The 57,671-nt window shown below is 47.5% G+C and carries 51 protein-coding genes and 3 tRNA genes (2 of these 54 cut by a window edge); 30 read left to right on the forward strand and 24 right to left on the reverse strand.

Annotated elements, in window-relative coordinates; translation table 11 throughout:
* Positions 1–493: the beginning of a methylmalonyl Co-A mutase-associated GTPase MeaB gene (gene meaB, locus TBC1_RS08270; RefSeq protein ID WP_062042903.1), read on the reverse strand. The gene continues 614 nt to the left of window position 1, outside the view; only the first 493 of its 1,107 coding nucleotides appear in the window; it begins with the start codon at positions 491–493; the stop codon falls past the left edge of the window.
* A gap of 748 nt (positions 494–1,241) precedes the next feature.
* Between meaB and TBC1_RS08280 the strand changes: the two genes are divergently transcribed.
* From TBC1_RS08280 to TBC1_RS08290, 3 genes are all read left to right on the forward strand, one after another.
* Positions 1,242–1,314 (forward strand) — tRNA-Lys (locus TBC1_RS08280).
* A 217-nt stretch (positions 1,315–1,531) separates the two neighbouring features.
* Positions 1,532–1,608: transfer RNA gene (locus TBC1_RS08285), tRNA-Pro, on the forward strand.
* Between the two features lie 38 nt (positions 1,609–1,646).
* Positions 1,647–1,719: transfer RNA gene (locus TBC1_RS08290), tRNA-Thr, on the forward strand.
* Between the two features lie 628 nt (positions 1,720–2,347).
* Here the strand turns inward: TBC1_RS08290 and TBC1_RS08295 are convergent.
* Positions 2,348–3,403, reverse strand: a complete 1,056-nt coding sequence (locus TBC1_RS08295; protein WP_062040703.1) for a TerC/Alx family metal homeostasis membrane protein — start codon at positions 3,401–3,403, stop codon at positions 2,348–2,350.
* Positions 3,404–3,614: 211 nt separating this feature from the next.
* On the opposite strand from TBC1_RS08295, the gene TBC1_RS08300 reads away from it, so the two are divergent.
* Entirely contained in the window at positions 3,615–5,117 is a 1,503-nt protein-coding gene (locus tag TBC1_RS08300; protein ID WP_062040707.1) for a glutamine synthetase family protein, read from the forward strand.
* A gap of 41 nt (positions 5,118–5,158) precedes the next feature.
* On the opposite strand, the gene TBC1_RS08305 is transcribed toward TBC1_RS08300, so the two are convergent.
* Positions 5,159–6,268: a lysylphosphatidylglycerol synthase transmembrane domain-containing protein gene (locus tag TBC1_RS08305; RefSeq protein WP_062040710.1), complete on the reverse strand. Its 1,110-nt coding sequence runs from the start codon at positions 6,266–6,268 to the stop codon at positions 5,159–5,161.
* A 317-nt stretch (positions 6,269–6,585) separates the two neighbouring features.
* Between TBC1_RS08305 and TBC1_RS08310 the strand changes: the two genes are divergently transcribed.
* Both TBC1_RS08310 and TBC1_RS08315 read left to right on the forward strand, forming a co-directional pair.
* A complete protein-coding gene (locus tag TBC1_RS08310; RefSeq protein ID WP_172668858.1) occupies positions 6,586–6,960 on the forward strand; it encodes an Hsp20/alpha crystallin family protein in 375 nt (124 codons plus the stop codon).
* A 100-nt stretch (positions 6,961–7,060) separates the two neighbouring features.
* On the forward strand, positions 7,061–7,969 hold the full coding sequence (locus TBC1_RS08315) for a DMT family transporter (RefSeq protein WP_062040717.1): 909 nt from the start codon (positions 7,061–7,063) through the stop codon (positions 7,967–7,969).
* Here the strand turns inward: TBC1_RS08315 and TBC1_RS08320 are convergent.
* The 4 genes from TBC1_RS08320 to TBC1_RS08335 form a co-directional block, all read right to left on the reverse strand.
* Positions 7,944–9,020: a phospholipase D-like domain-containing protein gene (locus TBC1_RS08320; protein WP_062040720.1), complete on the reverse strand. Its 1,077-nt coding sequence runs from the start codon at positions 9,018–9,020 to the stop codon at positions 7,944–7,946. The genes TBC1_RS08315 and TBC1_RS08320 overlap by 26 nt on opposite strands.
* Before the next feature lie 129 nt (positions 9,021–9,149).
* Entirely contained in the window at positions 9,150–9,464 is a 315-nt protein-coding gene (locus TBC1_RS17990; RefSeq protein WP_062040723.1) for a hypothetical protein, read from the reverse strand.
* A gap of 8 nt (positions 9,465–9,472) precedes the next feature.
* Entirely contained in the window at positions 9,473–9,721 is a 249-nt protein-coding gene (locus TBC1_RS08330) for a hypothetical protein (protein WP_137305539.1), read from the reverse strand.
* A 163-nt stretch (positions 9,722–9,884) separates the two neighbouring features.
* Positions 9,885–10,634 carry a LytR/AlgR family response regulator transcription factor gene (locus tag TBC1_RS08335; protein ID WP_062040729.1) on the reverse strand — a complete coding sequence of 250 codons (750 nt, stop codon included), beginning with the start codon at positions 10,632–10,634 and terminating at the stop codon, positions 9,885–9,887.
* A 435-nt stretch (positions 10,635–11,069) separates the two neighbouring features.
* On the opposite strand from TBC1_RS08335, the gene TBC1_RS08345 reads away from it, so the two are divergent.
* Genes TBC1_RS08345 through nadD form a run of 4 tightly spaced genes read left to right on the forward strand, consistent with a single transcriptional unit; the run spans position 11,070 to position 14,184 of the window.
* Complete coding sequence (locus TBC1_RS08345; protein ID WP_062040734.1) at positions 11,070–11,942, forward strand: YicC/YloC family endoribonuclease; 873 nt, start codon at positions 11,070–11,072, stop codon at positions 11,940–11,942.
* 2 nt (positions 11,943–11,944) lie between these two features.
* Positions 11,945–12,535 carry a guanylate kinase gene (gene gmk, locus TBC1_RS08350; RefSeq protein WP_062040738.1) on the forward strand — a complete coding sequence of 197 codons (591 nt, stop codon included), beginning with the start codon at positions 11,945–11,947 and terminating at the stop codon, positions 12,533–12,535.
* Between the two features lie 7 nt (positions 12,536–12,542).
* Positions 12,543–13,610, forward strand: a complete 1,068-nt coding sequence (locus TBC1_RS08355) for an adenylate/guanylate cyclase domain-containing protein (protein WP_082189531.1) — start codon at positions 12,543–12,545, stop codon at positions 13,608–13,610.
* A complete protein-coding gene (gene nadD, locus TBC1_RS08360) occupies positions 13,579–14,184 on the forward strand; it encodes a nicotinate (nicotinamide) nucleotide adenylyltransferase (protein ID WP_062040744.1) in 606 nt (201 codons plus the stop codon). The genes TBC1_RS08355 and nadD overlap by 32 nt, the downstream gene beginning before the upstream one ends.
* Here the strand turns inward: nadD and TBC1_RS08365 are convergent.
* The 3 genes from TBC1_RS08365 to TBC1_RS08375 all read right to left on the reverse strand — a co-directional run bounded on the left by TBC1_RS08365 (position 14,181) and on the right by TBC1_RS08375 (position 17,961).
* The gene (locus TBC1_RS08365; protein ID WP_062040747.1) at positions 14,181–14,981 is read right to left on the reverse strand and encodes an alpha/beta fold hydrolase; all 801 of its coding nucleotides are present in this window, start codon (positions 14,979–14,981) and stop codon (positions 14,181–14,183) included. The two genes, nadD and TBC1_RS08365, sit on opposite strands and share 4 nt — an antisense overlap.
* Positions 14,982–15,080: 99 nt before the next feature.
* On the reverse strand, positions 15,081–16,472 hold the full coding sequence (locus TBC1_RS08370; protein WP_062040750.1) for an aminopeptidase P family protein: 1,392 nt from the start codon (positions 16,470–16,472) through the stop codon (positions 15,081–15,083).
* Positions 16,473–16,674: 202 nt separating this feature from the next.
* Positions 16,675–17,961, reverse strand: a complete 1,287-nt coding sequence (locus tag TBC1_RS08375; protein ID WP_062040753.1) for an aminopeptidase P N-terminal domain-containing protein — start codon at positions 17,959–17,961, stop codon at positions 16,675–16,677.
* 187 nt (positions 17,962–18,148) lie between these two features.
* On the opposite strand from TBC1_RS08375, the gene TBC1_RS08380 reads away from it, so the two are divergent.
* Genes TBC1_RS08380 through TBC1_RS08400 form a run of 5 tightly spaced genes read left to right on the forward strand, consistent with a single transcriptional unit; the run spans position 18,149 to position 26,829 of the window.
* Positions 18,149–18,811 carry a succinate dehydrogenase cytochrome b subunit gene (locus tag TBC1_RS08380; RefSeq protein WP_062040756.1) on the forward strand — a complete coding sequence of 221 codons (663 nt, stop codon included), beginning with the start codon at positions 18,149–18,151 and terminating at the stop codon, positions 18,809–18,811.
* Positions 18,812–18,840: 29 nt separating this feature from the next.
* On the forward strand, positions 18,841–20,781 hold the full coding sequence (locus TBC1_RS08385) for a fumarate reductase/succinate dehydrogenase flavoprotein subunit (RefSeq protein ID WP_062040760.1): 1,941 nt from the start codon (positions 18,841–18,843) through the stop codon (positions 20,779–20,781).
* Positions 20,782–20,793: 12 nt separating this feature from the next.
* A complete protein-coding gene (locus tag TBC1_RS08390) occupies positions 20,794–21,570 on the forward strand; it encodes a succinate dehydrogenase/fumarate reductase iron-sulfur subunit (protein ID WP_062040763.1) in 777 nt (258 codons plus the stop codon).
* 47 nt (positions 21,571–21,617) lie between these two features.
* Positions 21,618–25,655 (forward strand): PKD domain-containing protein, encoded by a 4,038-nt coding sequence (locus tag TBC1_RS08395; protein WP_062040766.1) that lies wholly within the window; start codon positions 21,618–21,620, stop codon positions 25,653–25,655.
* 40 nt (positions 25,656–25,695) lie between these two features.
* Complete coding sequence (locus tag TBC1_RS08400; protein ID WP_062040769.1) at positions 25,696–26,829, forward strand: DNA polymerase III subunit; 1,134 nt, start codon at positions 25,696–25,698, stop codon at positions 26,827–26,829.
* Positions 26,830–26,932: 103 nt separating this feature from the next.
* Here the strand turns inward: TBC1_RS08400 and TBC1_RS08405 are convergent, their stop codons facing one another.
* The gene (locus TBC1_RS08405) at positions 26,933–27,241 is read right to left on the reverse strand and encodes an FtsB family cell division protein (protein ID WP_062040771.1); all 309 of its coding nucleotides are present in this window, start codon (positions 27,239–27,241) and stop codon (positions 26,933–26,935) included.
* Between the two features lie 78 nt (positions 27,242–27,319).
* The gene (gene mazG / locus TBC1_RS08410; RefSeq protein WP_062040774.1) at positions 27,320–28,102 is read right to left on the reverse strand and encodes a nucleoside triphosphate pyrophosphohydrolase; all 783 of its coding nucleotides are present in this window, start codon (positions 28,100–28,102) and stop codon (positions 27,320–27,322) included.
* Positions 28,103–28,469: 367 nt separating this feature from the next.
* Between mazG and TBC1_RS08415 the strand changes: the two genes are divergently transcribed.
* Together TBC1_RS08415 and TBC1_RS08420 are read left to right on the forward strand one after the other, a co-directional pair.
* Entirely contained in the window at positions 28,470–29,576 is a 1,107-nt protein-coding gene (locus TBC1_RS08415; protein ID WP_137305541.1) for an acyloxyacyl hydrolase, read from the forward strand.
* Positions 29,577–29,734: 158 nt separating this feature from the next.
* Positions 29,735–30,430 (forward strand): head GIN domain-containing protein, encoded by a 696-nt coding sequence (locus TBC1_RS08420; protein WP_062040780.1) that lies wholly within the window; start codon positions 29,735–29,737, stop codon positions 30,428–30,430.
* 125 nt (positions 30,431–30,555) lie between these two features.
* On the opposite strand, the gene proS is transcribed toward TBC1_RS08420, so the two are convergent.
* Positions 30,556–32,031 (reverse strand): proline--tRNA ligase, encoded by a 1,476-nt coding sequence (gene proS, locus TBC1_RS08425; protein WP_062040783.1) that lies wholly within the window; start codon positions 32,029–32,031, stop codon positions 30,556–30,558.
* A 145-nt stretch (positions 32,032–32,176) separates the two neighbouring features.
* Here proS and TBC1_RS18075 point away from each other — a divergent pair, with 145 nt between their 5' ends.
* Together TBC1_RS18075 and TBC1_RS08435 are read left to right on the forward strand one after the other, a co-directional pair.
* The gene (locus TBC1_RS18075; protein ID WP_062040786.1) at positions 32,177–33,985 is read left to right on the forward strand and encodes a hypothetical protein; all 1,809 of its coding nucleotides are present in this window, start codon (positions 32,177–32,179) and stop codon (positions 33,983–33,985) included.
* Positions 33,986–34,026: 41 nt separating this feature from the next.
* Positions 34,027–35,466 (forward strand): OmpP1/FadL family transporter, encoded by a 1,440-nt coding sequence (locus tag TBC1_RS08435; RefSeq protein WP_062040789.1) that lies wholly within the window; start codon positions 34,027–34,029, stop codon positions 35,464–35,466.
* Between the two features lie 63 nt (positions 35,467–35,529).
* Here the strand turns inward: TBC1_RS08435 and TBC1_RS08440 are convergent, their stop codons facing one another.
* The 3 genes from TBC1_RS08440 to TBC1_RS08450 form a co-directional block, all read right to left on the reverse strand.
* Positions 35,530–37,020 carry a tetratricopeptide repeat protein gene (locus TBC1_RS08440; RefSeq protein ID WP_172668859.1) on the reverse strand — a complete coding sequence of 497 codons (1,491 nt, stop codon included), beginning with the start codon at positions 37,018–37,020 and terminating at the stop codon, positions 35,530–35,532.
* 70 nt (positions 37,021–37,090) lie between these two features.
* Entirely contained in the window at positions 37,091–37,954 is an 864-nt protein-coding gene (locus tag TBC1_RS08445; protein ID WP_082189533.1) for a zinc ribbon domain-containing protein, read from the reverse strand.
* Positions 37,955–37,978: 24 nt separating this feature from the next.
* Positions 37,979–39,073 carry a Nif3-like dinuclear metal center hexameric protein gene (locus TBC1_RS08450; protein ID WP_062040795.1) on the reverse strand — a complete coding sequence of 365 codons (1,095 nt, stop codon included), beginning with the start codon at positions 39,071–39,073 and terminating at the stop codon, positions 37,979–37,981.
* Between the two features lie 270 nt (positions 39,074–39,343).
* Here TBC1_RS08450 and lpxK point away from each other — a divergent pair, with 270 nt between their 5' ends.
* From lpxK to TBC1_RS08505, 11 genes are all read left to right on the forward strand, one after another.
* A complete protein-coding gene (lpxK, locus tag TBC1_RS08455) occupies positions 39,344–40,411 on the forward strand; it encodes a tetraacyldisaccharide 4'-kinase (protein ID WP_062040798.1) in 1,068 nt (355 codons plus the stop codon).
* Positions 40,383–41,201, forward strand: a complete 819-nt coding sequence (locus TBC1_RS08460) for a purine-nucleoside phosphorylase (RefSeq protein ID WP_062040801.1) — start codon at positions 40,383–40,385, stop codon at positions 41,199–41,201. The genes lpxK and TBC1_RS08460 overlap by 29 nt, the downstream gene beginning before the upstream one ends.
* Before the next feature lie 58 nt (positions 41,202–41,259).
* Complete coding sequence (locus TBC1_RS08465) at positions 41,260–42,438, forward strand: thioredoxin-like domain-containing protein (protein WP_082189534.1); 1,179 nt, start codon at positions 41,260–41,262, stop codon at positions 42,436–42,438.
* 61 nt (positions 42,439–42,499) lie between these two features.
* Positions 42,500–43,291, forward strand: coding sequence for a UDP-2,3-diacylglucosamine diphosphatase (locus TBC1_RS08470; RefSeq protein WP_062040807.1), 792 nt, complete (start codon positions 42,500–42,502; stop codon positions 43,289–43,291).
* Positions 43,292–43,302: 11 nt separating this feature from the next.
* On the forward strand, positions 43,303–44,193 hold the full coding sequence (locus TBC1_RS08475; RefSeq protein WP_062040810.1) for a Ppx/GppA phosphatase family protein: 891 nt from the start codon (positions 43,303–43,305) through the stop codon (positions 44,191–44,193).
* Between the two features lie 97 nt (positions 44,194–44,290).
* Complete coding sequence (locus TBC1_RS08480; RefSeq protein WP_062040813.1) at positions 44,291–45,535, forward strand: molybdopterin molybdotransferase MoeA; 1,245 nt, start codon at positions 44,291–44,293, stop codon at positions 45,533–45,535.
* Positions 45,519–46,319, forward strand: a complete 801-nt coding sequence (locus TBC1_RS08485; RefSeq protein ID WP_062040816.1) for a GTP 3',8-cyclase MoaA — start codon at positions 45,519–45,521, stop codon at positions 46,317–46,319. The genes TBC1_RS08480 and TBC1_RS08485 overlap by 17 nt, the downstream gene beginning before the upstream one ends.
* Before the next feature lie 76 nt (positions 46,320–46,395).
* Positions 46,396–46,848, forward strand: coding sequence for a cyclic pyranopterin monophosphate synthase MoaC (gene moaC / locus TBC1_RS08490; RefSeq protein WP_062040819.1), 453 nt, complete (start codon positions 46,396–46,398; stop codon positions 46,846–46,848).
* 7 nt (positions 46,849–46,855) lie between these two features.
* A complete protein-coding gene (locus tag TBC1_RS08495) occupies positions 46,856–47,344 on the forward strand; it encodes a hypothetical protein (protein WP_062040821.1) in 489 nt (162 codons plus the stop codon).
* A 20-nt stretch (positions 47,345–47,364) separates the two neighbouring features.
* Positions 47,365–48,288 (forward strand): MOSC domain-containing protein, encoded by a 924-nt coding sequence (locus TBC1_RS08500; RefSeq protein WP_062040824.1) that lies wholly within the window; start codon positions 47,365–47,367, stop codon positions 48,286–48,288.
* Positions 48,289–48,360: 72 nt separating this feature from the next.
* Positions 48,361–48,921, forward strand: coding sequence for an HD domain-containing protein (locus tag TBC1_RS08505; protein WP_062040826.1), 561 nt, complete (start codon positions 48,361–48,363; stop codon positions 48,919–48,921).
* Between the two features lie 9 nt (positions 48,922–48,930).
* On the opposite strand, the gene TBC1_RS08510 is transcribed toward TBC1_RS08505, so the two are convergent.
* The 8 genes from TBC1_RS08510 to TBC1_RS08545 all read right to left on the reverse strand — a co-directional run.
* Complete coding sequence (locus TBC1_RS08510) at positions 48,931–49,500, reverse strand: alpha-ketoglutarate-dependent dioxygenase AlkB family protein (protein WP_062042909.1); 570 nt, start codon at positions 49,498–49,500, stop codon at positions 48,931–48,933.
* Positions 49,501–49,554: 54 nt separating this feature from the next.
* On the reverse strand, positions 49,555–50,382 hold the full coding sequence (gene zupT, locus TBC1_RS08515) for a zinc transporter ZupT (RefSeq protein ID WP_062040829.1): 828 nt from the start codon (positions 50,380–50,382) through the stop codon (positions 49,555–49,557).
* 131 nt (positions 50,383–50,513) lie between these two features.
* Complete coding sequence (locus tag TBC1_RS08520) at positions 50,514–52,001, reverse strand: TolC family protein (RefSeq protein ID WP_172668861.1); 1,488 nt, start codon at positions 51,999–52,001, stop codon at positions 50,514–50,516.
* A 61-nt stretch (positions 52,002–52,062) separates the two neighbouring features.
* Entirely contained in the window at positions 52,063–53,442 is a 1,380-nt protein-coding gene (locus tag TBC1_RS08525; protein ID WP_062040835.1) for an ABC transporter permease, read from the reverse strand.
* 27 nt (positions 53,443–53,469) lie between these two features.
* On the reverse strand, positions 53,470–54,720 hold the full coding sequence (locus TBC1_RS08530) for an efflux RND transporter periplasmic adaptor subunit (RefSeq protein WP_062040838.1): 1,251 nt from the start codon (positions 54,718–54,720) through the stop codon (positions 53,470–53,472).
* A gap of 309 nt (positions 54,721–55,029) precedes the next feature.
* The gene (locus TBC1_RS08535) at positions 55,030–55,998 is read right to left on the reverse strand and encodes an AAA family ATPase (protein ID WP_062040841.1); all 969 of its coding nucleotides are present in this window, start codon (positions 55,996–55,998) and stop codon (positions 55,030–55,032) included.
* 28 nt (positions 55,999–56,026) lie between these two features.
* Positions 56,027–57,379 carry a peptidylprolyl isomerase gene (locus TBC1_RS08540; RefSeq protein WP_062040844.1) on the reverse strand — a complete coding sequence of 451 codons (1,353 nt, stop codon included), beginning with the start codon at positions 57,377–57,379 and terminating at the stop codon, positions 56,027–56,029.
* 26 nt (positions 57,380–57,405) lie between these two features.
* Positions 57,406–57,671, reverse strand: partial view of a hypothetical protein gene (locus tag TBC1_RS08545; protein ID WP_062040847.1) — the end only. 592 nt of this gene lie beyond the right edge of the window; only the last 266 of its 858 coding nucleotides appear in the window; the start codon falls outside the window, past its right edge — the gene reads right to left on this strand; the stop codon is at positions 57,406–57,408.

The raw sequence follows: 57,671 nt of genomic DNA on the forward strand, positions 1-57,671 counted from the left end.
GCGAGCCGGCCGAGGGCGAAGGCCGGATAAATGCGTTGGGGTGGGTCGAAAGCCCTTCCATTCGGGTTTTATCGCCCAAAATGCTGCCTTTGGAACGCGAACTGCTGGGATCAATGGCCAGTACCGCCAGCTTGTGACCGTTACCGGTCAGATAAGTACCGAGGGCTTCAATAAACGTACTCTTTCCCGCTCCCGGCACCCCGGTTACCCCCAGGCGCACCGATTTACCGGCATGCGGCAGGCAGCGGGCGATAATCTCCTGGGCCAGCGCCTGATGCTCAGGCAAAGCGCTTTCTACAAGGGTGATCGCCTGACTGAAAAGGGTACGGTTAAAGTTCAGGATCCCTTCCATAAACGCTTCCACAGAAGGCAGTTGTTTGCGGGTCCTTTTAAACCTGGTTACAGCAGTTTCATTCAGTACCGGCGGCTGTGGAATCCCTTCCTGAACCTTGAGGGCAGAATCGAAAGACTCCTTTTCATGCTTTTTTTTCATTTCCATGACGCAATATTCTGATAAACCGGCCATGCAACACATACCCGGCCGTTGCTAACATCAAACAACCGAAGCCCGGAAGTGTTCCTGAAAACACCGGTTTTTGGACATGACAAAGTTAGGTAATTCAGAAGCCTTAATTCCAAACGCGACCCCGGAGTTATCACCGCAAAATCAACAAACCGGCTAACCAGTCCATTATAGTCAACCTTCATATTGAAGTACAGATAACTAAGTGATCGCCTGATTACAATAAACAGCTTCGCAAGTTGATACTTTGGGTTATTTGATAAATACTATGCAGGTTTCATGCCACCACGAATGCCATCAGGAAATAAAAACCAAATATTTGTAAGAGATAAAGTATATAGTCGGGTTAAAGGTTTGTCCCTCAAAATGTGACTCGTTGGATCTATGTAAAAAAAACAGTTTCACAGAGCTTGCTGAGGTATCACTGTGAAGAATACTATACTCTGTGAGCCTCTGTGACTATTCCGTGAATCTCTGTGAAACAATCATTTACACGGAGGTCACCGAGGCATCACAGAGCAACACAGAGAAGATTATTAAACACTGTGACCCCATTAGTGAAAATCTTTCACAATTACACTACGGAATACAAAGTTCATCTTTAACTCCGGTACTTCAAATAACGAATGACCCAATATTATCCGGCCGGGCACAAAAAAACAGGAAAATTTATCGATTTATTTAAAAACATCGTAAATTTGCAGCCCCGAACAAAAAACTCTCCGTAGCTCAGTTGGTAGAGCAAATGACTCTTAATCATTGGGTCGAAGGTTCGAGTCCTTCCGGGGAGACACAAATGAACGCCCGTTTCTTCACTGAAACGGGCGTTCGGATTTTTATCAGCGACTCAGGATTCAACAATCAATCAGGAATGGCAAACATTTTTCATACAGTTCCAGGCATCACAGTTTTAGCAAACAAGTAAGACTGCAAAAAATAATCATAAAATTTTAGCTTGTAAACCAGGGAAATTATTACTTTTGCAGCCCTGAATCATAAAAGTTCCCTCGGGATGTAGCGCAGCCCGGTAGCGCGCTTCGTTCGGGACGAAGAGGCCGCAGGTTCGAATCCTGTCATCCCGACCAACGACCAAGCCTGCTTGTTATTTCCAGGCAGGCTTTTTGCCACTTTAGCTCAGTCGGTAGAGCAGCTCATTCGTAATGAGCGGGTCGGGGGTTCGAGTCCCCTGAGTGGCTCACAAGCCGGATAACTTTCCGGCTTTTTTATTCCCCATAAACGGATTTAAGAAAAATAATGGCAGAGCAGTCTCGTCGCGCAAAGCGTGACGAGACGGGTCGGGGGTTCGAGTCCCCTGAGTGGCTCACAAGCCGGATAACTTTCCGGCTTTTTTATTCCCCATAAACGGATTTAAGAAAAATAATGGCAGAGCAGTCTCGTCGCGCAAAGCGTGACGAGACGGGTCGGGGGTTCGAGTCCCCTGAGTGGCTCACAAGCCGGATAACTTTCCGGCTTTTTTATTCCCCATAAACGAATTTAAGAAAAATAATGGCAGAGCAGTCTCGTCGCGCAAAGCGTGACGAGATTGGTCGGGGGTTCGAGTCCCCTGAGTGGCTCACAAGCCGGATAACTTTCCGGCTTTTTTATTCCCCATAAACGAATTTAAGAAAAATAATGGCAGAGCAGTCTCGTCGCGCAAAGCGTGACGAGACGGGTCGGGGGTTCGAGTCCCCTGAGTGGCTCACAAGCCGGATAACTTTCCGGCTTTTTTATTTCTCAGTGCGGCTTAGTCTGTGACTGCGTCGAAAATCAAAGAATCAAATATTTCACCGTTCACCGCGGTCTTCAACTATGTCGTCCAGATCATCAGGCCGCCTTTTTCTCCGGAAAGAGCAGTGAAGCGCCAATACTTACGCCGAGAATTATCAGAATGATATACAACGAGTGTGCGGTGGAAAAGCCGATTTCTTTCAGCCAGTGGTGCGTCAGCATTTTAACGCCGATGAATACCAGCAATACAGAGAGACCGGTTTTCAGGTAACGGAAAATATCAATGATGTTGACCACCATAAAAAACAAAGCCCTGAGACCAAGAATGGCAAAAACATTGGAAAAGAAAACAATATAGGGGTCTTTGGTTACAGCAAAGATTGCCGGGATGGAATCCACCGCAAAAATCAGGTCAGTGAATTCAATAACCATCAAAACTATAAACAGGGGTGTAATATATCTTTTGCCACTCTTCCTGATAAAAAAATGATGCCTCACGAATACCGGGTATACAGGAAGATACTTCGAAGCGAATCTGACCACCGGATGGGTGGCGGCATCTATTTTCTCTTTCTGGTTGCGTGTGATAAACATCTTTACCCCGGTAAAAATCAATAAAGCGCCAAAAAGATAAAGTACCCAGGCAAACTGCTGTATAATGGCAGAGGCAGAGAATATAAAGGCAAACCTGAGCACAATGGCGGCCAGAATTCCCCAGAACAAAACGCGGCGGTAATACCGTGGCTCGACGCCAAACGCATAGAAAACCATGACCATGACAAAAATATTGTCTACCGATAAGGCTTTCTCAATCAGGTAGCCGGTAAGAAATTCCAGGGCAAGATTATTCTTGTAAATCTTAAGTGCTTCCGGGTATGCCAATCCGTCAATTTTTACCGGATGTCCGTATTTGGAGACCAGAAGCTGCAGGTCCTGAACCGCACCTTTATTGCCCAGGTGTATCCACTCCCCATGGGTAATCAGCAGTACATAGAATCCCAGCGAAAAAGCGATCCAGAGCAAAGTCCAGAAAAGAGCTTCCCGGAAAGGGATCACATGGTTTCTTCTGTCAAAAACACCAAGGTCCAGGAGCAGGACCCCTGTAATAACAGTGATAAAGACCGAGAAGAAGATTATCTCACTCTGATTCATTACAAGAAAAATTAGATGCGCAAAAGTACCATTTAGCTTTTTCTGGTCATTGAAAAACTGTCGAATATTTCACCTGGTGTAAAAAACAGTCAGGATGTGCTTTGTAATAAAAACTTTCTAATTTTGAGCACTTTTTCAACTGAGCCTGGTCAAAGAAAAAACCTGAATATGCTTTGCAGACTGCCGGAATAACTCATAAAACTTCAATAATATGACTGTTTTCACAGAATTAAACCCGAATCCGCTTGTACAATATCTGAACAAATCCGCGGAAGAATTTACAAAAGCCGACATCATTAAATACATTGAAGACCATAACATTGAGATGGTCAACTTCAGGTACACCGGAGGCGATGGCAGGCTGAAGACCCTCAATTTTGTAATCAGTTCACGCGATCACCTTAACTCCATCCTGACTACAGGTGAAAGGGTTGACGGGTCAAGCCTGTTCCCGTTTATACAGGCAGGGTCGAGCGACCTTTACGTTGTTCCGCGTTACAGGACTGCTTTTGTGAATCCGTTTTCGGATGTGCCCGCGCTTGACATCCTCTGCTCATATTACAACAAAGACGGCGAGCCACTCGAAAGCTCCCCTGAATACATCCTGCGCAAGGCCCATAAGGCACTGAAAGAAAAAACCGGGTATACTTTCAATGTAATGGGTGAACTGGAGTACTACGTAATCAGCGAAGAAGAAGACCTTTTCAGGGCAGTGGACCAGAAAGGGTACCATGAATCCTTCCCATTTGCCAAGTGGGAGCAACTGCGCACCGAAGCCATGACTGCCATGGCCAAAGCCGGCTGTTTGATAAAATACGGTCATTCCGAAGTCGGGAATTTCTCTCAGGACGGGAAATTATACGAGCAGAACGAGATTGAATTTATGCCAACTAATCTTGAAGAAGCCGCAGACCAGCTGGTTATAGCCAAATGGATTCTCCGCTCACTGGCTTATAAATATGGTGTTACCGTGACTTTTGCCCCAAAAATCACGGTTGGCAAAGCCGGAAGCGGATTACACATTCACACCAAGCTTGTGAAGGACGGCAAAAACCAGATGGTAGCAAACGGAAAGCTGAGCGATACTGCGCGCAAGGCCATCGCCGGTTACCTTGAGCTTGCCCCTTCACTTACGGCATTTGGTAATTCCAACCCCACCTCCTATTTCAGGCTGGTCCCGCATCAGGAAGCACCCACCAACATCTGCTGGGGCGACCGCAACCGCAGCGTACTGGTAAGGGTTCCCCTGGGCTGGACAGGGGGTAACTCCATGATTTATCATGCCAACCCTCTTGAAAAACCCACCGATGATGATCTGTCACAACTCCAGACTGTTGAATTCCGCTGCCCCGACGGCTCCGCAGATATTTACCTGTTGCTGGCCGGACTGACCGTTGCCGCAAGACACGGTCTGGAAATGAAAGACGCCCTTCAGAAAGCCGAAAAAACCTATGTGGATGTAAATATCTTCGATGAGAAAAATAAAGAAAGGCTGGCTGAACTCAACAAACTTCCTGTTTCATGCTGGGAATCGGCTGCAATGCTTGAGCAGCAGGCAGAAATTTATCTGAAATACGGCGTATTTTCACAAGGAGTGATCGACGGGGTAGCCCGGAAATTAAGGAGTTATAAGGACGAACACCTTCGTGAAGAAATCAGCTGTAAAAAGGAAAAAATCATGTCTTTGGTGGAGCAATATTTCCACTGCGGATAAGAAGTCTTAATAAAACCAACCGAACAGGCCCTTTCTGCATTTCATTGCTGAGGGGCCTTTTTCATTTTCCTGAACCGGATCAGCTTCCGTCCCAGGTACACCCGCCTGAGCCACAATGGTAAAACAATTGCACCAATGATCAGGTAGGGATAATAACTGATCAGCCGCCACGACAAAGCTACCAGTGTGGTAAGGTCGCCGGCCGGTCCTGCAATGAATTCCCGGAGGAATACCGGGAAAAAATATTCTGCAATTCCGCTTCCGCCCGGAGTAGGACTTATCAGCATAATTACCCACATCATCAGTTGGCGGGCATAAATCAGCATATTCTCCGAAAAAGCGATAGAACCGGTAAACGCCATAATCAGGAAATTCACAACCCAGAAACGGGCTGTCCAGGAAAAGATCGTCGCTCCGAATGCCTTTAGCCAGAAAATGGAATTTTTGTCTCGCAGCTCACGGGAGGTAATGATTACCTGATCACCCGTAACTTCGGCACCTTCCCTGAACTTCCGGAAAAGTTTCAATGAGGTAATCCGCATCAGCAACCATTTGAATCCGCCGGGATTAAATAAAATGCCGTATGCAAGCAATAAGGTCAGAATTACGATCAGTGTGAATCCGATAAAGAAAATGCCCATTGGGCTGAAATCGGCACCAAGCATGGTAAAAACTTTGCCGGTTACGGAAAGCCTTTCGTACCCGGCCAATATAAAAATAACCGGCACCATTACTATGTAAAACATCTCGTCCAGCATCGCAGTAACCACCACAATGGCTGTAGATCTGCCTGTTCCGAGTTTCTCCTTACTTAAGATAAAAACAGCAATGGCCGACCCTCCGACCACCGAGGGGGTAACACTGGAAGCAAACTCCCACAGCATGATCACTTCGAAGGATTTTCTCCAGTTGAGTACCTCCCCTGTAAGGAGGCGGATCCTGTACATATAGGCAAGATCCCGGATCACCATCATCAGGAAGGCAAGCATAAAAAAATATACCGAATGCCATCGCCAGTTAATGGAAGCCAGATCGCTATGGGTAAGGTCACCGGCAATCATGTAAATAATTACACCCAGTCCGAGAATTACCGGAATGATGATTCTCCGGAAAGCAAAAAGATTCAGAATACGTCGTTGCTGGCTGGGCATAAGCGTAAATTTCGAAAAGCAAAGTTAAGGTCTGCAGCTATTGATTAAACAAACAAAAAAGAAAATCTGCTCAACGCCTAATGATTCCTTCTGATTCAGCAAAGTACGGGCAGGGAAAAAACAGCCCCTAATGCGCCATATTGTCATTATATACCAAGCCAAATATGTCATTTTGTCGCTTTTTCTTGTACCATCATTGCTGTTTTCCGGCTGGCACGGTAGTTGAAAAACCGGGAATAAACACATTAAAAAAATAAAAAACCAACATCAAGGAGGACCAACCCATGACACTTATCCGCTTTCATAACCATCCGGCCATGAACAATACATATGGCCAGTTTTTCAGCAATCCCTCGCGCAACTGCAACAGCTGCAATCCACCGGCCAATATTTACGAACAGGATAATGCTTTTTTCATTGAACTGGCTGTTCCCGGTTATATGAAGGAAGACTTTAATATTAACCTGGAGCAGCAGGTACTCAATATATCGGCTGCAGAAAAAAACAAGGAACCTGAGAATGAAAAATACCTTCGCCGGGAATTCGGTGCCGGAGAAATCAGCAAACGCTTTGTACTTCCCAAAACCGTAGATACCGACAACATCAAAGCCGACTATCAGAATGGCATCCTGAAAATTCACATTCCGGTAAAGAAAGAAGTGAAACTCAGCAGGGAAATCGCAATCTCATAAACTCAATATACTCACCCAAAAAAGCCGCAGTTACATGAAAACTGCGGCTTTTTCATTTCGCCGATATTATCACGACCTTTGCCGCAGTTAGATTGATTGCATGGAAAAGATAAAAATAAAAGCCCACGCTGCGCTGTTCGGTTCCGGATTGTTGTTCGGCGCCAACTACTGGATTGCCAAAGGGCTGATGCCGGGCACCATGCAACCGATGCAGATTATATTTGTACGTGGTTTTGCGGCCATGATCCTATTCTGGTTGTTATCTGCAAGTATGCAACCGTTAAAAATTTACCGCTCCGACCATATTAAACTGATCATTTGCAGCCTCCTGGGCATCGCCATAAACCAGATTTGCTTTTTTACAGGCCTCAACTACACCAGCCCGGTCGACACTTCCCTGATTCATGCCGGCAGCCCTCTCATGGTAATCGCGTTTTCTGCCGTCATAGCAGGTGAAAAAGTGACCACTCCGAAAATTGCCGGCATCCTGGCAGGTGGTGCAGGGGCAATTCTATTGATTTTACAGGGATCTGGTCCGGCAGCAGCAGAAAATCAGCTTCTCGGCAATACACTTATCCTGATAAACATCACCGCATATAGCCTCTACCTTGTGCTGGTAAAGCCGCTGATGATGAAATACAACGCTGTTACTGTGATGAAGTGGGTTTTTCTCTACGGCTTTCTGATGGTAATCCCTTTCAGTGCAAAAGACGCCTTCAGCATAAACTGGCAGGGCTTCACCCCTTCTGCATGGCTTTCGCTGGGCTATATCGTTGTGGGAACAACCTTCCTGGCTTATCTGCTCACGACTTTTTCGCTGAAGGCCTTAAGCGCCGGGGTGGCAGGATATTACATTTACATGCAACCGGTGATAGCGGCCGCAATTGGGATTTTCATGTTCAGTGAAGCGTTGAGCACGGCCAAAATAGTTGCCGGAATATTGATTTTTGCGGGCGTTTACCTTGTAAACCGCCCGGCCGGCATTAAAACAAATGCCGGAAAGGAATAAGCATCCAGCCGAAAACTTTTTCGAGCACCGGCCGGCGAAGCCAGGCTTCATAGTCAAAATCAATGCAGTCTGTCAGCGTTTTTTCGATATGGCCCTTCAGCAAACTCACTATTTCGCGGTCCTTTCCAAATAACATAATCTCGTGCTGATACCTGAAGCTGCGATAATCGAAATTTGCCGAACCAATGGCAAAGGTTTCATCATCCACCAGAACACATTTAGCATGCAGGTTTCCCGGAGTATAAAATCTGATCCGGATTTTGCTGTTATAGTAAAAACCCATGTATTTGCTGCGGAGAAGATCAACTGATCTTACATCGGAATGCAGGGGGATAATAACATTCACTTCAACTCCCCGCCGGGCGGCCTGCATCATGTAGCGCCGGAGTTTATATCCCGGAAGAAAATAAGGTGTTTCAATATAAACCGATTTTCTGGCTTTCTGAAGCAACTTCTCGTAACGCTTTTTTATCTGCTGCCTGTATATGGATGGAAGATCCTGAACAATTTCAAACCCACGGTAAAAAATAGTACGCTTGTATGCAAACTTATTGAAGATATACTTTTTGTAAATCTTCGCACTGTCGTTGAATGTTTTTCGGAAAACCTGCGCCAGCGGACCTTCCACCCGTAGCATCAACTCTCTCCATTTCATGGAATAGGCCGTCAGATTTGCCGAACCAATGTAACAGATCTGATCATCAATGATTAAAAGCTTCCGGTGGTTCCTGCGGTGGTTCTTTGTAAAAAAGTCAATAAAGAATTTGATTTTCTTAAAATAACGTACCTCGCCTCCAAATTGCCTGAACTGCTCAAAGAATGATTCCGGCAGACTGGTCCCCCATGAGTCGAGCAGAAGCTTAACCTTTACCCCTTCCTTACATTTTCGTACCAGCAAATCCCTGAAACGTTCCCCTACCGAATCATCCCCGATACGGTAAAACTCCAGGAATATATAACTCCTGGCTCCGGCAATGTCGTTTAGCATAGCTTGCTGGAACATGGCCGGGTCATCAAAAAGCATTGAAGCATGCTGACCGCGGGGCTTCATCTGATCGTTGCTATATTGTTTCCCTGAAAGGCAAAGTTATGAAATCAAAGGTATCTATGCAAAACAAGGGATAGTGCCCTGTTAAAAAAGGACTACAAAAAGGAACCTGGCCGGGCTGACAAGTTTTATTTATCTGCACCTTGGTGCATATTCCCGTAATAAGCGTTCTATCTTCCGGGCGGCGGAAGGCGAAAAACCCCTGCCCTCGATCTGGCGTTTGGCGAAGGATTCAATTAAAATATCAGCCCCGGTGGCTTTTGGACTTACCTCAACATTGATAACATTCAGAATGGGAATTGATATTGATTTCATCCCTGAAAAAGGGCCTCTTTTCTTTCTTAAGGTAACAAATGTTTCATCTATTTCAATCGATTCGGGATGCAGCAAGCTTCCTCCGTTTATCACACTTGATTTGAATCTGACAAAATGAAATGGCGCAAGCATATATATATTTAATTATTGATAATATATTTTTGTTTCGCGTTTCCGGCAAGACTGCTTTCTCCCTGCCCCAAACATGCCTGATGCTGCTGAAGCAGCATTGATAAAAATTTGTCATCCATGGCCTGCAAACAGGTATATGCTTCGTGAAGGCCAAAATGCCTTACAGCACCCCGGCAAACACAACCTTTAGAACGATGCGCCGCAGGGCATTTCCGCAATAATCCCAATAAACTAAGAATCATAATATTCCTTTCCATAATATATACATCAATTGAATAAATGCTCAACCGGTTTTAATAAGTCCATTGCGTTGTATTTTGCAATAATATTCAAATAAGAAGTACGAATGTTACCAAATGAATATCCGTAAAGCTTTTTTTATCATGCGTAGGGTAAAATGCCGGAATCCGCTTAAAAAGGCTAAAGATTGCGTAGCACTTTCAGCAGATCGTCCCGTTTACGGTATGCAACCGGAATTTCCGAGTTATCTTTCAGAACACAGATTAATTCATCCTTTTTGAATTTTCGTAAATGCGCGAGGTTAATGATGTGCGATTGATGAATCCTGCAAAAATTGTTTTCTTCCAGAACCGTCTCATACTCCTTGATAGATTTGGAAACCATGATACGCTCACCATTTTCGAGAATAAATACCGTATAATTACGATCCGACTCACACCTCAGGATGTCATCAAATTCCAGCACATGAATGGTATCAGCGGTTTTCAGAATGATCTTTTTGTTATCCTGCGGCGCAGGTTTTCCAAAACCATCCATCATCTTCTGAAGCTGGTTATTGATGTTGCCGGTTTCAATGATTTTTGAAACGCGATCAATCGCTACCTGAAGCTCAATAGGATCTACCGGTTTGGTAATGTAATCCACCGCATTGAATTTGAACGCCTTGATTGCATACTCTTCAAAAGCGGTGACAAAAATCACCCGGAAATCTACCGGCATGATCTGCCTCAGCAGATCAAACCCTGAACCGTCAGGCATCTTAATATCCAGGATCACAAGGTCGGGTTTTTGAGCCCTTATAACAGATATCCCGGACCTCACATCCTCGGCTTCGGCAACAACCTCAGCATTTGAGCAATAAAGCCTTATCATTTCCCGGATCGTTTCTCTTGACCGGGCTTCATCATCAATAATTACAGTGCGTATCATAATTTCCTCTGGTTATAGCGTCTGGCATTAACAGACATTTGCTACCTGCCGTCAATCTTTACAGAACAACAGAAAAATGTAAATTTATACAAATGTATTGATAACTGCTTAATTGAAGTGCCATTTTTATCAAACGGATAAACCCGGAATCCCTTTTGACACCTCACTGAATCCCATCCGGCAGGTTTCACAATAACTGTAAAGTCAGGGGATCAATCCGTGAAGGATTCTTTCAGAGTCAAAAGCATATTGTTTTGATGCAGAATTCATGTCAGCCAGCTGGCTAACCCGGCCCCCTTTTCTGCTATCCCTCAGAAACTGAAATAAAAAATTCAGATACACGCTAAGGGTGCAGGAAGCGGCTGTTCTGATAAATAATGCAAAGGCATGACTGCTCAAAAAGAATAGTAGTACCTTTGTAATAAAAATGTGCCAATGCTAAGGTCAATGACTGGTTACGGCAAAGCTGTTGCCAAACTCAACGGAAAGTCGGTAACCCTTGAAATCAGATCGCTTAACAGCAAGCAACTTGACATGAACCTGAGGCTGCACCCTGCGCTGCGGGACAATGAGCCGGAGATCAGGGCAGTTGTAAACCGGATGCTTGAAAGAGGCAAGGTAGAACTTACCGGAAACATTGATTTTACAGGCACCGATCTGCCGGCCGTCATCAACAGGCCGGTTGCCGTTTCATATTACAATGAACTGAGTTCATTAGCCAGGGAACTGGGCGCAAGTGAAGAAAATCTGCTGTCAGTTGTAATGAAGATGCCTGAAGTAACCAGACTTTCGAAGGAGGAAATAACCGTGGAGGAATGGAATTCGATATTCACTTCGCTGAATGAAGCATTGCAGCAACTGGACGAATTCAGAAAACATGAAGGTGAGCTCCTGGAAAGAGATTTTATTCTCAGGATTAAAACCATACAATCCCTGCTGGCTGAGGTTGAGCCTTTCGAACAAAACCGGAACCTGCAACTCCGTGAAAAACTCCGCAACAGTTTTGCTGATTTTATTGATAATAACAATTTCGATACCAACCGGTTTGAGCAGGAGATTATATATTATCTTGAAAAACTGGATATCACCGAGGAAAAAGTCAGGCTTGCCAAGCATTGCAAATATTTTCTCGAGACCCTTATTGAGGATGCCTCCAATGGAAGAAAACTCTCTTTTGTGTCGCAGGAAATAGGAAGAGAGATCAACACCATGGGGTCAAAGGCCAATGATGCCGACATTCAGAAGCTGGTAGTAAGGATGAAGGATGAACTGGAAAAAATCAAGGAACAACTTGCCAACATTCTCTGATCGTGAATAAACCAAAAGAATCGGAAGGGAAATTAATCATTGTATCGGCACCTTCGGGGGCAGGTAAAACCACCATCGTGAAATACCTGCTGGCTTCCGGACTTAATCTTGGATTTTCCGTTTCTGCCACAAGCAGGCAGATAAGGCCCAATGAAGTTGATGGGAAAGACTATTTTTTTATCACATCCGAAGCATTCCGAAAAAAAATCGAAGAGGGTGATCTGCTTGAGTGGCAGGAAGTATATGAAGGAAATTTTTACGGTACATTAAAATCGCAGGTAAAAATTTTGCTGGATCAGGGAAAAAACATTATATTTGATGTTGATGTCGTTGGCGGATTGAATATAAAAAATTATTTCGGCGACCGGGCTTTATCGGTGTTTGTTTCGCCACCTTCACTCGAAGAACTGGAGAATCGCCTCAGATTCAGAAAAACAGATTCGGAAGAGACGATAAACAGGCGGATGGAAAAGGCCCGCTGGGAGCTTGGTTTTGCACCCCGCTTCGATTACATCCTGGTGAACAATGATCTTGAAACTGCAAAAAAAGAAGCCCACAAGGTGGTCACAGAATTTCTGAAGCCAAAATATTGATTTACTAATGCAAAAAGCAGAAGTGGCATTAATGTTTTCTGACATTCGCGGTTATTCAAGGCTTCTTGAGCTTGATGAGCAAGAGGCCCTTGAGTTGCTGGCCAGACATAATGAAATTTCACAGCAGGTCATCACCGAGTACAACGGGCATCTGGTAAAGAGGCTTGACGACTCAGTACTCGCCTCCTTTGTGTCGGTTAACGATGCCTATCTGTGTGCAGTTGACTTTCTTGAGCGGCTCAAAGCGTTTAACCGGAATAAGGAAAAACCCAGGCGGCTTCTGGTAAGTATAGGATTGCACAAAGGTAAAGCGGAAGTCCGTAATTCCGTGGTGATCGGCGAGCAGGTGAATGTGGTTGCCAGGCTGCAGGCCATGGCAGAACCGGGATGTATCTGCATGTCGAATGCCATGTATTCGGCCATCAGCAAGATGATTGATCTTAAGGTAGTTGAATACCGGGATGTTGAGATTGAAAACCTTCCGGGAAGTCATAACGTATATAAAACCCTCTCCATTTACCGCGATGAATTCAAAATCGGCAGACCGGCAGTTCATCAGAAATCAGATTTCCGTTATAAAATAAAAGAGATTGAGCACCTTCCGGGCAGGGGCACTTCCTTTGCTTCCACAACTTTTGCTGCACTTATTTTCTTTTCAGTGCTTCTGGTCATGGGTGCAGGCATTCAGGCACAACGAACCAGCACCGGGCTCTCCGACATCCTCTCCATGTGGCTGAATTCTCCTGTATTATACTTTTCTGTAATTCCGGCTTCACTGTTCTTTGCCGCCCTGTATGCCAGGAGAAAAATGCGCGCAGTGTTTGATGATGTGCGGGAAGTTGATCGCATCCTGTCTTACATTATGTCACAATTGGGCTATCGCCAGCCCGTGCATGCCAAAGGCTTTATGCTTTTCAGACCGGAGCCGGGAAATTTCCTGATCCTCGGAATGCGCAAATTCAGGGCACGGGTTGATGGAAATACCATCCTGCTGCAGGGACCATATCTTTACATGTCCCGGTTGATAAAGATGCTTAAACATTATGAACAAACCGGGAAAACCGACTCCATCTAAGCTAACCGGACTGTTTTTCGGATCCTTTAACCCCATTCACTTCGGGCATCTGTGTATCGCTGAATTTATGGTTGAATTCGGCGGATTGAAAGAAGTATGGTTTATTGTGTCACCTCACAATCCGCTGAAAGACAAGGCAACCCTTCTTTCGGACCAGTACCGCCTCGAAATGGTGGAAGCAGCCATTGAAAATGATGAGCGTTTCAGGGTCTCGGATATCGAATTCCGGATGCCCAGGCCATCCTACACCATTGATACCCTTGCCAGATTGAGCGAGCAACACCCCGACCGGCAGTTCGTGCTGATTGCAGGGACAGATGTCCTGCCTTCATTTCATAAGTGGAAAAATTACGAACAGCTGCTCGATCAATACCGCCTGATGATTTATCCCAGGCATGGAGATGAGGACCACCCCCTGCTCAGCCACCCTTCGATAACAGTGGTGAACGCTCCCCGCATCGAAATATCGGCAAGTTTTATCCGCGAAGCAATCAAAAACGGTAAAAACATCCGGTATTTCCTCCCGGATAAGGTTATGAAAATCATTGAGAAAATGGGATTCTATCTTCGTTAGCTTTCGCAGCAACGCCTGATGAAATCATGCAGGGCGGGAAACACCTTTTCAGGGGCTTCAAGAAAGCCCATGTGGCCAACATTATCAAGTAACATAACCTGAACATTTCGTCCCAGCATTGCCTGGGCCATCACCTTATTGTAAGGCATCCGGCTGTCGTTTTTACCAATTACAAAGTAAAGGGGCATTTCTGTCTGAATCAGGAAATCGAGGCTGCCTGTCCGGAGTTTCATCCCCTCGAGCGATGCGATAATCGACCTGGGAGGGGTGGCAGCCGCGCGGTTCGTTAGAATTTCTATTTCCCCTGAGAGTCTTTCCCTGTTTTCATTGGCGAAAAGGTCCGGTATAAACTGGTGGATGAATCCGGTATGATTTAGTTTAACTATATTTATAGTCCGGCTGCGGTTTTCCTTTGCCACTTCATCGTCGGGTGCAAGATGCGAATGTAACAGTACCATTCCTTTAACATGATTTCCAGAAGTGGCAGCCAGCTCTGCAGCAACATAACCGCCCATACTGTGTCCGCAGAGTACAAAATCGTCAACGCCTTCGTATCTGAGAATTGCCGATACCGCGGCCGCCATATCCGGCATGGTGTGTACCTCGCCCAGCATACCACTCCGGCCATGTCCCGGCAGGTCAATCATCAATACACTGAATTCCTTTTCAAGTACCGCAGCAAGCCCGCTCCAGATCTCCGCCGATTCCATAAAACCGTGCAACAGCACAACCCAAGGCCCTTTCCCGGTTTTCCGGTAAAATAACGGGGTGTTTCGATAAGTAATTGATTCCGACATTTTAATTTTTGAAGATTATAAGATGGCAGTCCCGGCCGGTTGAAATTTCCCGCCTTCAGGCCGGGACTGAATAAATGAAAAATGTTTGAAACAGGTCTTTTACTTTTTCATAATGGCTTCAATTTCGGCAACCGTTTTAGGTATCGGCCTGCCGAGCACCCGGTTACCGGTTTCAGTCACCAGCACATCGTCTTCGATACGGATGCCACCAAAGTCCTTATATGTTTCAACCTTTTCGTAGTTGATAAATTCCGTGAACTTACCTTCGGCTTTCCACTGGTCAATCAGGGCAGGGATAAAGTAGATGCCCGGCTCCACGGTAAGCACAAAGCCCGGTTGCAGGCGGCGGCCAAGGCGGAGGAATGCCGTACCGAACTGGGATGCGCGGGTAATCTCTTCGTCATATCCCACATAATTTTCACCCAGATTTTCCATATCGTGCACATCCATACCCATCATATGGCCGAGACCGTGGGGAAAAAAGAGGGCATGAGCGCCGGCTTCAACCGCTGCCTGGGTATCACCCTTCATCAATCCAAGGGCTTTCAGGCCATCAGCAATGGTTTTCGCGGCCAGCAGATGAACTTCACGATAGGGAATACCGGGTTTTATGGCGGCAATGGCCTTCAGGTTCGCATTCAGCACAATTTCATAAATTCCGCGCTGCCGCTCGTTGAATTTCCCTCCTACGGGAACCGTACGGGTGATGTCGCTTGAGTATAGGCTTTCCTCTGATTCGCAACCGGCATCCACCACCATCATGCGTCCTTCGGAAAGGGTATTGCCATGATAGTGATTATGCAGGGTCTGCCCGTTGACACTCAGAATAACCGGGAATGATACCGGACCGGCATTCGCCAGGGCGATCCCCTCGATGGTACCCGCAATTTCCTGCTCTACAATCCCGGGGTGCGCCATTTTCATGGCGGTGGTGTGCATCAGATAAGCCACATCGACCATTTTTTCAATTTCGGCAATCTCTTCGGCCGACTTGATGCTGCGCAGTTTAACGACCGCCTTGATCAGTTCAACGGAGGCAGCCGCTTTCTGCTCTGCCACAGGGATGCCCAGCAACGTCCAAAGCTGTATCCTGGTTTCGCCGCGGTACGGGGGAAGAAAATGCACTTTGCGCCCTTTATTAAGCGCTTCAGCGATGTAATCGCCAAATCCCTGAAGGGGGGCAGTACGATCGATACCAACAAGTTTCCCTCTGTCGGCCATCGAAGGCTGTGGACCCATCCAGATGATGTCGTCCATATCCACATCGTTACCGAAGAGCAGTTCGGCCCCGCTGTCGAAGTCGATGATACCTGCCAGATCAGGCTGATTCAGGCCAAAGAAATAGCTGAATGTACTGTCCTGCCTGAAATGGTAAGTATTGGCCGGATAATTGAAAGCGGCTTCGGTGTTGCCTGGAAAAACAGCAATTCCTGATTTGATTTCCCTGCGAAGGGCTTCGCGCCTGCCGGCGTATGTTCCTGGAGCAAACATATATTAAGTTTTAAAGATTTAAAAATCAGTGTTCAGTCTGACAAAAATAGCATTTTCAGCCGGAATGCCGGCAATATTTACTATCAAACCTGGAATCAGGGCTTTCCATTCCTGCGGAATATCATACCCAGAAGGCCCCTATCCTGTCACAACCCGGGTATGGACGGGCAACTATAATAAGCAGTGTTTGAAAAAACCAATACTAACGGGCCATCAGGGCCTCAATGTCATCCGGCTCAATGGGGATGTGGGCCATCAGGTCAACAGGTTCTTCATCAACAAGAATATCATTTTCCAGGCGTATGCCAAAACCTTCTTCCGGAATATAGATGGCCGGTTCGCAACTCAGCACCATCCCCTTGCGCAAAGGATGCTGCTTGCTTCCGACGTCGTGCACATCCAGGCCCATAAAATGTGAAGTCCCGTGCATATAATATCTGAAGAACAACGGGTTTTCAGGATCCTGCTTTTCCACATCCTCACGGCTGAACAACCCCAGACCAATCAATTCGCTTTCAACAATCTTGCAGATTTCGGCGTGGTACTTATCGATGGTGGTCCCGGGAACCAGCATTCTGGATGCCTTGCGCAACACCCTCAATACCGCTTCGTACACCTGACGTTGCCGGGGAGAGAATTTTCCGTTAACCGGAATGGTCCGCGAACAGTCACCGGCATAATTGCCGTATTCAGCCCCGAAATCCAGCAACAGCAGTTCGCCGTCTTTGCAAACCTGATCGTTCTGATTATAATGCAGAATGCAATTATTTACCCCGGATGCAATGATGGGCGGATAGGCATGTCCCGATGCCCCGTTGCGCAGAAACTCATGGGTAATTTCCGCTTCGACTTCATATTCCATAACCCCTGGTTTCACAAAGTTCAATACCCTTCCAAAAGCATCCCCCGTAATCTCGCAGGCCCGGTTGATCATCTCAATTTCTTCGGATTCCTTTATCATCCGCAGGTCGGTAAGCAGGGGGGCCAGCCGTTCAAATGCGTGCAAAGGATAATCATGTCTGAGTTGCTGCATAAACCTCAGGTCCCGCGAAGGCACCTCGGTGGTAAAACGGGGGTTTTCATTCTGATTAAGATATACAAATTCTGCACGGGCCATCAGATCACGGAAAGTATCTTCGAAATCATCAAGCCATCGCACGTTTTTCACACCCGAGATCTCCGTCACCTGCTCAAGTGTGTACTTATGACCATACCAGGTAACCATCCGGTCATTTGTTCTGACTGTAAAAACAATTTCGCGCATGGCTTCAACCGGATGGTTAGGAAAAAGGGTAAGTATGCATTTTTCCTGATCGAGACCGGTCAGGTAAAACAAATCGCTGTTCTGCCTGTAAACAAAACACTGGTCGCCATTGCGGGGCATTTCATCATTTGCATGTATTACAGCCAGGGCATTGGGTTTAAGCTTTTTCTCAAGTTTTTCACGGTTTTTCCTGAACAGATCAGGATCTATGGATTTGTATCGCATGGATGAAGTAATTTAGATTTATTTTAATTTAAGCCGCGGGCTTGGATTTACGCTGTTAATGGTTAAATTTGTTAACCCAAGTATTGACAGGTTTCAATATGTAGGGTCAGAGCAAATGTAAGAACATATTTTTTGCTGACCCGGTAAAAACATTTAATTTTCTGTTAACAATAATCAATTATCGCTCATGGTATTAAAGTACTCTTCCATCACCAAAAAGATCATTATGGCGCTGGCAGGATTGTTCCTGATCAGCTTTCTGATCGTTCATCTGAGCATCAACCTGCTGATTCTGAAAAACGACGGCAGGGAAGCGTTCAACCTGGCCGCCCATTTCATGGTCACAAACCCCTTGATACAAACCATGCAATGGGTGCTGTTCGGAGGTTTTATCATTCATATCCTTGTAGGGGTCGTGCTTCAGATACAGAACTGGATGGCCCGTCCAACCCGGTATAAGGTTGAAGGATATTCACATACTTCATTCTTCTCGAAGTTCATGATCCATACAGGAGCAATCATCCTGGCGTTTCTGATACTGCACCTGATCAACTTTTTCTTCAGGGCTAAATTCGGAGAAATGCCCGGAGTTATGATCGGTGATAAACATTATGAAGATATGGGTCTGCTGGTGATCGAGAAATTCAAGAATTTACCTTATGTGTTGATGTATATTTTCTGGCTGCTGTTCCTGGGATTTCATCTGGATCACGCCTTTCATTCGGCGATTCAGTCGCTGGGATTAAACCACAACAAATATACGCCGGTGGTTTTCGGCATCAGCCGGGCGCTGGCCATCCTGATCGCAGGCGGTTTTATCCTTATCCCGTTGATCATATACATAAGTTAATCATTCACTGACAAAAAAGCACTTCAGATATGGCTGAACTTAATTCAAAGATACCCAAAGGACAGTTGGCCGAGAAATGGACCAATTTCAAGGCAAATACAAACCTGGTAAATCCGGCAAACAAGCGCAGACTGGAAATTATTGTTGTAGGAACCGGTCTGGCCGGAGCGTCCGCTGCTGCCAGCCTTGCCGAACTGGGCTTTAAGGTTAAAAATTTCTGTTACCAGGACAGCCCGCGCAGGGCGCACAGTATTGCAGCCCAGGGCGGTATCAATGCAGCAAAGAATTACCAGAACGACGGAGACAGCGTTTACCGCCTGTTTTACGACACCATCAAGGGGGGCGACTATCGTGCCCGCGAAGCCAACGTCTACCGGCTGGCCGAAGTGAGCAACGCCATCATCGATCAGTGCGTGGCCCAGGGGGTTCCGTTTGCCCGCGAATATGGCGGATTGCTCGACAACCGTTCTTTCGGGGGAGCACAGGTTTCACGTACTTTTTACGCGCGTGGACAAACCGGACAACAGTTGCTGCTCGGAGCCTACAGCGCCCTCAGCCGTCAGGTAAAAAAGGGCAATGTTGAGCTTTATACCCGACACGAAATGCTCGACGTAGTGCTTGTCGAAGGTCGTGCCAGGGGTATCATCGTTCGTGACATGGTTACAGGGGCCATCGAAAGATATGCCGCCCATGCGGTAGTGCTGGCCACCGGTGGTTATGGCAATGTTTTTTTCCTGTCGACCAATGCCATGGGCTCAAATGCCACTGCGATCTGGAAAGCATTTAAACGCGGAGCTTTTTTCGGAAACCCGAGTTTTACACAGATTCATCCCACCTGTATCCCGGTTCACGGCGACTTCCAGTCGAAACTCACCCTGATGAGTGAGAGCCTCCGCAACGATGGCCGCATCTGGGTGCCCAAAAACAAGGAAGATGCCGAAAAAATCAGGCAGGGCAAGCTGCAGCCCACGCAAATAAAAGAAGAAGACCGTGACTATTACCTCGAGCGCCGTTATCCGGCCTTTGGCAACCTGGTGCCCCGCGACGTGGCCTCACGTGCAGCTAAAGAACGATGCGACGCCGGTTACGGAGTGGGAGATACGGGTCTGGCTGTTTACCTCGACTTCAGCGACGCCATCAACCGTCTGGGCAAGAAAGTGATTGAAGCTCGCTATGGAAACCTCTTCCAGATGTATGAAAAAATCGTGGATGAGAACCCTTATGAAACGCCGATGATGATTTACCCGGCTGTTCACTATACCATGGGCGGACTATGGGTTGATTACGAACTGATGACTACCATTCCGGGCCTTTATGCAATCGGGGAAGCCAACTTCAGCGACCACGGCGCCAACCGTCTGGGCGCATCGGCACTGATGCAGGGCCTGGCCGACGGATACTTCGTACTTCCTTACACCATTCAGAATTATCTCTCCGATCAGATCAGGGTTCCTAAATTCTCCACCGACCTGCCTGAATTCAAACAAACTGAAGAAGAGGCAGCAGACAGGCTCAGGAAACTGATGGAAGTAAAGGGAAAACAAACCGTTGACAGCTTCCATAAACGGCTGGGTCATATCATGTGGGAATATGTAGGTATGGGCCGCAATGAAGCCGGGCTTAAAAAAGCAATTGTTGAAATAGCAAAACTGAGGGAAGAATTCTGGAAGGATGTGAAAATCACCGGCGGGATGAATGAGATCAATCCTGAACTGGAAAAGGCCGGCCGTGTTGCCGACTTCCTGGAACTTGGCGAACTGATGGCCCGTGACGCGCTGATCCGGAACGAGTCGTGCGGCGGCCACTTCCGTGAGGAATACCAGACCCCCGAAGGAGAAGCACTGCGCGACGATCAGAACCTGATGTACGTGGCGGCCTGGGAATTTACCGGTGACAATACCGAACCCCGGCTCAACAAGGAAGCGCTTGACTACGAATTTGTGGAAGTAAAACAGAGGAATTACAAGTAAAAACTACCGAACATGGACCTTACACTCAAGATATGGCGTCAGAAAAATGCCACCAGTAAAGGAAAATTCGTCACCTATAAGGTAAACGGCATTTCGCCAAACAGCTCCTTCCTCGAAATGATGGATATACTGAACGAATCGCTGGTTGTAAAAGGTGAAGACCCGGTTGCCTTCGACCACGACTGCCGTGAAGGGATCTGCGGAGCCTGCAGCATGTACATCAATGGAAGACCCCATGGCCCTGACAAAGCCATCACTACCTGCCAGTTGCATATGCGCAGGTTCAAAGATGGCGACACCATCGTGATCGAGCCATGGAGGGCCAGACCATTCCCGGTGCTGAAAGACCTGATTGTTGACCGCACTGCCTTCGACAAAATCATCCAGGCCGGGGGATATATCTCAGTGAATACCGGTGGAATTCCAGACGCCAATGCTATTCCCATTCCAAGGGCCAATGCCGAGCTTTCGATGGATGCCGCCGCATGTATCGGCTGTGGCGCCTGCGTAGCCGCATGTAAAAATGCTTCAGCCATGTTGTTTGTTTCAGCCAAAGTATCGCAGTTTGCATTACTGCCCCAGGGTAAACCCGAAGCGGCAGAGCGCGTTCAGGCCATGGTGGCCGAAATGGACCGGCTGGGATTCGGAAACTGCACCAATACAGGCGCCTGCGAAGCCGAATGTCCCAAAGAGATTTCCATCAGCAACATCGCCAGGATGAACCGTGAGTTTCTTTCGGCTAAAATCGGATCCCAGATACCAAAAGAACAGGCCGGAGGAGGAGTGTAACCTAATCAACCCTGTTGCTGCTAAATGTTATAATTAAGTCATCCGGTATGAAATTCCTGATTACCCTGCTGCTTACTGCAAGCACTGCAGTAAGCAGTTTTTGTCAGCAGGCCACTCTGCGGAATCGGGCCGCACTATATGAAAGCAACGGAATACACCGTTCCTTTCAGCCAGGATCAGCATTTCCGGATTATCCCAGACTGAAACTTCCTGAACAGGCAAAGCACACAAGCCTTCCCCCGGTGGCCGACAACTCGGGCCAGCCCTACCTCAGGCCGGTTTTCAGGCAGGCAGGCGCTTCATGCGGACAAGCCTCAACCGTTGGTTATAATTTCTGCTACGAAATAAACAGACTCAGGCAACTGCCATCCGACACCTCGCTGAATACTTATCCCGACCACTTTACCTATAATTTCATGAATGCCACCGAACCCTATTACGGGGAGGGGGTCAGCTATTTCCACACTTTTGACATCCTGTACGATGCCGGTAATCCTACTGAAGCTGTTTACGGGCCGATCACGCTTGAAGATAATTATTACTGGATGAGTGGTTACGAAAAGTACTACAATGCGATGAAAAACCGCCTTGGGTCGGTACGGTCGATACATGCCGGAACCCCCGAAGGCCTGGAAATATTAAAACACTGGATTCACAATCACATAGAGGGATCGGCCATCGGTGGAGTTGCAAGCTTTTATGCCGGGATGAATTACGTCGCCCACCTCCCCCCCGCTTCACCGGAGGCAGGCAAGTCGGTAATCACCACCTGGCTTCCGACTGCCTCCCACGCCATGACCATTGTCGGCTACAACGATTCCATCAGGTTCGACCGCAACGGGGATAACATGTTTACCAATCATCTGGATATCAACAACGATGGCATTGCCGACATGAAAGACTGGGAAATCGGCGGACTGAAGTTTGTCAACTCTTACGGCCCGGACTGGGAAAACAACGGCTTCTGCTATATGCTCTATTCTACACTGGCTGCGGATTACGGACAGGGGGGCATCTGGAACAATTCGGTGCATGTGTTGTTCCCGGATACTGCCTATACTCCCGGGCTGACCATTTCAGCAAAAGTTAAATACAATAAAAGGGGCCGGATCAGGATTACAGCCGGGGTAAGTACCGACACTTCAGTATTTTATCCAGAAAAAGAGTTGCAGTTTACCGTCTTTAATTATCAGGGCGGCGATTACTATATGACCGGAAGCAGGCTACCCGACGGAAAAACGCTGGAACTGGGCCTTGATGTCACTCCTTTGCTCAGTTACATCCATCCGGGCCAGCCCGCCAGAATTTTTCTGATCATCGATGAAGCGGATCCTGATCAGGGCGGAGAAGGATTGATCCTGGAATTCAGCGCCATCAGCTACCTCACAGGCAGCCCGGTAACCTTTTCAGGTGATGAAACCCCGGTAGCCATCGCCGACAACGGCAGAACACTGGTCTCAGCCATCATTCAGGTTCAGTCCGACCCTCCGGTAATTCATTCGGATGACATCATCTATATACCTGAGAATACAGAAGATTTCTCATTTACGCCTGTTATCACCGGCGGAACAAATCCTGTTGAACTTACGACCGGCCATGTTTATTTTCAGGGCGACAGCACAGGCATCTATCCCCAGCACCCGGGAGAAGATCTGCAGCCATCCAGCCGGACCAATGGGTTTGCAATGGTAGCTATGCCATTTTCGTTTCCTTTTTTTGGTGAAACATTCGACACCCTCTACATGCATGTAAACGGATACCTTATGTTTACCGGAGAGGATATGCCCTATTACTACCAGTTATATGACGAACAATACCTGTGTCAGATCAAAGCCATCGCCCCGTTTCTCAACAGAAACCTCCGGCAAAACATAAACGGCGACTATCTGAAAGTAAGCCTCTCTCCCGACAAGGCAGTTTTTTCCTGGAAACTGACTTTTGGCACAATTCCCGGATCTGCTGAATTCGCAGCAATACTTTTTCCCGACGGAACCATTGAATTTCAGTATGGAAATTCAGAAGGAGGCGATAAAACTTTACCGGTATCCGGTATCAGCAAGGGAAATCATGAAGCCTGCCTGCTTACCGTATCCAATGTAAAAAGGCCGGCTTCCGGTAAATTTTTCCGTTTTGCACCTTCAGCCCTGCCGGGAGATGTTTCAATTACCAATGAAGGAATCGTCAGGGTTCAGAACATTGTACGGCCGGCAGCAGGCAGTATGCTGCTTAAAGCCAGGGACCGGAACAGGCTTACCTGCCACAAGCAGATCACCCTGACGACAGGGCCGTCTGTGAAAATCAGTTTATCCGATCCCGGCACGTTACCACTTCCGGGCAGTGTAAACAACCTGATGATCAGCCTGAGCAATCATGGTACGATTCCAGTCAGTCAGGCCATTTTCAGTCTTAAGACGGCGTCCTCAAATGTTACCGTTGCCGGCGATCCCGTTACAGGCATAAATATTCAGCCCGGCCAGACGATTCAGATCCGGGACCGGTTCAGCGTAATTATCCCTGACACCATTCAGGAAGAACAGCCATTTTTATTAAAGGGCATGCTGGACACCGGCTCCGGAAAAATAGAAGTTTACGGTGAATTCACCATTGCAGGGATTCAGATAGTGATTACCCCGCCAGCGGTTCTGGATAACGGAAACAACATTGCTGAACCCGGTGAGGTATTATCATTGGCCTTCAACCTTTATAATTATGGTAATTCACCAGCAGGGAATATCACTGCATCGCTTGAGCTTGCAACACCCTATGCGGCGGTAAATGGGAACAACTCTTTTGAAGCCGGATTCCTGGGCGGGCATGACCGGATTAAGCTGACATTTCCGGTAAAAATCAACGAAGCTGTTCCCGCCGGCAGCTATATGCAGGCTACCCTCAATCTTTTAACAGAATATGGGGAACAATACAATGAAACATTTGGCATTCAGATCGGTAACTCAGCAATAGCCGTTATCGATAAGGACAAGAACTACAATTCGGCTGTCCATATCATCGCTGCCATCAATGAAATAGACCTGGCATGCGAAAAGCTGGATCAGATTGATTGGATACTGAACAAATTCAATACCGTTTTCCTGTCGCTGGGCTGTTTTCCTCAGAATCATAAACTCAGTGCATACGAGGACAGCCTTTTGGTAAGTTTTCTTGAAAACGGGGGCAATCTGTACCTTGAGGGTGGCTCATTCTTCCGGTTTGATCCCCCGACCGCGCTGCGTGAAAAATTCAGCGTAACGGGGCTCAGTCAGGCTTTTCAACATCCTGCCGACACCCTCACCGGAATGCCGGGCACCCCTGCCGAAGGGTTTACTTTTCATTACCGCGGTGACAAAACAAGAGGTGAAAACCTTCAGGTTGAAGGAATTGCCGTTCCCTGGTTCCAGGATAAAAATTCCGGTTATTGCTTTACAACAGGACTGGATTCGGCAAGGTACAATGCCATTGCATCAACGGTGGAATTTGGCGGCACTTTTATGTTTAACAGCCCCGGCAGGCCTCAGTTGATGCGCAACTACCTCGAATATCTCGGATTCAGCACATCGCCCCTGTGTGCAAGCTTTGTCGCCGATCACACACAAATATGCAGGTATAATAAAATAAATTTTATGGCTTATGCCAGCGGAACAGTTAACCGGTTGCGCTGGTCCTTCCCTGGAGGCGAACCCCAGACATCAGACGAGGAAAATCCTCAGATCAGGTACGATACTCCCGGCATATACGACGTCAGCCTGACTGTTGAAGACGGGACATCCGGCAGCAACACATTTACACTGGAGAATTACATTCATGTGGAGAACTGCACCGGTATGGATGAACCTGCTGAAAGTAAATATGCTGTTTTTCCGAATCCCGCCGGGAGAATGGCCACCCTGATTTGTCCGGACAGATCGGAGTCGCTGAATATCAGAATGATTGACCTTTCAGGCAGGACAGTCTTTGAAACCAATGTTATTCATCCGGAAACAAGCATTCAGCTCAGGTTCCCGAAACTCTCAGAAGGCCTGTATATGCTGATCATCAGAACCCGGGAGACACAGAGCGCAATAAAACTGATGATTCATCAGCCCGGTTGATCCAAATCGCCTAATTTAGCATCCAAAATTCACCGCCCGAATGAAGTTCAGTGACATTGCAGGACAGGAAGAGATCAAATACAGGCTCAGAAGAACAGTCAGCGACAATCGTGTTAGCCATGCCCAGTTATTTCTTGGGCCGGAAGGCTCCGGCAAACTTGCCATGGCCCTTGCTTACGCACAATACATCAATTGCACTGCCCGCACTCCTGAAGACTCGTGCGGATCATGCCCTTCGTGCATCAAATACGCGAAACTGGCCCACCCGGACCTGCATTTCATTTATCCTGTTGCCACAACCAAGGAAATTGACAAAGATCCGATCAGCAAAAAGTTCATTCATCACTGGCGCGCACTGGTCGAATCAACCGGAGGATATGTCAGCCTGGCCGACTGGTATCAGAAAATAGGACTGGAGAATAAACAAGGCATCATCAATACGGATGATTGCAACGAGATCATCAAGACGCTGAGCTATAAATCCTATGAGTCGGAGTATAAAGTAATGATCGTCTGGATGATCGAGAAACTTTATCACGCGGCTGCCCCGAAAATACTCAAAATCCTCGAAGAACCGCCTGACAAGACCCTGTTTCTGCTGATTTCAGAGCATAACGACCTGATACTGCCTACAATTCTTTCAAGAACTCAATTGGTCAAATTCAGGGCCTTAAACGACGATGAGCTGATTTCCGCACTGACCTTGAACGAATCGGCAGATTCTTCAGCAGCCGGAAGGATCAGGTATGTAGCCAACGGCAATCTGAACCTTGCAAGAAAAATTTTACAGACAGGTGAATCGGATCAGTCAAACTTCGAACTTTTCAGAAACTGGATGCGCATTTGCTATAAAAAGGATGTCGCTGAAATTCACAAGCTGACTTCAGAATTTCATAGTCTTGGCAGGGAAAAGCAAAAGAAGTTCTTCAGTTACGCACTTAAAGCAACCAGATACTGCCTGATGAACAGCATCGGAAATGAAAACGCCATCAGGGCAGAAGGAGAAGAACTCAAATTTATCAGGGATTTCACACCGTTTATCAATCAGGCCAACATCAACCTACTCAATGAGGCCTTTAATACAGCCTCTTATCATATCGAACGCAACGGATCCGCAAATATCATCTTTATGGATCTTTCGCTGAAAATGACAGGCTGGCTGAGGCTGAAGTAAGCACCGTCAGAGCAATATCCGCCTTGATAGTAAGAATTACACTGAAAGCCAATGGAAGAAGGTTCGTAAAAGATCCTTATAAGCAATCCCCGGGCAGAGAGTTTTAGTTCTCCTTATTGTCTTTATCCTTAACAATCAGATAGACATCTTCATTATTTTTTTTCATCAGGTATTTTTCCCGGGCAAATTTCTCCAGCGACAATGAATCTGTCATCAACTCATTCAGTGCAGTGCTGTCTTTCAGAATTTCACTTTTGTAAAATTCCATCTGCTGCCGCTGTTTGTTCAGGATACGTCCGTAACGGACCTGAGAAATAAAATTATTCCGGTCGAAAAAGGTCAACCATACTATAAACATTAAAATCACAAGCAGGTACTTGTTTTTAAGAAAGGCCGGAATTTTATTCCACATGTCAGCAGGTTTGCTTCACAAAAATAATGAGAATTCAAAATGGAAAACATGATCTGTCGGAAAAGACCGGCCATTTGCCTATTTTTTCCGGACTTCCGCAGCTTTGGCTTCATTCCAGAAAACATCCAGCTCAGCAAGACTCATATCGTGCATTGACTTCCCGGTTTCATTCACTTTTTGCTCGATGTAATTAAACCGCCTGATAAACTTCTTGTTGGTACGTTCCAGGGCATCCTCCGGATTTACATCGATAAACCGGGCGTAATTGATCAGGGCAAACAACAGGTCGCCAAATTCATCCTCAATTTTTTCGGGGGAACCATTTAGCTTTTCATATTGCAGTTCAGCAAGTTCCTCCTGCACCTTTTCCCATACCTGACCCACATGATCCCAGTCGAAACCAACGCCACGGGCCTTTTCCTGAATACGGTAAGCTTTGACCATGGCCGGAAGCGAAGCCGGAACACCACCAAGCACAGTCTTACGTTCACCTTCCTTCAGCTTGATCTTTTCCCAGTTGTTCTTAACTGCTTCCGCATCTTTTGCCATGACATCGCCGTAAATATGCGGATGACGGTGAATCAGCTTTTCACAAATTCCATTGAGCACATCCGTGATGGTAAACGCATTTTGTTCGGAAGCAATTTTAGAATAGAACACAAGGTGGAGCATCAGGTCACCCAGCTCCTTTTTTATTTCATCCATGTCTTTTTCAAGAATGGCATCACTCAATTCGTAGGTTTCCTCTATGGTGAGATAGCGCAGGCTTTCCAGGGTTTGTTTGCGGTCCCAGGGGCAACCGGCCCTCAGTTCATCCATTATGGTGAGTAAACGTTCAAATGCAACAAGACGGGGATCCATAAGATTTAAAAATTCAAAGATTCAAAGATTAATTAATTGTTCGCAGCAGGAATAAAATATTTAACATCTGCTGGAAACTGCAAAGCGAAGTTCAGGATATATCCTGACATATTTTAATGTATTTCTGCCAGGATTTTTCTCCGCAAACCGTTCATCTACAGTCCCGCAGAAGCAGTAAACAGTAATGCTTTGAGCAAAAACAGGATTTCCATTGGCGGATTTTTACCTTGTGCAAAAGTAATCATTTTAGCGGGGCCGGATTTTGTATTTTTGTTGCACTGTCCGCCATTTGAAATCCGCTGTTTTGATCATCCGCCACTGCCATATTAATTATTCCGGGTACCTCGGGCCATTCCTTATCCTGTGCATGGCTTCAGCTGCATTTTCAGGCGCTTCAGCACAGCATCGTTTTCAGATGCCCAACCTGCTTTTCGAACCCAGGGTTAATTATGGATTTCTCACTGCCCATCACGTTGAAATGGAGATTTATAACAGTCATTTCCCCTCGATTGAATTTTCTATCTCTCAGGAAACTTATGGTAAACGGCAGTGGGAATCATTCTATAACTATCCGGTTACGGGGCTGACCTACTGGAATGCCTGGCTCGGTAATTCGAAAGACCTTGGGCAAGCACATGCGCTCTATCCTTACATAAGTTTCCCGCTTATAAAAAACGATAAAAGTGAGGTGAATTTCAGGCTGGGAGCCGGCCTTGCCTATCTCACAAAAAAATTTGACCGCCTCAGCAATTACAAATTCAATGCCATCGGATCACACCTGAATGCCGCAGTTAACCTGATGGCAGAATACAGGTGGAAACCGCTTAAACAGCTGCAACTTTCTGCCGGCATACAGTTGATGCACTTTTCAAACGGTTCGACAAAAACACCCAACTTCGGCCTGAATATTCCCGCGGTCAGCGCCGGAGCAGCTTTCAGGCTGAATAAACTGAACAATCCCATTCGCCAGCGCATGCGTCCAAGCCTTACAATGTACGAGTTTGATGGCAGGGAGTTTATAGAGGTGAAACTGGGAACAATCTTTGCTTATAAAGAATCCGGCGATACTGACGGCAAAAAATACCAGGTCTATTCCGGTTTTCTCTCCACCATGAAAAATCTCGATTACAAAAACAAACTCGGCATCTGTTTCGACCTGTCGTGGGACGGCTCCGACGCCCTGCTGGTTGCCCGGACCAACCAGGAGCCTTATCCGGCCCGGCAACTGACCAAACCAGGACTGAGCGCCGCCTATGAGCTGGTGCTTGACAGAACATCCTTTGCATTCAACCTGGGCTTTTATCTTGGAGGCAAAGACAAGAGCGAAGGCATGTCCTATTACAAACTGGGAATTCACTACCTGATCACGAAAAACCTTTTTGCCAATCTTACTTTGAAGACCCATTACGCACGGGCCGATTTTGTCGGAATTGGCCTGGGCTACAGGTTTAAATGGGGATATTACCTGAAATAGGAGAAATGCCGGTTTCGTTAACTTCATTTAAATGATTCTAAACCAGATACAGAGAATTGAAAAAGAATCTGAATATAAATACAGTTTACAGTTCCGCGCCAAAGGGATGTAAAATGTTATTGTATGCTCAACCGGCAATCCTGGTCATACTGTTATTAATGACAGCATGCAACCGCGAACAGCTGGACGACTGTTACACCCGGACCGGCCCCATGGTTACGGAAGAAAGACCGTCAGGTTATTTCGAAAGGATAGAACTATATGACAATGTGAACCTCGTGCTGATCGAAGGCAATCAACCAACGCTTAAAATAGAAGCAGGACAAAAACTGCTGGATGCTATCAAAACCGAAATCACTGACAGCACCTTGCTTATACGCAATACATTGAAGTGCAACTGGGTTCGGAGTTACGAAAGAGAAATTACAGTGTATGTTACAGCTCCCGCCCTGCGCGAAATCAGGTACGAAGGGTCGGGAGATGTGCGTACAGAAGGCCCGTTCACAACCGACTCACTTCAGGTGAGCATCTGGGGCGGTGCCGGAACGTTCGATCTTGAGCTGCAGGCATACCAGCTGAACCTCGCCCTTCACTACGGTACCGTTGATTTACATGTTAAAGGCAAGGCGGTACTTACCACCATTTTTGCCAACAGCTACGGGCCATTCTATTGTAATGACCTGATATCTAACATTGTATATATACGGAACAGCGGCACAAACAATTGTCATGTTCATGCAGAACATATACTTGAAGCGGAAATCACTTCGGTCGGTAATATTTATTATACCGGAAATCCTTATGAATTGAAGACCAATATCTCAGGCAGCGGAAAACTGGTTAAAGTGGATTAGGGCCACCCTGCATCCTTAGATTTCTATCGTCAATCTTCTTTGTCAGGCATAACTTCATAAAAAATTAAAAGGGGGCCAGTTAAGATCCCCCTTCAATACTGATATAATTACTTACCGTTCCTGCATCAGTAGGCCCGGGCAAAAACCACCCTGCGGGCCGAAGGATTGCCGGTTAGGATGCACCTGCCTTCTTCAGGTCTGGCATCGAGCGGGATTAATCTGATGGTAGCCTTGGTTTTCTCCTTGATCTCCTGTTCAGTTTCCGGAGTCCCATCCCAGTGGGCCAGGATAAATCCGCCCTTGTTGTCAAGCAAATCAACGAATTCCTCCCAGGTATCGGCCTTGGTGGTCATATTCTCCCTGAAATCAACGGCCTTCTGGAACAGGTTATCCTGAATACTCTGCAGCAAATGTTCAATCTTGGTTTCAATATCAGCAATCTGGAAAGATGATTTCTCAAGAGTATCGCGCCTTGAGACTTCCACGGTGCCGTTTTCAAGATCGCGGGGTCCGATTGCCAGGCGAACGGGTACGCCCTTGAACTCATACTCATTGAACTTCCATCCGGGCTTGTAAGTATCACGGTCGTCATATTTTACCGTAATCCCCCTGGCTTTCAGATTCTTAACAATTTCATCGACTTTTTCGGTGATTGCGGCCAGTTGCTCATTGGTTTTATAAATCGGGATGATTACCACCTGGGTGGGAGCCAGTTTTGGAGGCAGCACCAGGCCATGGTCGTCGGAATGCGCCATAATAAGCGCGCCCATCAGGCGGGTCGAAACGCCCCAGGAAGTAGCCCAGACATGTTCAAGTTTATTTTCCTTGCTGAGAAACTGAACATCAAACGCTTTGGCAAAATTCTGCCCCAGGAAGTGCGAAGTTCCGGCCTGCAGCGCTTTCCCATCCTGCATAAGCGCTTCGATGCAATAGGTTTCCACCGCTCCGGCAAAACGTTCGTTGGGCGATTTCACCCCTTTCAGGACAGGCACAGCCATAAAATTCTCGGCAAAATCCGCGTAAACGTTCAACATCTGTTCGGTTTCGGCAATCGCCTCTTCGGCAGTAGCATGAGCGGTGTGCCCTTCCTGCCATAAAAATTCGGCAGTGCGGAGAAAAAGGCGGGTACGCATTTCCCATCTTACCACATTTGCCCACTGATTTATCAGCAGGGGCAGATCGCGGTAGGACTGTATCCAGTTGCGGTAGGTGTCCCAGATGATGGTCTCGGAGGTAGGGCGGACAATCAGTTCTTCCTCCAGTTTTGCATTCTCATCAACCACAACGCCCTTGCCATCGGGGTCATTCTTCAGACGGTAGTGGGTCACCACGGCACACTCCTTGGCAAAACCCTCGACATGGCTGGCTTCCTTGCTGAAAAATGATTTGGGAATAAAAATAGGGAAGTAAGCATTTACATGCCCGGTTTCCTTGAACATTTTGTCCAGGGCTGCCTGCATCTTCTCCCAGATTGCATATCCGTAGGGTTTAATCACCATACAGCCCCTTACAGCTGAATTTTCAGCCATATCGGCCTTAATAACCAGGTCGTTGTACCATTGAGCGTAATTTTCAGCCCTTGTAGGAAAATCTTTAGCCATTTCTGATTTTATGGTATAGTATTTGTTAATTTTCAGATGTGAAACACACCCGCGAAAGCGGCACAAAATTAATAAAATTACCGCAGTCCGTACATCAGGACAAAACCAGTACGATGAACACTGCAAACAAAGGGAGGACCCAAAAATGAGAACTTTAATCACATTGGTTGCTGCAACTGCTTTGCTCCTTACGGGATGCACAACGCAATACCAGGCCCGTGCCACTTACGACGACCTGTATTACTCGCCCAAGGATGCAGTGGCCGAAAAAGTCCCTGAAACCACAGCAAAGCCAACTGAATACACTGAGCCTGAACAATATACTCCCAAGGAACAATATCAGGAGCAGCAGCAAGCGCAGGCAGAGGAAAACTATGCCTACGACGAAAACTATTACCAGGAGGAAGGTTACGACTATCAGACCAGCGAACAGTATACTGACCCTCAAACAGGGAATACATACATTACCAACAACTACTACAACTCCGACGATTATTACGATTACGCCTATGCAGCCAGATTACGCAGGTTCCATTCCGATGTTTATTATAACAGCTACTACTCACCATACTATACCAACATGTACTGGTATGACTACAATCCCTGGAGCTGGGGAACCAGCATCTACATGGGTTACAACTGGTGGTATCCCAGCTTCTACATGCGTTGGGGCTGGGGGTATCCTTACGGATACGGATATGGAAATTACTGGGGTTATTCATACTGGGATTATCCCTATTACGGATGGGGATACCCATATTACGGTTACGGAAGCTACTGGAGCGGATACCGCCACGGTTACTGGGACGGTTTTTATGCCGGTTCAAATTACTATAACAGCTACGATTACAATTCATACTATTATGGTCCGCGCGGTTCAGGTCTGAGCGGAGGTTCAGGCAGCGGACGTTCAGCCTCATTCGGCGAGCGTTATGAAGCCGCTGTCAGCAGCGGTCGTCTTGAAGGTCAGCGTACATCACCCATCGGAGTTTCCGGTCCGGGCCGTACAACCGATCCCGGAAGGGCTGGCGGAACGGTCACCCCCGGACGTACTGAGGAACCCGGAAGAACTTCAGGCACTGTAACACCAGGCCGCACCGAACAACCCGGAAGAACCAGCGGAACGGTCACCCCCGGACGTACTGAAGCTCCCGGAAAAACAACGGGAACTGTAACTCCGGGGCGTACTGAGCAGCCGGGAACCGGCACTGTAAATCCGGGAAGAACTGCTCAGCCCGGAACCGGCCAGGGTACTGTTACCCCGGGCCGTACTGAGCAACCTGCAGGGGGTGCAGAAACCATCAATCCCGGCAGGGTGATTCAGCCGGTACGTACTGACCAGATAACTCCTTCAGGGACCGGTACAAGACAAAGCAGCGATCCCTCACGCTATAGCGCACCTTCGGGACAAAATACCAGAACAGCAGCCCCGCAGGGTGAAGGCCAGGGAAGCGAAAGGCGCTACACTCAGCCGCAGCAGCGGCCTGCATACCAGCGACCTGCCACAAACCAGGAACCCAGGATGCAGGAAAGCAGAACACCTCAGTCATACAGTTCACCGGGATACAATAAGCCAAAATCAAGCAACGAATACACCAGCCCAAGGTACCGCAATATCCGCGAAACCGGTGTAACGCCCAGGTACTCCAGGCCTCAGCAATCAGAACCCCAGCGGCAGCAGGCACCCCGTGAAGTAATCCCACAGCGGCAGTCAAATCCTTCATATACGCCATCCCGTTCATACGAAAGCAGAGGAACTTATTCTGCCCCTTCGCGTTCTTCCTCATCCGAAAGGAGCTATTCTTCACCCTCCTCCGGAAGCAGTTATTCAGCACCATCCCGTTCATCCTCATCCGGATCTTCGGGCGGTAGTTACTCAGCTCCTTCGCGCTCATCATCCTCTTCTTCATCATCGGGAAGCGGCAGATCTTCCTCCGGAAGCGGACGCAGGTAAACTAATGGATTTACTGACTTAATCACAAAAACATTGCTACCATGAAAAAACTCATTGTCCTTGGCATACTGTCCATTTTTACCACTTACGGACTTAAAGCACAAAATGAGATTGATGCATTGAGATATTCACGGCTGAATTACTCTGGATCAGCCAGATTTGTCGCCATGGGTGGAGCATTCGGTGCCCTTGGCGCCGATTTCACCAGCCTGAGCCACAATCCGGCCGGTATCGGACTCTACCGAAGTTCCGAGATCAGCATTACCCCTTCCATAAGCATCACAAATACCGAAGCTACACTCAACGGGACATTCCGTGATGACTCCCGCTATAATTTCAACCTGGGCAGCGTAGGAATTGTAATGAACAACAACCTTGAATCACGCAATCCGCAATCTCTCTGGAAAAACATACAGTTTGGCTTCGGGCTGAACCGTATGGCCAATTTCAACAACAGGGTCAGCATTGAATCGGAAAACCTCGTATCATCTTACCTGACTTCCTACTGGGAAAACGCGCAGGGAATCCACCCAGATGACCTTGGCACTTTTGACACCCGGCTGGCCTATGATACAGAGTTGCTGTTTATCACCGACTCGGCAGGCTGGGGATATGGTATCGACAAACCCTATGGCGGTGTGAACCAGCGTAAAAACATCGAAAGCAAGGGCTCCATTAATGAGATGGTATTTACTTTAGGTGCGAATTACAATAACAGGTTATACCTGGGCGCAACCATTGGCGTACCTTATATCAGGTATTACGAAACCGCAACCTTTACCGAAACCGCGCTGGCTGACGATAACACCGTTTTCAACAGCATGTCCCGCACCGACTGGCTTGAAACCACAGGTACGGGGCTGAATTTCAAATTCGGACTTATTTTCAGGGCTACCGACTGGTTACGTCTGGGCGGCGCCATTCATACACCTACCTTTTATAATTCCATGGCCGACGATTACTCATCAACCATGCGCTCGAAGTTTGATAATGGTTATTCAGCTACTGCCGATGCCAACGGCTTTTATGAATACGAACTCAATACCCCGATGCGTGCTATCGGAAGTATCGGATTTATTATCGGCAAAGCCGGTGTAATCAGTGCCGATTACGAATTCGTGGATTACAGTAATGCCAGACTCAGGGCTCCGGATTACGACTTTTACGATGAGAACAATGCCATCCGTTCCATTTATCAGAAAGCCAATAATCTGCGTTTCGGAACTGAGTGGCGTTACGGTGCGCTGAATTTCAGAGGAGGCTACGGGATCTCGGCAAATCCTTACGTCTATGGAACCAATTCGGCACTCTCTTCTTACTCGCTCGGAATCGGCATCCGTGAAAGGTCATTCTACTTTGATATGGCATGGGTTTATTCGAGCTATGATGATGAATATTACCTCTATAACGGGAATGTAAATGCAGCCAATACCACTACCATGAACAACACTTTTATGGTAACGCTGGGAATAAAATACTAACACTTCTCAACCCTACTTATTACATCTCTATATACTCCCTGAAGCGGCTTTTGAAAAGCCGCTTCATTTTTTTTCAAGCCTGTTCAACCCGGCCCTGGCTTTCTGACTGATGCTGGATTTGTATTCAGCGTACTTTAATGCAAGGCATTTCCTGTAATAGTATTCAGCCTGCCTGAAATCTCCTTTCTGTTCATAGATCAATCCCAGATTCAGGGCTGAATTTGCCGCAAAATACCATGGCCCGGTCCCGCCGGCATCAATCACCTTAAGATATGTTGAAATGGCCATTGGTTCCTGTCCCTTAAGGTGATAAACCCTTGCCTTTCTGTAAATATATTCCAGCTTTTCTTTTGGATAGTTAAAATCGTCGGGTGTCAGCACGGAGAGCAGATCTCCGGCCTGTTTATAATACCCTCCGTCGAACAGCAATCTCGCCCTGAGCAGCCTGACATCCGGCGGCCGGCCGCTTTCCGCTTCGGCCAGGGCCTGCTTATCCCCGTCGATAAGTGTGCGTCCGGCATGCTTTACCCTGAACATGTAATCATAATATCCTTTCGTATCGCCCCTGAGTAAAGCGATCCAGCCGAGCCGCTGGTAAGCTGATTTTATAAAACTTCCGCCCTTGTATGCGTTGACATATCGCAGAAACCAGATGCCTGCGTCTTCATCAAGGCGGTTGAGTTTTGCCAGCCCTGTTAGATAATCAAGATAATGAAACGGATAATATGAAGCTCCCACCGGACGTTTCTCCAGATAATCAAGTGCAGTTTCGTTCTCCCCGTAGTGCATATGAAAAACAGCAGCAGCATAGACCAGCAGCGGGCTGCGCTGAATCATCTCATGGTTCATGTCGATCAGCCTGCCGGTTATTGCCCTGTCAGCTTCTGCGCCTGAAAGGTTAAATGTAATGAAAGTCAGCATAAACAGGGTTTCTGCCTTTAGAAAAGGGTAATTTGTATCGGTTGAAACCGCTTCCGTTATCAGTTTCAGATCATTGATTCCTTCGCTGACACTGCCATGCAATGCGAGCAAACGGGTAATCCATTGATAATTATCCGGTACAGAGCCGATAAGTACCTTCATCAGACCAAGAGCAGCGCGGTTAGGGGCAAATCCGGGGTACAGGTCATTGTTGCGCATTAACAAATGGTAAGCACGATTCATTTCAACAGCGGCAGTGGTATACTCTCCGAACTTCAGTCTCGCGAAGGCCCACTGCATGTTAAACATTGCCTGACTGTAAAGATGCCAGGGAGAACCGGCATTTCCCGCTTCCAATTGCCGGAGAATCGTTTCCTTCCCGGCAGAACAGGACTTAAAAACCTTCTCGTCTTCAGAAATAAGAATACTCAGAAACTGAATGTAATGCTCAAGATAAGGTACGATATGATCCTCCTTTGCTTTTCCCTCCTGCTTAAGCAGTTTCCGGGCATCAACAAAGCGGAGCCGGAGCACCAGATCATAAGCTTCTACCTGACCCGGCGTAAGTTCATTCCCGGCCCGGGAAACCTGAAACATAAACAGAAACAGTAATGCGAGGATGGTCTTATTCATGATCATCCAAAATTAAAATAAAAAAGGGGAAAGCGAACCCTCCCCTGTTTCATTAAATCCTGATAAAATCCTAGTGATTAACGCTGGAAGCAAGGCCATGATCTACCAGAATACGGCCGCAATATTCACAGACGATAATCTTTTTGTGCATCCTGATATCCAGCTGGCGCTGGGGAGGAATTGCACTGAAGCATCCGCCGCAGGCATCACGCTCCACGCTAACCACGGCCAGACCATTGCGGGCATTCTTGCGAATCCGTTTGTAAGCAGTCAGAAGGCGTTCCTCAATGTAGCGCTGGTATTCTTCCGATTTACTCTGGAGGGAATTCTCCTCCTTTTCAGTTTCACTGACAATGTCGGCCAGTTCACTCTTCTTTATTTCCAGGTCGTTCTTACGCTCATCAAGTACTTTTTGGGCAGCATCAATTTCCTCATTTTTCAGCGACAACAGATGCGTAAACTCCTTGATGCGTTTTTCAGCCAGCGCGATCTCAAGATTCTGAAATTCGATTTCCTTGGAAAGTGAATCATATTCCCGGTTGTTACGCACATTCATCTGCTGTTCTTCGTATCGTTTGATCTGCAAATGGCTGTCCTTGATCTGCGCCTCTTTTTCCTTCACTGAAACCTTGAGGGCCTCAATTTCCTGGATATAATTATCGATTCTTGTTTCCAGGCCAATAATTTCATCCTCAAGATCCTCTACCTCAAGCGGGAGTTCACCCCGGATGATCTTGATCTTATCAATCTGTGAATCAATCTGTTGAAGGCTGTAAAGGGCAATGAGTTTCTTTTCAATGGATATTTCGGTTTCCTCAACGTCAGACTGTGAGAGCGAAACGTGTGCAGAAATGTGGCTTTGAACTTCCGTTTCCTGAGGATTTACGGATTCATTTTCAGTGGCTGCTTTGGCTTTTGACGTTGATTTTGCCATAGTATTTCCGTTTATATTGTTGATTTACAGATAATTGACAGGATTAGTCTGAATGCTGGAAATTCGGGTTGCAAAGGTAGTAAATTTTTCTTTAACAATCTGAACCAATAATTCTTTGGTAAATTGTTCTGTTTCATAATGGCCTGCTTCGGCAAGCAGAATGCTGTTTTCTGCCAGGAAATAATCGTGGTATTTCAGTTCTCCGGTAATAAAGGCATCAGCCTTTTGTGCCATCGCTGTGTGCACCAGGAAGTTGCCCGAACCTCCGCAGAGGGCGACCCGATGCACTTTACGCCCTGTAAGTGGTGAATATTTCAGGCATCCAGGTCCGAACACCCGTTTCACCATCCTGAGAAAATCCATTTCGTCCATCGCTTCCTCAAATTCACCCATCATACCTGAACCGACTCCCTGATGCATATTTACCAGCGGATAAGCATCCCAGGCCACCTCTTCATAAGGATGGGCATCAATCATAGCCTTTACAATACGATGGAGGGCATGGGATTCACAAATGGTTTCAATCCTGACTTCCGGTTCATTGTGGAGCAATCCCTTCGCGCCCACATACGGATCGGCGTCATTCAGTGGCCGGAAGGTTCCCTGCCCTTCTGCATTAAAACTGCATGAATCGTAATTCCCGATATGTCCGGCACCTGCAGCAAACATGGCCTGACGGACAGTTTCTGCATGATCCTCCGGAACAAAAACTATCAGTTTCCTCAGCAAGTCCGCAGCCGGCTGGAGGATGCGGCAATTTACCAGACCCAGTTTAGCGCAAATCATCGCATTTACGCCGCGGCGGGCATTGTCGAGATTGGTATGCGCAGCATAAACAGCAATATCATTTTTTATTGCCTTGATGATGCAACGCCCGGTTAGGCTGTCATCCAGAATCCTTTTCAATGGTTTGAAAATAAGCGGGTGATGGGCGATTATCAGATTGTACCCGGCTTCGATCGCCTCATCCACAACTTCCTCCGTTACATCAAGGGTAAACAGGGCACCTTTGGCTTCATCCTGCGGTGAACCACAATACAGCCCTGAATTATCGTATGTTTCCTGGTAGGCTATTGGTGCTGTTTCCTCAATTACACGGATGATATCTCCAATCTTCATAGCTCTAATGATTAACAATGGCCAAATCTAACAAAAAACAGTAGAAAAGGCTTGAGATATGTCAGAATTAATTGAAGGAATCGCATTTAAATACCAGTGAAAGCCCCTTTCAGGTTAAATCCGGTTCTTACTTATTGAAGAAAAGCCTGATATCTGGATTTATAGATTGACCCGGATTACTTTTAGCTTATCAATTGACAGATTTCGGGAATAACATAATTATAATGTAAAAATACTTGCATCGAAGATTAATTTTTATACTTTTAAGCCATGGAATTTCTCAGGCTTCTGTTGCTCCCGTTCTCGGTTGTTTACGGTTTGATTACCGGTGTGAGAAATCTTTTATTTGATCTGGGATTGTTACCTTCCAGGCGTTTTGATATCCCGGTAATCTCGGTGGGGAACCTTTCGACCGGTGGCACAGGGAAAACACCGCATGTAGAATACCTGATACGGCTGTTGTCGCCATTAAATAAAGTAAGTACCCTCAGCCGGGGATACGGCCGGCGGACCCGGGGGTATCTGATGGCGAAAGCGGGATCAACTGCCGCAAACATCGGAGACGAGCCTATGCAGTATTTCCATAAGTTTCCTGAGGCAGATGTACATGTTGACGAAAAGCGGCAAAGGGGGATTGAAACCATCCTGAAAACTGATCCTGAAACGGATGTAATCCTGCTCGACGATGCGTTCCAGCATCGTTATGTAAATCCCGGATTATCCATTTTACTTACCGATTATCACAAACTATACTATAAAGATTATATTCTGCCGGTGGGATCTCTGCGGGAAGCCAGGCGGGGGGCACGCAGGGCTGACATCATCGTGGTAACCAAAACCCCCGGAATCCTCAGCCCTATACTGAAACGGCAGATTATTGCGGAAATCAAGCCTGCACCGCACCAGAAAGTTTACTTCTCCTACATCCGCTACAACGACATAGTACCGCTCTGGAATACCGGCTGCAGCACCTTCCCGGAGAAAAAATTCAGTCATATTCTGGTGTTTGCGGGTATTGCCAATACATACCCCCTGCAGGATCATCTTTCGAAAATGTGCCAGGACCTTACCATTCTTCAGTATCCGGACCATCATCAATATACCCTGGAAGACCTTGACAGAATCAAGCGAAAATTTGACGATCTTTACAGCCGGAATAAATTACTTGTTACAACGGAAAAAGACGCAATGCGGTTGCTGAGCCCCGGACTCGATGAAAAAGCGAGACAACTGCCGGTTCACTACCTGCCGATTATCGTTGAATTTCACGGGAATGACAAGCAGGCGTTTGACGAACAAATCCTTAATTATGTTAGAACAAATCAGAGAAAGCATTAATTTTATAAAGAGTCATACCGGCATCGTCCCCGAGGCCGGAATTGTACTTGGCACAGGGCTGGGCGGACTGGTGCGTGAAATCGTTACCGATTGCGAAATTCCTTACAGCAGCATCCCTCATTTTCCGGTATCCACCGTTGAAGGGCACAAGGGACAACTGATTTTCGGAACGTTGGGAGGCAAACCCATTGTGGCCATGCAGGGCCGGTTTCATTACTACGAAGGTTACTCCATGCAGGAACTTACATTTCCCATCAGGGTAATGAAGTTGCTGGGCATTAAAATGCTGATTGTTTCAAATGCCAGCGGCGGGCTGAACCCTGGTTTTGAAGTGGGCGATATCATGTTTATCACAGACCATATCAACCTGATGGGTGACAATCCGCTGATCGGCAGGAACCATACCGGCCTGGGGCCGCGCTTTCCGGATATGAGCGAAGCGTACGACAGACGGATCCTCGATCTGGCTGCTGATATTGCCAGCCGTGCAGGCGTACCTTTCCGCACCGGTGTTTACGCTGCAGTAACAGGACCTACTTTTGAAACACCTGCAGAATATCGTTACATTCACATTTTAGGGGCCGATGCAGTCGGAATGTCTACCGTACCGGAAGTCATCGTAGCCAGGCATATGGACCTTCCCGTCTTTGCCGTTTCAGTGATCTCCGACCTCGGTGTCCCCGGCAAAATCGTTGAGGTGTCGCACCAGATAGTAATCGATGCAGCCAGCAAAGCCGAGCCCAGGATGACCCGCATCATCAGCGATCTGCTGAAAGAAATCAGCTTCTGAGCTGCCCCGGTTATAAAAAGAAAAATAATCAGCACTTCAGATCCTATCAGCAAAAGTCATGAAAGCCCTGCTTAAATTTCTACTTTGCTGCATGGCCCTGGCCTTGCTGATATTTTGCTGTAAACACAAAAGCGACCCCGGCACCATCCTGTTGTCAGGGCAGATTACCTTTACCGCAGATGACAGGGTCAGCCTTTACTTTATCGACACCACAGGCATCGCGCCCGTTGACTCTGTCAGACTGAAAAAAAACGGCGGGTTTACTTTCCGTCTTATCCCTGAAGAAGCCGGATTCTACTATCTGAGGGTTGGAAAAAGACAATCCGGCCTCCTGATATTGCATCCGGGTGATTCTGTTACTGTAACCATAACGGATAAAGGAACAAGCCATATCACAGGTGGGCGGGAAGCCGGACAGTATGATATTTTTTCGGCAAAAGTACAGTCCGCGCTCGGAAGTATGGACTCACTGGCATTGGTCATTCAGCAAAGCCGCCACAACAGGGATTTTCTGCAGGTGAAAAAGCGGGCAGATTCCGTTTATACTGGGATTTTCAATAATCTGCGATCCGAAGCCGTCAGATTTCTTAAGGATCATCCGGATTTTCTGTCGCAACTGCTGGTTATCAACGGCAAACTCAGACAGACAGCCCTTTTCGAAACATATTCCGATGCCGAATGGTTTCTTTATACCGATTCAACCCTTCAGGGCCATTTTCCGGCAAACCGGCATGTAATCAATTACCGCAAAAGGGTAGCGGAATTAAAAGCTGTTCTTTCCGGGGAAGAAAAAGCGCGTATGATACTTAAAGCCGGGCAAAAAGCACCGCCAATCAGCCTGCCCAACACGGGCGGGAAAATGGTCACGCCGGCCGATGGAGGGAATGCTTTTACCCTGCTGTATTTCTGGGATCCGTCGGATGCCCTGAACCGCAAATCCAATCCTGAACTGAAGAACCTTTATGAAAAGTATCGCAGCAGGGGACTGACGGTTTATGCCATAAGCCTTGACCCGTCAACCGAAAGGTGGAAAACAGCGGTAACCATGGAAAAACTCTGGTGGACCAATGTCAATGACACCCTCGGGCTCAGATCGGCTGTTGCAGTGGATTACATGATCAACAGGGTGCCTGTTTTTGTTTTGCTCGATCGTGAACAAAGAGTTCTTGACCGGTTTATCTCACTGCATGCCTTGGAAAATTACCTCACAAAAGTACTTCCGGATAAACCAGGGTAAATTTATCAACCGGATTCCGGATGTTTTTTTGTAGGTTTGAAAATCAAAAAATACAACCATATTGAAGATCTATTTTGCTTCAGATTTCCACCTCGGGATTCCCGATCACGATTCAAGCCTGATACGCGAAAAGCTGCTGGTGCAGTGGCTGGAACTGATCAGGAAGGATGCCTCCGAAATTTTTCTGATGGGGGATATTTTTGATTTCTGGTTCGAGTATCACACGGTTATTCCTAAGGGATTTGCCCGCCTGTTTGGCAAACTTGCTGAAATTACCGACCAGGGAATTCCCGTATACCTCTTCAGGGGAAATCATGATATCTGGGCTTTCGATTATTTTGAAAAAGAACTGGGGATCAGTCTGCAGCGCGAAGCGGTTATAAGGGAATGGAACGGGAAACGTTTCTTCCTCTCGCATGGCGACGGCCTGGGCCCGGGAGACTCCGGCTATAAATTCCTGAAAAAAGTCTTTGAATTCAGGCCCAATCAATGGCTGTTCAACTGGCTGCATCCCGATATCGGCACCAGGATGGCGCTCTATTTCTCACGAAAAAGCAGGTATGCCAATGAATTGCGTGATCAGAAAGAGATCAGGGAATCCGGGAAAATAGATGTTTCCAAAGAGCGTCTTTATGCTTTTGCCAGTGATTATCTGAAATCAGATCCGGACATTGATTACTTTATTTTCGGGCACCGTCACATTGCCGTCGACCTGCCCCTGGGCGGGAAAAGCAGGTTTATCAACCTTGGCGACTGGGTCAACAATTTTACCTATGCCGTTTTCGACGGGCGGGAGCTCAGTTTAATGACTTTCAGGGATGGCGTGCCTGCAGCATTGACGCCTGCTGATTAAAAGAACAGAATATGCTATTTTCAAGCATCGACATAGGGTCAAATGCAGTGAGGCTATTGTTTGCCAATGTTTTCGAGAGCAAAGCCGGACCTGTTACCGAGAAAGCCTCCCTGATCAGGATCCCGTTGCGCCTTGGATTTGATGTTTTTAACGGGGGCAGCATCTCCCGGCAGCGGGCCGATGATCTGGTAAAAACAATGCTGGCATTCAAACTGCTGATCGATGTATATCAGCCGGTGGGATACCGCGTCGCCGCCACTTCAGCAATGCGCGAAGCAGCCAATAATACTGAAGTCCTTGACAGGGTTAAGCGCGAAACCGGACTTGAAATAGGCATGATAGACGGAATTGAAGAAGCCAACATCATCAGTTCCCTGAGCAATATTTTTGTCAATAAAAACTTCAGCAAAACGCTTTATATCGACGTTGGGGGAGGATCCACGGAATTGTCGGTGCTTGAAGGAAAGCGATTTATCACCTCAAACTCGTTCAAAATAGGCACCATCCGTCTGCTGGCCGATAAGGTAGAGGAAGCCGAATGGGAAAATCTGCGCAGGTGGTTGCAGCAATTCAGGGCTGATTTCGGTCAGATGAACTGCATTGGTTCCGGCGGGAACATCAACAAAATCACCAAACTATACGGCCACGCGCTCAACAACATCATCACCTTCGATCAGCTTGTTTTTGCCTACAAGCAACTCAACAACATGACCCTGGCAGCGCGTATTGAAAAAATGGGGCTGAGGCCCGACCGCGCTGATGTAATTGTACCGGCCGCCAGGATTTTTGTCCGTATCCTGAAATGGACCGGCATCGGCACCGTGATTGCCCCGAAAATAGGGCTGGCCGACGGGCTGGTGCTGCTTCAGTACAAAGAGATGAAAGAGAAGGGACTGATCTGACTTCTCTGTTTCCCGCGCGACAAGGATATTCTCCCTTTAGTTCATCGTTGAACATTATTCAACTAATTCATTTTCATCGGCCGGCCAAAACCAAAGAATGCAATTGGAAGAGGCTTTCATATCGCAGGGGTTATTTATCTTTGCGGCAAATCTCAACGATCCATTCATGATCATTTTTGAAGAAGCGCTCTCGATTATCAACAATACAAGGGTTTCATGCACAACCGAACACGTCAGTCTTGAAATATCCGCCGGAAGGATATTGGCGGAGGACGTTTACTCGGATGTTGAAATGCCTCCTTTCGACAAGGCCGCTGTCGACGGTTTCGCCTGTCGCCGGGCCGACCTGCACGGACTTCTCGAGGTGATAGAGGTTATCCCTGCAGGTAAACAGCCCGAAAAAGCGGTAACTGCCGGGAAATGCTCCAGAATCATGACAGGGGCCATGGTGCCGGAAGGCGCTGACACCGTAATTATGGTGGAGCATACTGAGGAAACAGAAGATGGAAGCGTACGCTTCCTGAAAGAAAAGACTTCTGCCAACATAGCTTACAGGGCGGAAGATGTAAAACAGGGACAGCAGGTGCTGAACAAGGGCACCCTCTTGAAGCCGCAACACATTGCCATACTTGCAGCCGTCGGCATTCCGGAGCCGCTTGTTTTCCGGCAGCCGGTCATCGGGATCATTTCAACCGGAGATGAACTGACGGAACCAGACAATAAACCCGGCACCGGCCAGATCAGAAACAGCAATGCCTGGCAATTGATGGCACAGGCAAACCAGTTGGGGCTTAAAACGGTGTATACCGGCATTGCTGCTGATACCCCTGAAAGCGTGAAAAAACATATCAGCGAGGCATTTGACAAGAGTGATATCGTGCTGTTAACAGGTGGCGTGTCCATGGGAGATTTCGACCATGTGCCGGAAGTAATGCAGAAACTCGGAGTGGAAATCCAATTTAAAAGCATCGCTGTGCAACCGGGAAGGCCAACCGTTTTTGGCATCAGGGATGAAAAATTCATTTTCGGGCTCCCGGGCAATCCGGTTTCTTCATTTGTCCAGTTTGAACTCCTTGTCAAACAACTGGTTTACCGCATTATGGGTCATCATTTCAGACCTGCCGTGCTCAGGCTGCCAATGGCCGCTGAATATTCCCGGAAAAAAGCGGAACGCAAATCATTCATACCTGTAAGGATCAATGCTGAGGGGCTGATTGAACCACTCGAATATCACGGATCGGCGCATATTCATGCTTATGAGGAGGCCAATGGCCTGATGGCTGTTGAAATAGGGGAAGCACAAATTGCAAAAGGAGAAATGAGGAATGTTCGACAACTATAACAGACAGATCAATTATCTGCGCATATCAGTTACCGACCGCTGTAACCTCCGCTGTGTTTACTGTATGCCCGAAGAGGGTGTGAAACTGCTGCAGCACAATGAGATAGTAACTTTTGAAGAAATTACCAATGTTGCCTTCACAGCTGTCAGGCTGGGCATTGACAAAATCAGGATTACCGGCGGGGAGCCTTTGGTACGAAAAGGAATCGTGTCGCTCGTGGAAATGCTGGCCGATATTCCCGGCATCAGGGATTTGTCGATGACCACCAACGGTGCCTTGCTGAAACAATTTGCCCAACCACTGAAGAGTGCCGGGCTGATGCGCGTGAATGTCAGCCTCGATACCCTTGACCCTGCCAGGTACCGCAGTTTAACCCGTGGCGGGGACCTGCACCAGGTACTGGAGGGCATAAGGGCTGCCCAGAGGGTCGGGCTTACTCCGGTCAAAATCAATTGCGTGGTCAAAAATTCATCAACTGAAAAAGACGCGCAGATGGTTGAAGAATTTGGCAAACTGAACGGACTTGAAACCAGGTTTATTCATCAGATGAACCTTTCGGACGGGCATTTTTCGATTGTTGAAGGAGGTACGGGAGGAGATTGCAGCCATTGTAACCGTATCCGCCTTACAGCCAGCGGCAAACTGCTCCCCTGTTTGTTCAGCGGAATTGAATATGACATCAGAAAAATGGGCGCTGAACAAGCCATTCGTGCCGCCATTGCAAATAAACCGGCCTGCGGCAGCATAAACCTGAAAGGGGAGTTTTATAATATCGGCGGCTAAGCAGGGAAAACACACTTTCCGGGAGAAAAAAACGGAATTCAAACGTAAATAAGAACCTTAAAAGAACCAACGGCCGATGAGTAGTTTCTCACATACAGATGACAAAGGCAAAGCCAATATGGTGGATGTGGGGCACAAGCCCCTTCAACGCCGGAGTGCAACCGCCGAAGGGTTTATCAGACTTTCGGAGCATACCCTGAACCTGATCCGTGAAAACGAGATGAAAAAGGGAGATGTGCTTACCGTTGCCGAAGTTGCAGGCATACAGGCCGCCAAAGAAACCAGCAGGCTGATCCCGCTTTGCCACCCTTTGCAACTTACCAAAGTTGATGTAAAAACCCGTGTCACCGAAACCGGTGTCAGGGTAACTGCAATGGCGAGGTGTACCGGGCAGACAGGCGTTGAAATGGAAGCGCTTACCGCTGTGAGTGTGGCCCTGCTGACCATTTATGACATGTGTAAGGCTGTTGACAAAGAAATGGTTATCGGGGAAATCAGCCTTATTGAAAAAATAAAAACCGATCTGTAAGAATACGATGGAAAACAGAAGTCAATTCCTTAAACCTGCAGTCCCCAGGCGTGTACTCTTTTTTGCCGCTGCCGGGGTGTGGGCTTACGCGGCTGTCAGGGTTTTCGGGCTGGCTTATGACTTCGCTCCGGAAGGCCCAATGCCCCTGTGGATGGTGGTTGTGGTAGGATTGGCTGGCATTGCCGTATTTTTCAATTTTGTATTTCTGAAAATCAGCCGGAAGTACATAGCCCGGATTGCCGGTATGGAGCAGAAAAATCCATGCATTTTCGCTTTCTTCGCGTGGAAAAGCTACCTGATGATCGCGATTATGGCAACCATGGGCATACTATTTGTCCGCTTCGAGGTTATTCCCCTGTATCTTCAGGGAATCTTCTATATCGCGCTCAGCGGATCACTGCTTTTGTCGGCATTGATGTTTATCAATGCTGGTTTTCTTTATAATGATCCGGACAGCAAACATTCCGGCAATGCAGTTGAAGATAATGCCGGATAAAAAACTGATAATTATTACCCATGAAAATAGATATAAAATCCGTCAACATCTCTGAGAAAAAAGGAACCATTAAGGTGCCTGTGAAGCACATCGCGCTTACCCTTAACGGTGTTGATGGAGATGCCCATGCCGGGAAATGGCACCGTCAGGTAAGCCTGTTGGGAACAGAAAGTTTCAGAAAATTCGAGAAAGTCGCCGGCAGGCCGCTGAAATATGGTGAGTTTGCCGAAAACATCACCACCGAAGGTATTATTCTTTACGAAACCCATCCACTCGACCGGTTTACGATCGGCGATGCCGTGCTCGAAGTAACCCAGATAGGAAAAAAATGCCACGGCGACAGCTGCGCAATATACCGGGAGGTTGGCAATTGTGTGATGCCTAAAGAGGGAATATTCTGCAGGGTATTGAAACCGGGCATAGTAAAAGCCGGAGATGTAATGACCTATCATCCGAAGGTATTCGGGGTAAAAGTCATCACGCTGAGCGACCGGGCAGCTTCCGGCGAATATGAAGACCGCAGCGGGCCCCGTGCCGTTCAGATACTTGAAGAATACTTTGCCGGTCTGGGATGGAAAGCTGAGATCGTGAGGAGTGTGATTCCCGATGAAGCAGAACTGCTCAGGCAGGAAATCAGCGGGGCGGCCGGTGCAGATATAATTTTTACTACAGGCGGGACAGGCATCGGGCCACGCGATATTACCGTGGATGTTGTAAAACCGATGCTTGACAAGGAAATCCCCGGAATTATGGAAATGATCCGGCTGAAATACGGTTCCGAAAAACCCAATGCCTTGCTTAGCCGGGGTGTTGCCGGGGTAAAAGGAATGTCGCTTATATATACCCTTCCGGGGAGCGTGAAGGCGGTTGAGGAATACCTGTCTGTTATTACTTCAACGGTCAGGCATTCCGTTTATATGCTGAATGGACTGGATCTGCATTAAGTAAATGATTATTTCCCGGTAAACCGGGCAGTAAATATAAAAGAAAGTACTAAAATCCGGGAGGAAGAAGCCATGTTGTTATCACGCAATGAAGCACTTGATTTGCTGAGGAGATATATAAAGAATGAACGCATGATCGCCCATTCGCTGGCGTCGGAAGCCGTGATGCGGGCACTCGCCCTTCGTTTGGGCCGCGATCCGGAAAAATGGGCACAGGCAGGACTGCTTCATGATCTTGATGTGGAAATCACAAATGCGGACCCAGCCATCCATGCCCTGGAAACTGCACGTATCCTCACCGGACTCGGGATAGATGGAGATGTGGTTGATGCCATCCGTATGCACAACGAGATGGCTACCGGTCTGGAACGGGAGACTGAATTCCAGCACGCCCTTGCCGCCGGAGAAACCATTACCGGGCTCATCACCGCGACAGCCATGGTTTACCCCGATAAAAAGGTAGCATCCGTAAAACCTAAATCGGTTGTGAAGCGGATGAAAGAAAAAGCATTTGCAGCTTCAGTAAGACGGGAAGCTATTCTGGAATGTGAGAAAATAGGGCTGACGCTTGATGAATTCGCCGCCCTGAGCATAAATGCAATGGCAGAAATAGCCGATGAAATCGGTTTGTGACTCTTTGGATTAAACAGGCCTGATCAGCCTGAAGGTAAGGTTGATCCGTTCTGACAAATGCCTGGCCGACCTATGCAGCGCATGTTGCCAGAAATGCTGTATTTCTCCCCCCATGACCAAAAGGCTGCCGTTGGCCAGTTTTACATTGAAAGTATCCCGGTGATTGTCCTTGCGCCGGAACCTGAAATCCCTTTCCTGCCCCAGACTCAGGCTTGCGATTACAGGATTGACGCCCAGCTCCTTTTCATCATCGGCATGCCAGCCCATGCTGTCATTCCCATCGCGGTACCAGTTAAGCAACACGGAATTGAACCTGCTTCCGGTTACTGCAATAATCATGTCCCTGAGTTGCACCAGCGCCGGCGACCAGGGCTCAGGACTCAGTTTCAATCCTGAATAGCTGTAAACGGCCCCGGCATCTCCGTACCAGGCCGTGAGGCGCGGAGTCAGATACGATTTACCGAAAATGCGGATGCTTTCCTGCTTCCAGCTGATTTCGTCTTTCAGTTTACCGATATAATGCGCACAATCCGAAGGATGAAGAAAAGCGGGATAATAGGTCAGGATTCCATTATCCATCGGTAATGAAACGGGTTGGGCCGATTCAGAAAAAAGATCCGGGGTATCCTTCATTTATACGAAAAGCAGCAGGCTCACCGCCATCACCGCCATACCGGCAATCAGGCCGTAAATGGTCAGATGGTGCTCACCGTATTGCTCGGCGGTGGGCAAAAGTTCGTCGAGCGAGATAAAGACCATGATACCGGCCACAATGCCAAAGGTAATGCCAAAGGTCAGCCCGTTGAAGAAAGGCAGCAGAAAGAAAAAGCCGAACAGCGCACCGACCGGTTCGGCAAGCCCTGACATAAAAGAGAGAAAAAAGGCCTTTTTCCGGTTTTCCGTTGAGTAAAATACCGGAATGGAGACTGCAATCCCTTCGGGGATGTTATGGATGGCCACCGCGATGGCCACACTGATACCGAGTGCGGGGTCTTCTACAGCCGAGAAAAAGGTGGCCAACCCCTCAGGAAAATTGTGAATGGCAATGGCCATTGCCGAAAAGATACCCATGCGGTAAAGCGCTTTCTTTTTCCTGACCGCATGCTGCACGTCGCTGATCTCGCTGAGTGAAACCTGTTCGTGGGGGTTCTGTCCCGACGGAACCAGTTTGTCAATAATGGCTGAAAGAAAAATACCGCCGAAAAAAGCCAGCACGGCAGCCGTATATCCCTGCGCCTCCCCCAGTTCACTGATCAGGCTTTCCTTCGACTTCTGGAAGATCTCGATCATCGATACATAAATCATCACGCCGGCGGAGAAGCCGAGCGCCGTAGAAAGCAGGCGGGTGTTGGTTTTTTTTGCAAAGAATGCCACCGCTGCGCCAATCCCCGTTGAAAGACCGGCAAACATGGTTAAACCGAAAGCAAAAAGAATTACTGAACCCGGAATATCACTGCTCATCTTTCAGGAAAGATTGTTTGGCACAAAGGTGTAAAAAAAAATGACATCTGCATAAGCCTGGTGAATCTATTATGATAATCCCGGAGTACAGCCAGATAAAGCATTCTCATGCCGGCAGGAGGGATTGGGCACTATTCAACGTCAGGAATATCGTTGAAATTGAAAAGTATCCGCCTTCCTTCAATAAAATCAAATAGTGTCAGTTTTCGTAATTCATAGAAACTGCGCCAGTAAGAAGAGAGGGATGCAATATAGCCCTGCTGGGCATTGTCTTTCTCTGTCTGGGCCAGATTCAGGTCAATAATACCGATCTTGCCGATCAGATAACGCTGCTTGGTTACTTCGTATCGCTTCACGGCAACGGTATCGCTTTTGGCGGCAATTTCAAGCTGTCCCCGCTGCATATTAAACTGCATCACTTTCAGAAAAATCTCCTGGTCGAAATCTATCATTTCCTGCTGAACGGCGGTACGTTCCAGTTCGCGGTCCGACTCGGCAAGTTTGATTTTCCCCCGGGTCAATCCCCAGTCGAGAATGGGCACCTGAATTCCAAGCACCAGCCTTTGCTGGTCCTGAGGATTTTTGTAGACCGTACTTAAGTCAGAGGAGCTTTGGGTCAGTCCGTATACTGCATACAGGTTGGCATTGAATCGGTTTTCAGCCTTTGCTTTATTCACCCCGCTTTCGGCAACAATCATCCTGCGTTCGAAGGCCAGGGCATCCGAGCGGTTTTCGCGTCCTTCATTCACGGCCAGTTGTGCATCGATCACGGGAGCTGCAGGAGCCGATGGAGCAATCAGTTGCAAGGATACATCTTCGGGAATACGAAGAAATGATTTCAGACTGAACATTTTCATTTCCACATCCAGGCTGGCACTTTCAACGGCTGCACGGGCATTGAGGAGGCTCAGTTCAATCTGCAGCAGTTCATTTTCGGCAATGGTACCGATATTAAATCTTCCCCTGGCAATCTGATAAAGGGTATCGTTATTGGCCAGGTTGATCTGCTGAATTTTCTGGCGGATCTGCGCATCCAGCAGGCTAAAAAACAGATTGACGGCCGAAATGCTGACCTGCTCTACATCCTCGATGTATCTGCGTTCAGCTTCGTTGTAGCGCATGGGCTCCACCCTGCGTGCCCACCGGAAAGGGTTATAGTTGAACAAAGGCTGCCTTATCCCGATGTTCAGGGGAGAAGAGAGGTAGGAAGTAACGGTGCTGTCGCTGAAAAGGTCGATGCGCTGGAGATCAGAGTTAAGAAATATCTGTCCGCCGGTCAACCCGATATTTTTTGACAGTGACAAGGCTGCAGTATAATTGGCCAGGTTGCGTTCGTAGAAGAAATCCCCCTCGGGCGTTGTGATCTTCTCGATGCTCCGGCTCAGGCTGGGCAGGGTTCCGTCAAGGGTAAGCATGGGCATCAGACCCGCCTTATAATTCCGGTACTGCCAGTAACTGCTCCTGAACCGGTGCTGTGCAGCCAGGGCGTCGGGCGACTGTCTTTTGGCTATTTCGATTACCTCGGGCAATGTAAGTACCTTAACCTGGGTCTGGGCGCCTGCAAACCCACAAGCTGAGATAATCAGAACAAAAAGTAAAGAAATCCTTAAACTACGCATTTTAAATATCATTAAGACCTAAGATTGCTGAATTTGCTGACAAGTATATGTATCCATTGTTTTACTCATACCGGAGAGAAGTCACTGGATCCTGCATTGCGGCTTTCTTGGCAGGCATATACCCGAAGGCGATTCCCACTGTGGCTGAAACACCGAATGAAATTACAATTGAGGCCAATGAAACGATGGTAAGAATGCCCGCAACTTCCATGATGATTTTCGCCAGGGCCATGCCCAGGAAAATTCCGACAATTCCTCCCGAAAGGCTGATCAGGGTTGCTTCTGCCAGAAACTGAAAAATAACATCCTTCCGGGTGGCGCCGGTGGCCATACGGATACCGATTTCCTTGGTGCGCTCCATCACTGAGGCCAGCATGATATTCATAATTCCTATACCGCCGACAATGAGTGAAATGCTGGCAATGGCCCCCAGCACAATGTTGAAAATATCTTTTGTGCGTTGTTCCTGCTTCAGCAGGAGTTCCGGCACCTTGATCTCGAAATCATCCACCCCGGCATGCCGGCGTTTGAGCATCCGCTGAATGATCTCCGATGTCTGGCTGATCAGGTCGGTCTCTTTTACCTGCACCACAATCTTGTCGATCTGGTTGGCTACGCCTTCATCGCTGCCCCCTGAAGAGGAGAAAGACATGAATCCCCCGTCAATAACCACACTTCCGCTGCTACCTCCCCTGATCATAGCCGTTGTGACCACAGAACGGTCGCGGTATCGTAAAAGCATCGTTTGAATAGGCGCATAAACCTGGTTATTGTAATCACTGATACCCAGATTTTCCGAAATCTCCGCATTCACGGCACGGCTCTGCAATACGCCGGTAACCTTGAGCCAGACGTTGCCACATTTGACATACCTTCCGACCGGATCGGAATGGGGAAACAGCTTTGCTTTGATGGTAGCCCCGAGAATGCAGACCGCCTTTCCTTCGCGCAACTGCTCCTCGTTAAACATCTCACCACGTTCGAGGGGGAGGCTGAAAACATCAAAAAAGTCCGGGGTGACACCGCTTACTTTTCCATAGGTACTCACCCCTTCTGAAATAATCACAGATTCATACACCACTTCCGGGCTGACTTTCTCAACAGAAGGAATGATGGCCGCAATACTGGCGGCATCGGCAAGCGTTAATCCCGGAGAGAATTTTTCAGTAGCCTGCTTTCCCTGTCCGTTTTCCTTGGCAGCTTCTTCCATTTTTGACTCCACCTTTGGCATGATGATGATGTTGTTCACCCCCACCAGCTTCATCTGTTCAAGAATCTCCTGTTTTGCCCCGTTGCCAATGGCAAGCATGGCAATTACCGCAGCTACACCAAAGATTATTCCCAACGCCGTGAGCATGGAACGGAATCTGTTGGCAAAAACGGCTTCCAGTGCAATGGTGAGTATGTAGAGTTTCCGGCCGGTGAAAAATATTTTTTTCATGAATCAATACCTGTTAACACTGAACGCTTACAAACCAACCAGTTTCCATTCAATCGCATTCTCAGGCGGAGACAGATAAACCTCCTCCCCTTCCTTCAGCCCTTCGGTAATAATGATCTGGTTTTCATTGGTGACACCGGTTTTCACCTGCTGGCGGACCTGTCCTGAAGTTTTATAAACAAAGGAGATACTATCGCTGGTATGTACACATTCTATCGGAAGATAAAGCACATCCGGGATAACAGAGGTGATGATGGTATTTTTTGTTGTCATGGCAGGACGAAGAATGGAATCGAATTCATTGACCCTGATCCTGACTTCAAAAACCTTTGCATTAGAGTTCCGCATCTGCTCACCGATATTGGCCACCTCGGTTACTTCACCGGTATACTTTCTGTCGGGAAAGGCATCCACGCCAATCTGCACTTTCTGTCCGGTTTTAACCTTACTGATGTCTATTTCATTTACATAGGTTTTCGAAATCATTTCATTCAGGTTCGGAAGGGTTGCCACCACATTGTCCCAGGAACTCATGGTTGATCCGATCCCCATCTTTGATCCGTCCCAGTTACGTTTATAGATCAGCATTCCCGGTTTTGGCGCGGTAACGGTAAATCCGCTCAGCACTTCACGGATCTGCTCCAACCTGCGTTGCGCCTGGGTATAGGAAGCGGCTACCTCCTGCATGTTGGCGTTATTCTTATCCGAGCGGAGCTTGTAATTCTTTTCGGCCTGCTGGTAAGCGCGTTGTGCCTTTTCCAGTTCAATCCGGGCCTGACGCTGGGTGGCAGGCGGCTCATAAATGGATTGCTCGACAGTAATCTGCCTTTCTTCCAGCGCATACTTAAGGTTGATGAGCTCCTCACGGGCGGCCCTCATATCAATGGAGGTATCCAGCTTTGTTTTCACAAACTGCGATTCCAGCTTCTCCAGTTCACTCTCCAGGTCTTTCATGCGGTTGGTGATCTCCGTACGGTCGAGGGTTGCCACATATTGTCCGGAATCAACCAGGGTTCCTTCAGGGATGATATCACTGATCTGAACCTGCCATATCCGCACTTCGCGCAAACCCGAAGGGCCCAGGATATTCTCGGAATTCTTCGCCTCAAGCTCCCCGCTGGTAGTCACATTGATGCTGAAGTCACCATAAAGTACTTTTGTTGAAACCGCGGGACCGGATTTCCCGGAATTTGAAAAATAATACCAACTGGCAAGCAGGGCCAGGATAACAACCGGAAATATATACCAGAATTTCCGGCCAGGCTTTGGTAATGACATAAGAGAACGATTAATACTTACAATAATATTAAAAATATCCTTATTTAAGGTAACGGCAAATTTAGCCATTTATTGAGCTTGCATAAAAGAATGCTGAAATAAACATGCATGTTTGATGAGGGCCTGCATGAACTGAAACTCACGCTGAAAATCCGGAATCAGTTTTGGTGATGCGCTTATTCGCTCACTGCTTTACAAACGGTGAAATACACGCTGTAATGGGATAAACCGACATTAACGCTCCGGGAAATGTCCCTGATCTTTATGCATAAACCGAACAACTATACTCAGGTTTTGATCAGCGCCCGGTTATTTCAGCAATTCCTCCACAATCTGTTTCACCCCGATACCTTCCGCCTCGGCTTTGTAATTCCGCACAATACGATGCCGGAGAATACTGGTGGCTACCGCCTGAACATCTTCTATATCCGGCGAATACTTGCCACGGATGGCGGCATGGCATTTGGCCCCGAGAATCAGGTACTGCGATGCGCGGGGACCTGCTCCCCAGGTAAGATAGAGGTTGGTCCACGGGTGGGCCATCTCCGTGCCCGGCCGGGTGCGTGATGCCAGCCGTACGGCATACTCATAAACGTTGTCGGCAACGGGAATGCGGCGGATCAGGTTCTGGAAATACATGATCTCTTCGCCGGTCAGCACCACGGATGGCGCTGATGTCTTTTCAGTTGTGGTATTCTTAACGACATCTATTTCCTGTCCGAAAGTAGGATAATCCAACCAGATATTGAACATAAAACGGTCGAGCTGAGCCTCGGGCAGTGGGTATGTTCCTTCCTGTTCAATCGGGTTCTGGGTAGCCAGCACAAAAAAAGGTTCGGCCAGCCGGTGACTTTCTCCGGCAACGGTTACCGCTTTCTCCTGCATGGCCTCAAGCAGCGCCGATTGTGTTTTGGGCGGGGTTCTGTTGATTTCGTCAGCCAGGATGATATTGGCAAAAACAGGCCCCTTCAGGAATTTAAACCTGCGGTTTTCGTCCAGGATTTCGGTTCCAAGAATATCCGACGGCATCAGGTCAGGGGTAAACTGTATACGGCTGTAGGTAAGCCCCAGGGAGCGCGCGATGGTATTCACCAGCAGGGTCTTCGCAAGTCCCGGCACCCCGACCAGCAGGGCATGGCCTTTACTGAAAATACAGATCAGCACATCTTTTACCACATCATTCTGACCTACAATCACTTTGCCTATTTCGGCAGTCAGCATCCTGTACTTCTCAACAAAGGCGTCTACCGCCTCTACATCGCTTTTATAAGGAGTCATAATTACGCTTCTTTATAAACAGATTCATTTACTGAATGCTCCAGTTGTGTTCAAAATTGCAATCCTGGTAGCTTTCATTGATCCTGAAATAGGTTTTCCCGATCTTATCACCGATCCATTTATTGATTACATCATCCTGTTTTTTATTGAGCGCCCACTGCTGAATGGTGCTGTAGTCGTCTTTCAGGTTGGCACGATGCGGTTCCGTTCTGGTTTTCAGGTAATAGAGGTTCAGCGTTTGTTTGGCCTCTTCATTGGTCATGATCATCGGGCGCGACACATCCCCAACGTTCATTTTATCAATGGCAAAGAAGATTTTCGGATCCAGGTGCTTTGCCGAAAACCGCGTATTTCCGGTCATTTCATTAACCATCAGGCCACCGGAGATTTTTCCCGGGTCATCTGAAAATTTCAACGCTGCTTCTTCAAATGTCATTTTCTTTTCGCGGATCAGCCCGGCCACGCTGTCGAGCAGGCGGGAAGCCCTTGCCAGGTCATCATCGGAAATTTTGGGCATCAACAGGATATGGCGGGTATTGATCATCTCGCCCCTGCGCTCAATCAGCTGAATTACATGATATCCGGCTTTAGATTTGATGATATCGGAAATTTCGCCTTTTTTCAAACCAAATGCTGCGGCCTCATACTCGGGATACAACTGCCCACGGCTCACAAAACCAACCTCACCGCCTTTTTTTGCCGAGCCGGGATCTTCGGAATACAGCGCCGCCAGCGCCGCAAAGTTCTCTCCTTTGATCAGCCGATCACGCAGTGCCCGCAACCGTTCGCGCGTTGCATCCATCTCTTCCTTGCTGATCGATGGTTCCTTTACAATCCTTCCTACCTCGTATTCCATCTCGATCAACGGAATGCTGTCATTCGGGATTCTGTTGAAAAAGCTGCGTACTTCGGAAGGCGTTACCTTAATGTCCTTGACCAGATTTTGCTGCACCTGATCAACCATCAGTTGCTCTTTCACCAGACTGCGGAACTCTTCCCTGATCTGGATCAGGGGTTTTTTATAAAATTGTTCCAGCTTTTCCTGTGAACCAAACTGCTGTATATAATACCGGAACCTTGCATCCATGGTCTGCTCGATTTCATCATCGGAAACTTCAATACTGTCGAGCTCCGCCTGGTTCAGCAACAATTTCTGAAACAATAAATCCTCCAGTATGCGGCAACGTGTGGCACGGGCGTCGCTGATAATGCCCTGCATGCGAAACTGGATGTACTGTGTTTCAATGTCAGATTGCAGGATATAATTGGCACCGACTACAGCGACCACCTCATCAATCACCTGCTCCTGCGCATAACCTTTATCCGCGGCAACCAATATCATCATCAGTATCAGCAGTGCAACAATTCTTTCTATCTTCATTTAGTAAGAAATTAAATCCGGGTTAATTAAAATATTTCAAACTCTTTGTTTTTCAATGCCTCCTGAAACACCTCCTCCTGCATCCGGTTGATCAGCTTCTGCTTCCGCATGTTCAGGATCATGTTCCGGATACGATCAACTTCAAGGCTGAGGGGAGAAGTACTTTCCGTGATCTTATAATCATTGAACCGTATAAGGTATACAAACAGGGAATCCCCGGTTTCGTGAAATGTCCGGTTCTTCAGGAAGTTTTCCTGATCATATATTTCAAGAGGCAATTCGCGCATCAGGT

Source organism: Lentimicrobium saccharophilum, assembly GCF_001192835.1.
GTDB lineage: Bacteria > Bacteroidota > Bacteroidia > Bacteroidales > Lentimicrobiaceae > Lentimicrobium > Lentimicrobium saccharophilum.

Excerpts from the sequence above, each read along its gene's own strand:
- TBC1_RS08295 (WP_062040703.1), bottom strand. The coding sequence starts at position 3,403 with ATGAATCAGAGTGAGATAATCTTCTTCTCGGTCTTTATCACTGTTATT.
- TBC1_RS08300 (WP_062040707.1), top strand. The coding sequence starts at position 3,615 with ATGACTGTTTTCACAGAATTAAACCCGAATCCGCTTGTACAATATCTG.
- TBC1_RS08305 (WP_062040710.1), bottom strand. The coding sequence starts at position 6,268 with ATGCCCAGCCAGCAACGACGTATTCTGAATCTTTTTGCTTTCCGGAGA.
- TBC1_RS08310 (WP_172668858.1), top strand. The coding sequence starts at position 6,586 with ATGAACAATACATATGGCCAGTTTTTCAGCAATCCCTCGCGCAACTGC.
- TBC1_RS08315 (WP_062040717.1), top strand. The coding sequence starts at position 7,061 with ATGGAAAAGATAAAAATAAAAGCCCACGCTGCGCTGTTCGGTTCCGGA.
- TBC1_RS08320 (WP_062040720.1), bottom strand. The coding sequence starts at position 9,020 with ATGAAGCCCCGCGGTCAGCATGCTTCAATGCTTTTTGATGACCCGGCC.
- TBC1_RS17990 (WP_062040723.1), bottom strand. The coding sequence starts at position 9,464 with ATGCTTGCGCCATTTCATTTTGTCAGATTCAAATCAAGTGTGATAAAC.
- TBC1_RS08330 (WP_137305539.1), bottom strand. The coding sequence starts at position 9,721 with ATGGAAAGGAATATTATGATTCTTAGTTTATTGGGATTATTGCGGAAA.
- TBC1_RS08335 (WP_062040729.1), bottom strand. The coding sequence starts at position 10,634 with ATGATACGCACTGTAATTATTGATGATGAAGCCCGGTCAAGAGAAACG.
- TBC1_RS08345 (WP_062040734.1), top strand. The coding sequence starts at position 11,070 with ATGCTAAGGTCAATGACTGGTTACGGCAAAGCTGTTGCCAAACTCAAC.
- TBC1_RS08355 (WP_082189531.1), top strand. The coding sequence starts at position 12,543 with ATGCAAAAAGCAGAAGTGGCATTAATGTTTTCTGACATTCGCGGTTAT.
- nadD (WP_062040744.1), top strand. The coding sequence starts at position 13,579 with ATGAACAAACCGGGAAAACCGACTCCATCTAAGCTAACCGGACTGTTT.
- TBC1_RS08365 (WP_062040747.1), bottom strand. The coding sequence starts at position 14,981 with ATGTCGGAATCAATTACTTATCGAAACACCCCGTTATTTTACCGGAAA.
- TBC1_RS08370 (WP_062040750.1), bottom strand. The coding sequence starts at position 16,472 with ATGTTTGCTCCAGGAACATACGCCGGCAGGCGCGAAGCCCTTCGCAGG.
- TBC1_RS08375 (WP_062040753.1), bottom strand. The coding sequence starts at position 17,961 with ATGCGATACAAATCCATAGATCCTGATCTGTTCAGGAAAAACCGTGAA.
- TBC1_RS08380 (WP_062040756.1), top strand. The coding sequence starts at position 18,149 with ATGGTATTAAAGTACTCTTCCATCACCAAAAAGATCATTATGGCGCTG.
- TBC1_RS08385 (WP_062040760.1), top strand. The coding sequence starts at position 18,841 with ATGGCTGAACTTAATTCAAAGATACCCAAAGGACAGTTGGCCGAGAAA.
- TBC1_RS08390 (WP_062040763.1), top strand. The coding sequence starts at position 20,794 with ATGGACCTTACACTCAAGATATGGCGTCAGAAAAATGCCACCAGTAAA.
- TBC1_RS08395 (WP_062040766.1), top strand. The coding sequence starts at position 21,618 with ATGAAATTCCTGATTACCCTGCTGCTTACTGCAAGCACTGCAGTAAGC.
- TBC1_RS08400 (WP_062040769.1), top strand. The coding sequence starts at position 25,696 with ATGAAGTTCAGTGACATTGCAGGACAGGAAGAGATCAAATACAGGCTC.
- TBC1_RS08405 (WP_062040771.1), bottom strand. The coding sequence starts at position 27,241 with ATGTGGAATAAAATTCCGGCCTTTCTTAAAAACAAGTACCTGCTTGTG.
- mazG (WP_062040774.1), bottom strand. The coding sequence starts at position 28,102 with ATGGATCCCCGTCTTGTTGCATTTGAACGTTTACTCACCATAATGGAT.
- TBC1_RS08415 (WP_137305541.1), top strand. The coding sequence starts at position 28,470 with ATGGCTTCAGCTGCATTTTCAGGCGCTTCAGCACAGCATCGTTTTCAG.
- TBC1_RS08420 (WP_062040780.1), top strand. The coding sequence starts at position 29,735 with ATGACAGCATGCAACCGCGAACAGCTGGACGACTGTTACACCCGGACC.
- proS (WP_062040783.1), bottom strand. The coding sequence starts at position 32,031 with ATGGCTAAAGATTTTCCTACAAGGGCTGAAAATTACGCTCAATGGTAC.
- TBC1_RS18075 (WP_062040786.1), top strand. The coding sequence starts at position 32,177 with ATGAGAACTTTAATCACATTGGTTGCTGCAACTGCTTTGCTCCTTACG.
- TBC1_RS08435 (WP_062040789.1), top strand. The coding sequence starts at position 34,027 with ATGAAAAAACTCATTGTCCTTGGCATACTGTCCATTTTTACCACTTAC.
- TBC1_RS08440 (WP_172668859.1), bottom strand. The coding sequence starts at position 37,020 with ATGAATAAGACCATCCTCGCATTACTGTTTCTGTTTATGTTTCAGGTT.
- TBC1_RS08445 (WP_082189533.1), bottom strand. The coding sequence starts at position 37,954 with ATGGCAAAATCAACGTCAAAAGCCAAAGCAGCCACTGAAAATGAATCC.
- TBC1_RS08450 (WP_062040795.1), bottom strand. The coding sequence starts at position 39,073 with ATGAAGATTGGAGATATCATCCGTGTAATTGAGGAAACAGCACCAATA.
- lpxK (WP_062040798.1), top strand. The coding sequence starts at position 39,344 with ATGGAATTTCTCAGGCTTCTGTTGCTCCCGTTCTCGGTTGTTTACGGT.
- TBC1_RS08460 (WP_062040801.1), top strand. The coding sequence starts at position 40,383 with ATGTTAGAACAAATCAGAGAAAGCATTAATTTTATAAAGAGTCATACC.
- TBC1_RS08465 (WP_082189534.1), top strand. The coding sequence starts at position 41,260 with ATGAAAGCCCTGCTTAAATTTCTACTTTGCTGCATGGCCCTGGCCTTG.
- TBC1_RS08475 (WP_062040810.1), top strand. The coding sequence starts at position 43,303 with ATGCTATTTTCAAGCATCGACATAGGGTCAAATGCAGTGAGGCTATTG.
- TBC1_RS08480 (WP_062040813.1), top strand. The coding sequence starts at position 44,291 with ATGCAATTGGAAGAGGCTTTCATATCGCAGGGGTTATTTATCTTTGCG.
- TBC1_RS08485 (WP_062040816.1), top strand. The coding sequence starts at position 45,519 with ATGTTCGACAACTATAACAGACAGATCAATTATCTGCGCATATCAGTT.
- moaC (WP_062040819.1), top strand. The coding sequence starts at position 46,396 with ATGAGTAGTTTCTCACATACAGATGACAAAGGCAAAGCCAATATGGTG.
- TBC1_RS08495 (WP_062040821.1), top strand. The coding sequence starts at position 46,856 with ATGGAAAACAGAAGTCAATTCCTTAAACCTGCAGTCCCCAGGCGTGTA.
- TBC1_RS08500 (WP_062040824.1), top strand. The coding sequence starts at position 47,365 with ATGAAAATAGATATAAAATCCGTCAACATCTCTGAGAAAAAAGGAACC.
- TBC1_RS08505 (WP_062040826.1), top strand. The coding sequence starts at position 48,361 with ATGTTGTTATCACGCAATGAAGCACTTGATTTGCTGAGGAGATATATA.
- TBC1_RS08510 (WP_062042909.1), bottom strand. The coding sequence starts at position 49,500 with ATGGATAATGGAATCCTGACCTATTATCCCGCTTTTCTTCATCCTTCG.
- zupT (WP_062040829.1), bottom strand. The coding sequence starts at position 50,382 with ATGAGCAGTGATATTCCGGGTTCAGTAATTCTTTTTGCTTTCGGTTTA.
- TBC1_RS08520 (WP_172668861.1), bottom strand. The coding sequence starts at position 52,001 with ATGCGTAGTTTAAGGATTTCTTTACTTTTTGTTCTGATTATCTCAGCT.
- TBC1_RS08525 (WP_062040835.1), bottom strand. The coding sequence starts at position 53,442 with ATGAAAAAAATATTTTTCACCGGCCGGAAACTCTACATACTCACCATT.
- TBC1_RS08530 (WP_062040838.1), bottom strand. The coding sequence starts at position 54,720 with ATGTCATTACCAAAGCCTGGCCGGAAATTCTGGTATATATTTCCGGTT.
- TBC1_RS08535 (WP_062040841.1), bottom strand. The coding sequence starts at position 55,998 with ATGACTCCTTATAAAAGCGATGTAGAGGCGGTAGACGCCTTTGTTGAG.
- TBC1_RS08540 (WP_062040844.1), bottom strand. The coding sequence starts at position 57,379 with ATGAAGATAGAAAGAATTGTTGCACTGCTGATACTGATGATGATATTG.